Here is a 52,479-nt window from a genome sequence, read left to right on the forward strand (position 1 = left end):
CCATCGCCCCCACCACCCGCCCCAGGCCCGGCTTGGGGCGCAGCAGGCGGACCCAGGTGGGCTGGGCGCGATACCACTCCGCCCCCTCGCGCAACGCCTCCGCCCCTTCCGCCGTCAAGGCGTAGCGGCGGCCATGCGGGTCCACCGGGGCGATCCAGCCGTGGCGCAGCAGGTCGTCGAAGACGTGCACCACGTTGGGCACGCCGTGCAGGTGGTAGGCCAGCGCCGTCTCCCCGCCCTTGGTCAGCAGGCGCCCCTCGGCCAGGGACATCAGGGCGTCGAGCCAAACGAAGCGCGGGTTCATGGTCGGTCTCCAAGGTCAACCAGGCGGGAGAGCCCTTGAACCGCAAGCGGCCGTGCCCGGTTCCCGGGGCGGCCCACGGCAGGGGGCACAGAACCATGCTGCGTTGCAGCAAAACCCTCAACCCCTTCTGGGCGCTTCCGTCGCAGGCGTGTCTGTCGCACCCCCTCCCCATCTCCGGCGGCAGGGCGGGGAAGCAACCGCCGCCGACCAACACAAACCAGGGGGTTTAGAGATGGGCCTGTTCAGCATGTTCAAGAGCGACCGCGGCGAGGACATGACCCCGCACAAGGCCTTCGCCATCGCGCTGATCTATGGCATGGGCGCGGACGGGGAGATGGACGCCGAGGAGGTGGGCCACCTGCTGGCGGTGATCGGCGGTTCCCGTGACGGCAGCGGCACCATCGGCGTGGGCGCCCAGAACAAGGCCCTGCTGGACAGCGCCCTGCGCTATGTGCGCAGCCACAGCCCCGACCAGTTCCTGGCCGAGGCCACGCCCATCCTGACCACGGCCCAGCGCCTGTGCGTCCTGATGAACTTGGTGGACAGCGCCCTGTCCGACGGCGAGGCGGAGGTCGAGGAGCAACAGCTGTTCGACAAGATGCAGAAGGCCTTCGGCATCACCGACGAGCAGTTCAAGCCCTACTTCGAGGTGATCATGCTGAAGAACGACCGCAGCGTGTTCCTGGACAAGAACCACCCGAAGAACAGCCCCGACTTCAAGGTGGAGATGCCGGGCAAGGCGGCCTGACGCCGCTTCCCCAGGCGCCGGACCTTGTGCGCCCTCAGGCGCCGGGCGCCCGCTCCGCGGGCTTGGCTTGCGCGGGCATGGGCCCGCGGGCCGGCGGTCGCCGGCCTGGGTCACGGCCTTGAAGCGTTGAGAAAAGGTGGGGGGGAGGGGGCGTCGGCCCTCTCCCCCTTCGTCATTCAGCCCTGGTCGCGCAGGGCGTCGCGGCTGGGGAACTGGCGTTCCTCGCCCTGGTCGCGGATGCCGGGCACGTCGCCCAGATTCTGGTGGGCCAGTTCCGGTTCGATTGGGCCCTGGCGGGTGGCCACGTCGTCACCGCCTTCCGATGGGTTTGGTTGCAGGGTGGCGCCGATGTTCTCCTGCTGGGCCACCAGTTCCGACGCCATGTCCCAATGGGCTTGGTCCCGGCCTTCGGGGCGCCCTTCCTGTTCCCAGATCTGATGCGCCTTCTGGCGGATGCGGGCGTCGCGGTCATTGTCCTGAAGCGGGTCGGCCATGGTTCGGCTCCGTTGCGTGCGTCGATGCACCCCCAACAGGCGGGCCGCCCCGATGACGCCCGGGGCAATCCAGCTTTGTCTCTGCCGTGACTCGGGCCAGGTGGCGGCCGCCTTGACCGTTTCGCGCTTTCGAGGTAGGTTGTGGATAACCTAGAGGTGTGTCATGGCCGTCGGCAGCATCTTTTCCAACAGCAGCGTCTTCTCCACCCCCGGCCTGCAGGGCGGGTCGGTGCAGCCCACCGGCGCCCCCAACGGCGTCGGCCGCGGCAAGCAGGCGGAGCAGGAGCAGCGCGTCGCCCAACCCTCCGTCCAGGAGGAGTTGGAGGCCCAGGCCACGCAGGAACGCCGCCAGGAACGCTTCCTTACCCCCGACCCGACGGAGGAGCAGCGCCGTCAGGCCCTGGGCGCCGGGCAGACCCGCGGCGCCTTCGTGGACATCCGGGTGTAATCGGCGCGACCAGCGCCGATCTGGCAAAGGGCCGCCCCGCCGGGCGGCCTTTCCTGTTTCAGGGGCGGCAGGCCTTGATCTCCGCCGGCGGGGTGGGCGTCTCCGGCGCCTCGAACAGGGCCACGTAGCGCTGCTTGTCCTCCAGCCGCGTCACCCCGGCGGGGCGATAGCCCACCGCCTTGAACTCGCAGGTCAGCAGGTCCAGCGGCGTGCCATGGCGGGCCGTGTCCCGGTCGATCTCCAGCACCGCCACCAGGGCACCCGGCCGCAGGGCGGGGGCAAGGTTGTACAGCAGGCCGAAGGGCTGCTCGATCTCATGGTACATGTGGGCCATCAGCACCCGGTCCAGGCTGCCGGGCGGCAGGCGCGGGTCATGCCCCTCGCCCAGGGCCAGCGCCACCTGGCCCGGCCCGGTTCCCTGCGGGACCCCCGCCGCGACCAGCCGGCGGGACAGCATGTCCAGGTAATCCGGCATGATGTCCTGGGCATAGACGGTGCCCTGCGGCCCCAGCCGCCGCGCCAGCCGGATCACGTGATAGCCGCTGCCCGCCCCGATGTCCGCCACCGCCTGGCCGGGGGCAAGGCGCATGGCCTCGAACAGCGTGTCCGCCTCGCCTGAGCGGTCGCGGTGCGCCCCCTCCCCCCAGGTGGGGGCGACGATGCCGGCCACTTGCCGCCGCGGCTTGGGAAAGGCCTTGGCCGGCGTCCCTGCCGGGCCCAGGTGGCGCGCCACCCCTGCCGGGGCGGTCACCGCCGCCGTGGCCGGGCTCGCCGTGGATGTGGCCGGGGAGGGGGCGCAGGCCGCCAGCAGCGCCGCCAGCACCACCCCCGTGGCCGCCAGGGCCCCCCGCCGCCTTGGTGTCGGGTTCATATCCTTCTCCCCTGCCGTTCCCGTTCCCTTACCAGCTAGCATGGCCGGGGCGGAAGGGAACCCCGGCCCGGCTGTTGGGGCTGGCAGGGGCAGCGCTTGCCAGCAGCAGGCCATCCCGCTGAAGGCCCGCGCCCCATCCATCGCACAACCGGGGGGCGCGAGCTTGCCCCGGCCCCGAGCCGGGGGCGTCAAAGGGGCCGCCACCCGGCGGCCACGCGAAAATGGGGGCAGCCATGGGCCATGTGGTTCTGCTGGGGGACAGCATCTTCGACAACGGCGCCTATGTGGCCGGTGGGCCGGATGTGGGCAGGCAGCTCGGCGCGTGCCTGCCCGCGGGCTGGCGGGCCACCCTGGCCGCGGTGGACGGGGCGGTGGCTGCCGGGGTGGCGGCACAGCTCCCCCGCATCCCCGCCGACGCCACCCACCTGGCCGTCAGCGCCGGCGGCAACGACGCCTTGCGCCAAGCCTCTATCCTGGAGCAGCCGGCCCGCAGCGTGGCAGAGGCGGTGCTGGCCCTGGCCGACGCCCGCGACCGCTTCGCCGCCGATTACCACGCCATGCTGGACGCCGTGCTGGCCCGCCGCCTGCCCACGGCCCTCTGCACCATCTACGACGCCCGCTTCCCCGACCCGGTGCAGCACCGGCTGGTGGGCGCCGGCCTCGCCCTGTTCAACGACGTGATCACCCGCGCCGCCTTCACCCGCGGCCTGGCCCTGGTGGACCTCCGCCTGCTGTGCGGCGACGACGCCGACTACGCCAACCCCATCGAGCCCAGCACCACAGGCGGCGCCAAAATCGCCGCCGCCCTGGCCCACTGGGCCACCGGCCCCTACGGCAGCCCCGACACCCTCCGCCCCCAGGACCAACCCCACCCCAGCCCGGTCTTCGCCCATGGGAAGGGAGGCATCCCGTCCGACGCAGGGCACCAAAAACCGTAGGCCGGGATAAGGCGAAGCCGCATCCCGACAGCAAGACTCCCCAGCCTTATCCCGACCCGGCCATGGTCCGGGAACACGGATTTGAGCGGATGGACACGGCGGGCCCTCACCCCGCCGCCGGCTCCCCCGCCGCTGGGGTGGCGTCCGCCCGCAGATACACCCCCACCCCGCCCGAGTCGGCCAGGAACACCACTCCCCGCGCCTCGAACGCCGCCCGCAAATCCCTCAGGGTGCGCCTCTGCGGGTTCCGCTCCCCGCGCTCGAAGGCGGCCGTTGGCGGGATGCGGAGGGGTGGAGATGTAGGTCGGATTAGGCGCCAACGGCGCCGTAATCCGACAGAACACGATGGCGTAAGTGCCGTCGGATTACGCGGCCAAGCCGCTAATCCGACCTACACAGCATTCCTGAGTGGCATCCTCTCATATGACCACCTAAGCTGTTGCCGTTGACCCCACGGCGGCTTGCATCGGGATGAAGGCGGTCTTCACTACCAAGGTCGATCCCACCTACGACGACCTGCCCGAATTCCAGTACCACTTCCCCCGCACCTACCTGCGGCAGGCGCAGGCGGCTGTCGGCGATTGGATCATCTATTATGAGCCGCGGCGAAGCACGGGTGACCGGTCCTCACGCGGGGGCCGCCAAGCCTATTTCGCTACGGCCCGGGTGATGGGCATCCGGCCCGACCCAACCTTGCCAGACCATTTCTACGCCTTCGTGGAAGGTTATCTGCCCCTTGTCCGTCCGGTGCCGTTCCGGGAAGGCAGCCACTACTATGAACGGGGCTTGCGGCGGGATGATGGGGAAACCAACAAGGGCGCCTTTGGCCGTGCTGTCCGGCTGCTGACGGAGCAGGAGTATGCGGACATCCTCCAGGCCGGCATGGCTCATATCCTCACGCCTGAGCCGCCGACAGCGCCTGTCGGTCAGACCCCCTTCGGCTTCGCCGACGAACCCGCCACCTTTGAACGCCCGATCATCGAGCGGCTGGTGGCCCGTCCCGTGCGGGATGCGGCCTTTGCCGCAGCGGTGAAGGAAGCCTACCACGACACCTGCGCCATCACTGGCCTTCGCCTGATCAACGGCGGCGGCCGGGCCGAGGTCCAGGCCGCCCACATCCGCCCGGTGGCGGAACACGGGCCCGACAGCCCCCGCAATGGCCTTGCCCTCTCCGCCACGGTCCATTGGATGTTTGACCGGGGACTGGTGTCCGCTACAGACGACTGCCGCCTGCTGGTGGCGGAACGGCATGTGCCCGAACCTGCGCGCCGCCTGTTCCTGCCGGATGGGAAGTTGCAGTTGCCGGACCGCCCGGACCTCCGCCCACATCCGCAGTTCCTGCGTTGGCATCGGGAGCGGGTATTTAAGGGATAAGCTTGTACGTCCTGCCGACGTTTCGCGAAGCATGCAGGTGCGCGCGCTGGCGCGGTTTCATAGTTTATGGGTACTGGAAAAATCAGCGCTGTTGCGTCGTCCCCTGCTTTTATGTGCGCTGCGCGAATTGCAGGCGGCAGCGTTCAAACGCACTCTGTGCGTGACAGAACGTATTGCGATACGTAATGTCGTGTACGAGTTTTCCGTACGGGAAACCGGAGAGGCCAGGAAACGGCTGGTACCCGCTTCCTGGCCCCCTCCTAGTGCGAAGTCACGGTGAGCTGGATCTGCCAGCGCCAAACCGGGACCGTTAACACAAGGAAGAAGGGACGCTTAGCCATCGTCTTCTCCTAGTGTGCTCTTGGCGAGCCAGACACAACGTCTGGCTCGCCTTCATTGTATGTGGATTGGCTACCCTCCCACAACCAAGTTTTGGTGCCCGGGCCGGAACCGATCAAGGGCATGCTAACTGTCTGATTTCACGTAGAAATTGCCGAACCTAAAACTAGAGCGGTATAGAGATTTTGTATGGTGGGTTGCTTAAGGCGACCTGCACATAACTGCGAGATTCACCTGAGCTTGCAATAACAGACGCAATCTTGACAATATTCCTATCCCATGCTCCCATACCCGATCCGCCCCGTGGCGGACGGGTCTTGTACTTGTCGGGTTTTCATGCGTTCCAGGGGAAGGCCTGTGCCGGTGGCCGGCTTAACGAGACAAAGGTGACATGCTTCGGACCGCGTCACCTTAGTCTCCTTAAGGCGTTTTTCCCAATGATCCCAGCCTCTTGGGATGAGACACGCGTCACCTTAAGCGTCACCTTTGTCGCGTTAAGGTCTCCTTGCGTCACCCAAACCAAAAACCCCGGCGGATCGCTCCGCCGGGGCCTTCGTCTCTCGCCGTCGGATTACGGGGCCAAGGCCCCTAATCCGACCTACGGGGCTCCCCGGGGCGGTTGCCCGCCCCGGGGTCAGGGACTTAGAAGTCCATGTCGCCCATGCCGCCCATGCCGCCGGGGCCGCCGGCGGGGGCGGACTTCGGCTGGGGCTTCTCGCCGATCATGGCCTCGGTGGTGATCAGCAGGCCGGCGATGGAGGCGGCGTCCTGCAGGGCGGCGCGCACGACCTTGGTCGGGTCGATGACGCCGAACTGGAACATGTCGCCGTACTCACCGGTCTGGGCGTTGAAGCCGGCGTTGACGTCGCCCTTCTCCAGCAGCTTGCCGACGATCACGGAACCGTCGAAGCCGGCGTTGGCGGCGATCTGACGGACCGGGGCCTGCAGGGCCTTGCGGACGATGTCCACGCCGAACTTCTGGTCCTCGTTCGGGGCCTTCAGCTGCTCCAGGGCCTTGGTGGCGTACAGCAGGGCGACGCCGCCGCCGGCCACGATGCCCTCTTCCACCGCGGCGCGGGTGGCGTGCATCGCGTCGTCAACGCGGTCCTTGCGCTCCTTCACCTCGACCTCGGTGGCGCCGCCGACGCGGATGACGGCCACGCCGCCGGCCAGCTTCGCCAGACGCTCCTGCAGCTTCTCACGGTCGTAGTCCGAGGTGGTCTCCTCGATCTGCGCCTTGATCTGGGCGATGCGGGCCTGGATGTCTTCCTTGCTGCCCTCGCCGTCGACGATGGTGGTGTTGTCCTTGTTGATCACCACCTTCTTGGCGCGGCCCAGCATCTCCAGGGTCACGTTCTCCAGCTTGATGCCCAGGTCTTCGCTGATGACCTGGCCGCCGGTCAGGATGGCCATGTCCTCCAGCATCGCCTTCCGGCGGTCACCGAAGCCCGGCGCCTTCACGGCCGCGACCTTCAGGCCGCCGCGCAGCTTGTTGACCACCAGCGTGGCCAGGGCCTCGCCCTCCACGTCCTCGGCCACGATGACCAGCGGGCGGGAGGACTGCACCACCGCCTCGAGGACCGGCAGCATGGCCTGCAGGCCGGACAGCTTCTTCTCGAACAGCAGGATGAAGGGGTTCTCCAGGTCCGCGACCATCTTGTCGGCGTTGGTCACGAAGTAGGGGGACAGGTAGCCGCGGTCGAACTGCATGCCCTCGACCACGTCCAGCTCGGTCTCCAGGGCCTTCGCCTCCTCGACCGTGATCACGCCCTCGTTGCCCACCTTGGCCATGGCCTCGGCGATCATCTGGCCGATGCTCTCCTCGCCGTTGGCGGAGATGGTGCCGACCTGGGCGATCTCGTCGTTGGTGGTGACCTTGCGGCTGCGGGACTTGATGTCCTCGACCACGGTCTGCACGGCCAGGTCCACGCCGCGCTTCACGTCCATGGGGTTCATGCCGGCGGCGATGGCCTTGGCGCCCTCACGGACGATGGCCTGGGCCAGCACGGTGGCGGTGGTGGTGCCGTCGCCGGCGAGGTCCGCCGTCTTCTGGGCGACCTCCTTCACCATCTGCGCGCCCATGTTCTCGAACTTGTCGGACAGCTCGATTTCCTTGGCGACAGACACGCCGTCCTTGGTGATGCGGGGGGCGCCGAAGCTCTTCTCGATCACCACGTTGCGGCCCTTCGGGCCCAGCGTCACCTTCACGGCGTCGGCCAGGATGTCCACGCCGCGCAGCATCTTGGCGCGGGCGTCGGAGCCGAACTTCACTTCCTTGGCAGCCATTGTCTTCGTCCCTTCGTTCTATATTGGGTCAGGTCGATCCGGGGGATCCGACTCAGGCGGCGTTCAGCACGCCCATGATGTCGCTTTCCTTCATGATCAGGTACTCGACACCGTCGATCTTCACCTCGGTGCCCGACCACTTGCCGAACAGCACGCGGTCACCGGCCTTCACGTCGAGCTGGACCAGCTTGCCGGACTCGTCGCGGGCGCCCGGGCCCACGGCGACCACCTCGCCCTCCTGGGGCTTTTCCTTGGCGGTGTCCGGGATGATGATGCCGCCGGCAGTCTTCTGCTCGGACTCGACGCGCTTGACCACCACGCGGTCGTGCAGCGGACGGAAACGCATGAATTCTCTCCCTTTATGAAGGCAAAAGAGACTCGGGATGAGCCTGTTGTTAGCACTCACCCGCGGTGAGTGCCAGCGAGGTAATTGAGCCCGCGCGAACTGTCAAGAGGGGGACCGGTTCCTGCCCCATCCCTGCCCCGGGGTATGGGGGCTACCCCGCCGCCCGTTCTGGCAGCAGCCACGGTTCACGGCTGCTAACATGTTGAAAAGCCAGAACAAACCCCTTCACGGAAACTTCATGTGGTGGCAGCATGAATGCCACGGGAGGGCAGGCGCACGACGCATGCCCCGCGACGGGGAGTGAAGGGATCGCGCCGGGCCGCCCATCCTTGCGAAGGATCGACGGGGGAGGACCATGGCCGCACTCGCCTTGCAACTCAAGGATTACCGCCTGACCACGGCGGAAATCCTCTACCACATGCCCGACCACCCGGGGGTGCTCCAGGCCTATATCTGGCAGGAGCTGGACCTGGCGCCCCGCTTCCCGCAGCTCAAGCACTTCCTGGATTTCTGGTCCCGCTGCCTGGACGGGAAGCTGCACAGCGTCCGCGTGGCGTCGGAGGCATTGATCAAGCCGGCGGAGTTCAAGCTGGTGGGGGCGGAGTTCCGCCTGCACTGAGTCGCGCCAGGGAAAACAGAAAGGGCGCCCCGGTGGGGGCGCCCTGCTTCTCATCCAACGGCTGCCGCCTTGGTATCAGGCGGCCAGCTTCAGGCTCGGCCCGGCGACGGCGATCAGGGCGTCGAAGCCGGCGCGCTGCTCGGAGATGCTGTCCAGCAGGTCGGCCAGGCTCTCCCGGGCAAAGGCGTCCTGGGTCTCCGACAGGTGGGACCGGACGATGGCGGCGAACTGGTCCAGGACCTCACGATGGATACGGGCGGAGGCGGTGACGTCCTTGGCGAAGGTCATGGTGGCCATTGTCTTGATCCTTTCCAGTCTGGCGTTTGGCGGTGTGCGTTCGTGATGAGGTGATTACAGCGCCAGACCGGTTAACGACCTCCTAACGACCGCCCCCAGGGGGCCGTGTAATGTTGGCTAATACTTGCGCTGCTCCTTTGCTTGATTGGGGATCGGTTGGGGATAGCCCGATCGGATATTGGTAACCCCTTCGTATTTGCCTGATCCGGGTGGGGAGGGGCAAAAAAACGGTTCGGCCACCCACCGGTTCCCTGACATGGATCAAATCCGCGCGGGCCGCGCCGCGCCCCGTGGGAAAAGGCGATGGGCCATGCTACATATGCCCTCGCCATGCACCGCTTCGCCAACCCCGCCCGCTTCCTCCGCCTCGCCGCCGTGGTCCAACCCTGGGCGGCGGGCATCGCCGTGATCGGCTTCGTCGCCGGCCTGTACTGGGCCCTGGTGGCCAGCCCGCCCGATTACCAGCAGGGCGACACGGTGCGGATCATGTACATCCACGTGCCCGCGGCGTGGATGAGCCTGTTCGTCTACAGCTCCATGGCCGTGGCCGCCGCCGTGGCGCTGATCTGGCGCCACCCGCTGGCGGAGGTCTATGCGCGGGCCGCGGCCCCGCTGGGGGCCGGCTTCACCCTGGTCTGCCTCGCCACCGGGTCCCTCTGGGGCGAGCCCATGTGGGGCACCTGGTGGGTGTGGGACGCGCGGCTGACCAGCGTGCTGATCCTGTTCTTCCTCTACCTGGGCTACATGGCCCTGGTGGACGCCTTCGACGACCCGACCCGCGGCAACCGGGCGGGCTGCATCCTGCTGCTGGTGGGCGCGGTCAACGTGCCGATCATCAAGTTCTCCGTGGACTGGTGGAACACTCTGCACCAGCCCGCCAGCGTGTTCCGCATGGGCGGGCCCACCATCCATGCCGACATGCTGTGGCCGCTGCTGGCCCTGGCCATCGCCTTCAAGGCCTATTTCGCCGCCGTCGTGATCACCCGCATGCGGGCCGAGCTGCTGGCGCGCAAGGTCCAGGCCCTGCGCCTGGCCCAGGCCTCCCAGGCGGCCGAGTGACGGGGGCGACCATGCGACCCGCCGTCGCCCCGTCTGGCAGGGCCTCCTACCGATCGACATATATCCACGGGCTTGGCGGCAGCCTGCCGCCCGGCCGGGTCCAGGGACTGTGATGGCCGAGTTCTTCGCCATGGGCGGCTACGCCCTCTATGTCTGGGGCAGCTACGGCATCGCCGCCGTGGTGCTGCTGGGGCTCATGCTGCTGAGCCTGAGCGCCCATCGCCGCCAGCAGCGCACGCTGGCCACGCTGGAGGGCATACGCCAGCCCCGCCGGGCCCGCCGCGCCAAGGCCGCCGACGGTGGAAGCGGCGGGGAATTGGCCCTGGCCGGCGCCTATGCCGGCGGGGGAAAGGGTTCGGCCGACTGCGACGCCGGCGGTGACGGCGGCGGCAGCGGCGGAGGGGATTGCTGAGATGATGACCCGCAAGAAGCGCCGCCTGTACGTTGTCCTGCTGGCCCTGCTGGGCCTGGGCACCGCCGCCGCGCTGACCCTGTCGGCGTTCGAGGAGAACATCGTCTTCTTCTACAGCCCCAGCGACCTGGGCGCCCGGCCCCCAGGCGACCGCTCCGTCCGCATCGGCGGGCTGGTGGCGGAGGGGAGCATCACCAAGCAGGCGGACGGCATGACCACCGTCTTCCAGGTGACCGACATGTCCGCCACGGTGCCCGTGCGCTACACCGGCATCCTGCCCGACCTGTTCCGCGAGGGGCAGGGCGTGGTGGCGGAGGGCAGGCTGGGCCCGGACGGGGTGTTCGTGGCCCGTGAGGTGCTGGCCCGCCACGATGAGAACTATATGCCGCCAGAGGTGGCCGACGCCCTGAAGCGCGCCGGCCAGTTCAAGCCGGAGGTGCCGGGCAAGCCGGTCTATGAGACCTCCACGACGGGCGACAAGGTCCACGCCACCACCACGCTGAAGCAGTAAGGGCGGCCGGCAGTCCCGTGCCGCCCGACAGGGAGTGAGCCCATGATCCCGGAGATCGGCCATTACGCGCTGGTGCTGGCCCTGCTGATGGCGGTGGTGCAGGGCACCCTGCCGTTCGTCGGCGCGTCGCGCGGGAACGTCGCCTGGATGGAGGTGGCGCGGCCGGCGGCCTATGGCCAGTTCCTGATGATCGGGCTGGCCTTCGTGGCCCTGACCTGGGCCTTCGTCGTCTCCGACTTCAGCCTCCAGGTGGTGATCCAGAACAGCCACAGCCTGAAGCCGATGCTCTACAAGGTGTCCGGCGTCTGGGGCAACCATGAGGGCTCGCTGGTCCTCTGGATGGTGATGCTGTCCGGCTTCGGCGCCGCCGTGGCCGCCTTCGGCCGCAATATCCCGCCGACCCTGAAGGCCCGGGTGCTGGGCGTGCAGGGGCTGGTGGGCGTGGGCTTCCTGCTGTTCATGCTGCTGACCAGCAACCCCTTCGTCCGCGTGTTCCCGGCCCCGGCCGACGGCAACGACCTGAACCCGTTGCTCCAGGACCCGGGCCTGGCCTTCCACCCGCCCTTCCTGTACCTGGGCTATGTGGGCTTCTCCGTCGCCTTCAGCTTCGCCGCCGGCGCCCTGATCGAGGGGCGCGTGGACCCCGCCTGGGGCCGTTGGCTGCGCCCCTGGGTGCTGATCGCCTGGGCGTCCCTGACCATGGGCATCGCCATGGGCTCCTGGTGGGCCTATTACGAGTTGGGCTGGGGTGGCTGGTGGTTCTGGGACCCGGTGGAGAACGCCTCCCTCATGCCCTGGCTGGCGGGCACGGCGCTGCTGCACTCCGCCATCGTGGTGGAGAAGCGCGACGCGCTGAAGACCTGGACCATCCTGCTGGCGGTGCTGACCTTCGCCCTGTCGCTGATGGGCACGTTCCTGGTGCGCTCGGGCGTGCTGACCTCCGTCCACGCCTTCGCCGTGGACCCGGCCCGCGGCACGGCCATCCTGATCCTGCTGCTCCTGGCGGTGGGCGGCAGCCTGCTGCTCTACGCCATGCGGGCCCACACGTTGAAGGTGGGCGGCGTCTTCGCCCCGGTCAGCCGCGAAGGCGCGCTGGTCTTGAACAACCTGCTGCTCAGCGTCTCCTGCGCCGTGGTGCTGATCGGCACGCTGATGCCGCTGGTGCTGGACGCCTTCGGTCACAAGATCAGCGTCGGCGCCCCCTATTTCAACTTCATCACCCCGTTCTTGGCCATCCCTCTGATCCTGGTGATGGGCGTCGGCCCCTTCCTGCCCTGGAAGCGGGCGGACCTGGGCGCCGTGCTGCCGCGGCTGGGCGTGGCCGCCCTGCTGACGGTGGTCGCCATCCTCTGGGCCCTGTGGGCGCATGGGGTGAAGCCGGTGATGGCCCTGGTGGGCGCCGGCCTTGCCGCCTGGGCCTTCTGCGGCGCCTTCGCGGAGATCGCGGAACGCATCAAGCTGTTCCGCATCCCCCTGGGCGACAGCCTTTCCCGCGCCGCCAGCCTGCCCCGCGGCGCCTGGGGCACGGCCCTTGCACATGCGGGCCTGGGCATCGCCGTGGCCGGCATGGTCGGCACCAGCTTCTGGCTGTCGGAGGAGATCCGGGTCATGAAGGTGGGCGACCAGACCCCGCTGGCCGGCTATACCTTCACCCTGGACAAGGTGGAGGAATTGCGTGGCCCCAACTACGTGACCGAGACGGGCACCTTCACCATCCGCGACGGTGACGACCTTGTCGCCACCATCGACGCGGAGCAGCGCTGGTACCCCGTTGCCAAGATGAAGACGACGGAGGCCGCCATCCACACCACCTTCGTCTCCGACCTCTACGCCGTGCTGGGCGACCGGACAGAAGACGGCACGGGCTGGGTGGTGCGGCTGTACCACCACCCGCTGGTGCCCTGGATCTGGTTCGGCTCCATCGTCATGGTGCTGGGCGGGCTGCTCAGCCTGTCGGACCGCCGCCTGCGGGTGGGCGTGCCGCAGAAGCGCGCCGCCCCGGTGCGCGGCCCGGTGGCCCAGGCGGCGGAGTAAGCGATGAGCCGCGCCCTCCTCGTCCTGCCGCTGCTGCTGTTCCTGGGCCTCGCCGGCTGGTTCGCCCTGGGCCTGACCCGGGACCCCAGCGTGCTGCCATCCAACATGATCGACAAGCCGGCGCCGGCCTTCGACCTGCCGCCCATCGCGGACAGCCTGCCGGGGCTGAAATCCTCGGACCTGAAGGGCCAGGCCCAGCTGGTCAACATCTTCGCCAGCTGGTGCGCCCCCTGCCGGGTGGAGCACCCGGTGCTGATGCGCTTGGCGGGGGAGCTGAAGGTGCCGCTGGTGGGCATCGCCTACAAGGACAAGCCGGAGGCCACCCGCGCCTTCCTGGACCAGCTCGGCAACCCCTTCACCGCCGTGGGCCAGGACCGTGACGGCCGCGTGGGCATCGACTTCGGCGTCTATGGCGTGCCGGAGACCTATGTGGTGGACCGCGAGGGCCGCATCCGCTACCGCCATGTGGGCCCGCTGATGCCCGCCGACGTGGAGGAGAAGATCCTGCCCCTGATGCGGGAGTTGTCGAAGTGAAGCTGACCCGTCGCATCGCCGCCCTGGCCCTGGCCGGGCTCCTCTCCGCCCCCGCCCTGGCCGTGCTGCCGAATGAGAAGCTGGCCGACCCGGCCATGGAGGCGCGGGCGCGGGAGATCAGCAAGGAACTGCGCTGCTTGGTCTGCCAGAACCAGTCCATCGACGACAGCAATGCCGAGCTGGCCCGTGACTTGCGGGTGCTGGTGCGCGAACGGCTAGTGGCCGGCGACAGCGACGAGCAGGTGCTGGCCTACGTCCATGACCGCTACGGCGACTTCGTGCTGCTGCGGCCGCCGGTGACCGGCTACACCGCCGCCCTCTGGTTCGGTCCGGCCCTGGTGCTGCTGCTGGCCGGGACTGGGACCGCCGTCTACATGCGCAACCGCCGCCGGGATGCGGAGGCCGCCCCCGCCACGTCCAGGCTGACGCCGGAGGAGGAGGCGCGGTTGCAGGCCCTGCTGGCCGCGCAGGATGGTACCGGGAGCGGGGAAGGCAAACGGGCATGATCGGTTTCTGGTTGGCCGCCGCGGCCCTCACCGCGGTCGCCGTGGTCATGCTGCTGCGGCCCCTGCTGCGGCCCCCCCAGCCCGGCGTCTCCAACGGGGAGTTCGCCCAGGGCATCTATGCCGACCAGTTGGCAGAGGTGGACCGCGACCTTGCCCGCGGCGTGCTGACACCGGAACAGGCCGCCAATGCCCGCACCGAGGTAGGCCGCCGCCTGCTGGCCGCGGCGGCGGAGGCCGAGCGCGTCGCCAAGACCCAGGGTTCCGGCACCGCCCGGCCCAGCCGCAAGCTGGCCTTGGCCCTGACCGGCCTGGTGCCCGTGGCGGCCTTGGGCCTTTACCTGTCCATGGGCAACCCGACCCTGCCCGCCGTGCCCTTCGAAGGCCGCCCGGCAGCCGCCCCGCCGCCGCAGGAATTCCTGGACGCGGTGGCGAAGCTGGAAAGGCTGTTGCAGGAGAACCCGAACGATCTGCAGGGCTGGGTGACCCTGGCCCAGAGCTATGCAAGGCTGGACCGCCCCGCCGACGCGGCAGAGGCCTACCGCAAGGCCGTGGGCCTGTCCCAGGGCGACGCGACGGTGCTGGGCAGCTTCGCCGAGGCCTTGACCAACGCCGCCGACGGCATGGTGACGGAGGAGGCGCGCCGCGCCTTCGAGGCGACCCTGCAAGCCCGGCCCGACGACCCCCGCGCCCGCTTCTACCTGGGCGTGGCCCGCTATCAGGCCGGCGACTACAAAGGCGCCATCGACCGCTGGGCCGCCCTGGTGGCGGACAGCCCGGCGGACGCGCCCTGGCTGCCCGTCGTGCGCCAGCGCATTTATGACGTGGCCAGCCAGGTCGGCATCGACCCCGTCGCGGCCACGCCCCAGCCCAAGCCCCCGCCAACCCGCAGACGGCGCAGCAACCGGCACCCCCGCCCGCAGCCGCGCCCCAACCCGGGGAAGCCCCCGCGGCTGCCGGCGGCCCCTCGCCGGAGCAGATGCAGGCCATGGCCGCCCTGCCGCCGGAACAGCGCCAAGCCGCCATCCGCGCCATGGTGGACAGCCTGGCGGAGCGGATGGAGAAGGACCCCGGCAATGTGGAAGGCTGGCTGCGCCTCGCCCAGGCCCGCAGCGTGCTGGGCGACAAGGAACAGGCCGTGGTCGCCGCCCGCCGCGCCACCCAGGCCGCCCCGGACCGGCCGGACACCTGGCTGGCGCTCGCCCGCATGCTGAACCCCGCCCCCGGCGCCAAGCCCTCGCCGGAGTTGGAAAGCGCCCTGCGCAAGGCCGTGGAGCTGGACCCGAAGAACGCCCAAGCCCTCTACTATCTGGGCCTCGCCGCCGCGGAGAACGGCCGCAAGGACGAGGCCCGCGCCACCTGGACCAAGCTCCTCCAGCAACTCCCCCCCGACAGCCCGGACCGGAAGGAGCTTCAGGAGCAGATCGACGGGTTGAAGTAGCAAGTACCCCCTCTCCCCACCGGGGAGAGGTCGGACGCGCAGCGTCCGGGTGAGGGGGTGGTGCCGCCGCACCGGGGCTGGGCGTCTTTCTGCTCCCAGCACCCCTCACCCCAACCCTCTCCCCGGTGGGGAGAGGGGAACCACAGCCCTACCGCGGCGCCGGCCGCGCCGCCAGTTTCCAGGTGCTGGCCTGGGCGTATTTGCGGGCCAGGAAATGGTAGGTCTTTTTCAGCAGGGCCTCGAAGGCGGGGGTCTTGTCGGGTTCCGCCGCCTCCCACTCCTCCAACAGCTCGTCCCAGGGCATCAGGCACTGGTGCAGATCGTCCCGCATCTCCCGGATATAGGCCACGTTCTTCTCGAACGCCTTCAGCATGGCCAGGATCTCACCGGTCTGGGCGTCCACCTGGGCGAAGCGTTGCTCCATGTCCGTGATGGGCGGGAGGGAGAGGGTCTGCATGCGCACGATCTCCTCCCGCAGGTTGCGCTCGATCTTGTAGATGCGGTGGGCCGCCTCCAGCCCGCGGCGGATGACGGCCAGCTTCAGCGACCGCTCGCGCAGCGCCTCGATGTAGGCCAGTTCCTTGGCCAGGAGGTCGATGCGCTTCTCCACCTCCTCCTCGGGGTTGCCGGACAGGGCCAGCTTGTTGGCGATGACCTTGAAGGCCTCCGTCACCCGCGCCTTCGTCTTGGGGTCCTCGACCACCTGCTCCAACTGCTCGGGGCTGGAGATCACCGTCTCACCCCCTGTCAGCCAAGTGACGAGCTGGACCGTCAGCCGGCCCTTGGCAATCTGGAAATGCCGGTCGTCCACCCGCCAGCTGGCGGTGCCGTCGATCAGCTCGTTGGGGATGGTGTCGCCGGGGCGGATCTCCCGCACGTACTTCAGCCCCTTGGCCGCCATGTCCAATAACTGGCCGTCGAAGGACTTGGGATCGATCTTGAACTCGTTGCACAGCTTGGAGATCGGCACCTCGGCGTCGTTCTTGCCCAAGCGGAAGCGCATCACCGGCTCGTCGTCGTTGCGGGACAGGACGAAGCGGACATTCTCCAGGGTGAAGACCTTGTGGTCGAACTCGAACTTGGTGCTGCGGTTCATCTGGCCTGTGGTCCCGCCGGTCGCCGGTGGGGCGCAACATACCACGTTCGCGCCAAGGGGCGGGGGACGAATGGCGGAAGGGCTGGTTTGTGCGTTCGCCCTCAAGCGCCGGGCGGGCGCATCCGCGCCCTTGGCTTACGCGGGCATGGGCCCGCGGGCCGCCGGTCGGCGGCCTCCGGCGGTAGGGGTCAAAGCCCCCTACCGCCGTTTTAGCTATCCCCATACCCCTCCAGCACCTGCGGTTCCACGCCCAAGGACCGCAGCATGGCCAGAACGGCCTCCGTCGCCCCGTCCAGGGCGGCCGGGTCGGTGGCGCGCAGCACCAGGCTGGTGCTGATCTTGCCCTGGCGGAAGGCGGGGTAGCTGCCGATGTCCACGCCCGGGAAGTCGGCGGCGATGGCGCGCAGCGGGTCGGCCATGGTGCCCTCCGGCACGCCGGACGCGACGGTGCGGACCAGCACCTTGGGGCCCCCACCAGCCGGTCCCCCAGCCCCGCCAGCATGGCCTGCATGATCATGGGCACGCCCGCCATGACGAAGACGTTGCCGATCTGGAAGCCGGGCGCCGCGCTGACCGGGTTGTCGATCAGGCTGGCCCCCTCCGGCGTGTTGGCCATGCGCAGCCGCGCCTCGTTCAGCATGTCCGTGCCGGCATAGTGCTTCTCCAGCCGCCGCACCGCCTCCGGGTGGCGGACCAGGGGCACGCCGAAGGCCTTGGCCACGCACTCCGCCGTGATGTCGTCATGGGTGGGGCCGATGCCGCCCGTGGTGAAGACATAGGTGTATTTGGCGCGCAAGGCGTTGACCGCGTCGATGATCTCCCCCTCCACGTCCGGAACCACCCGCGCCTCCCGGAACCGCACGCCGATGCCGGCCAGGTACTTGGCGATGTGCGCCATGTTGGCGTCTTGGGTCCGGCCCGACAGGATCTCGTTGCCGATGATCAGCAGGGCAGCGGTGGGGGCGGTGTCGGTCATGGCGGTCCATCCCGGTGGTCGTCTTCTCACGCTGCTTCCATATAGACGGGCGCGCGGCGTTCGGCGACAGTCCCGCCGCATTCTTCCCACGCCCGGGTCCCCATGCTCTTCCCCACCCCCCTGGTTCCGGCCACGCTGCAGCGCCGGTACAAGCGGTTCCTGGCCGACGTCACCCTGCCGGACGGCAGCACCGCCACAGTCCACGTACCGAACTCCGGCGCCATGCTGGGGCTGGACGCGCCGGGCAGCGAGTGCTGGGTCAGCCGTTCCCCCAACCCCGACCGCAAGCTGGCCCACACGCTGGAGATCGTGCGGGAGGCGGCCACCGGCGCCCTGGTGGGCTGCAACACCATGCACCCGAACAGGCTGGCGGAGGAGGCGATCCGCGGCGGGGTGATCCCGGACCTGGCCGGCTATGCCACCCTGCGGCGGGAGGTGAAATACGGGGTGAACAGCCGTATCGACCTGCTGCTGGAGGACCCGACCCGCCCCACGGCCTATGTGGAGATCAAGAACGTCCACCTGCGCCGCGGGCCCCCGGTGGCGGAGTTCCCGGACTGCGTTACCAGCCGCGGTGCCAAGCATCTGGTCGAGCTGGCGGAGATGGTCCGCGCCGGCCACAGGGCGGTCATGCTGTACCTTGTCCAGCGGGACGATTGTGACCAGTTCCGGCTGGCGGCCGACCTGGACCCCGCCTATGCGCGCGGATTGGCCGCCGCGCGCCAAGCGGGGGTTGAAGCCATTTGCTGGGCGTGTAAGGTCACGCCGGATGGCATCGTGGTCCACCGGCCCTTGCCCATCCTGGACATCCCCGCCTGAAAACCCCGCCTGCCTGATTGAGAGCCCGCCTGTGGACGACGACGACAACCGCCCCATCAAGATCCACAGCCCCGATGATTTCGAGGGCATGCGCCGTGCCGGCCGGCTGGCCGCGGCGACGCTGGATTACATCACCCAGTTCGTCCGCCCCGGCGTGATGACGGAAGAGCTGGACACCCTGATCGAGCAGTACATGCGCGACCATGGCGGCATCCCGGCCACCCTGGGCTACAAGGGCTATTCCAAGTCCAGCTGCATCAGCATCAACCACGTGGTCTGCCACGGCATCCCCGGCGTGAAGCGGCTGGCGGAAGGCGACATCGCCAACATCGACGTGACGGTGATCCTGGACGGCTGGTACGGCGACACCAGCCGCATGTACATCGTCGGCTCTGGCTCGGTGAAGGCCAAGAAGCTGGTGGACGTGACGTATGAGGCGATGATGCGCGGCATCGCCGCCGTCCGCCCCGGCGCCACCCTGGGCGACATCGGCCACGCCATCCAGACCTATGCGGAGGCCAACCGCTTCTCCGTCGTGCGGGACTTCTGCGGCCACGGGCTGGGCCGGGTCTTCCACGACGCGCCCAGCGTGCTGCACTACGGCCAGCCCGGCCGGGGTGCCGTGCTGAAGGAAGGCATGTTCTTCACCATCGAGCCGATGATCAACGCCGGCCGGTACGAGGTGAAGGTGCTGGCCGACGGCTGGACCGCCGTCACCCGCGACAAGAGCCTGTCCGCCCAGTTCGAGCACTCCATCGGCGTGACCAAGGACGGCTGCGAGATCTTCACCCTCTCCCCCGCCGGGATGAACAAGCCGCCGTACGAGCTGGCGGAGAAGGCGGCGTAGTTTTGCGGCGTTGCGGATAGACTTTTACACGGACAACACGGACGCCGACTTCGTCGGCAACATGGACGGACACGGACGGGCGTCGGGCTTGGGGAGGCGGTTTTCCCAGGCCGACGCCCTTCCTGTTTGTTGCGGCTTCGGCGCGGTCCCTTGAGGTGCCGCAGGCATTCACTTTTCCAAGCATGTTCGTGACCGGCGCGATTTGGCACCTGTCCGTGCGTGTCCGTGTTCCCGCGCGCAGCGCGGGGTCCGTGCCGTCCGTGTTGATTGGCCCCTCCGCCAGAAACACACCCCGCGGGCATAAGCGCCGAACCCCTTCCGCAAGCAGGCGGCCATTGCTATGCTTCCTACAGGTGTAGGGAGAAACGAGCATGGCGGGCAACGCCTCGACCAAGGCTTTGGATGATGAGCTGGCGGCCGCCCTGGCGCGCGGGCGGCGGGAGCTGCCCCTGCCCCTGCCGGAGGAGCCGGCGGGGGAGGGGGAGTCCAAGCCCCATTACCATGGCCACCGGGACCGGCTGCGCGGCCGGTTCCTGGAACAGGGGCCGGATGCCTTGCAGGATTACGAGCTGTTGGAACTGCTGCTGTTCCAGGCCATCCCGCGGCGGGACGTGAAGCCGCTGGCCAAGCAGCTCCTGCAAACCTACGGGTCCCTGTGGGCCGTGGTGAACGCGCCGCCGGAGTCGCTGCGGACCCGCTTCAACTTCTCCGACACGGTCATCGGCGCCATCCGCATCGTTGGGGCCATCGGGCTGCGGATGGCACGGCAGGAGGTGATGGGCAAGCCCATCCTGTCCTCCTGGCAGAAGCTGCTGGACTACTGCCAAGGCGCCATGGCGCATGAAAGCGTGGAGCAGTTCCGCCTGCTGTTCCTGGATCGCAAGAACACCCTGATCGCGGATGAGGTGCAGCAGCGCGGCACCGTGGACCACACCCCCGTCTACCCGCGCGAGGTGGTGCGCCGGGCCCTGGAACTGGGCGCCACGGCCCTGATCCTGGTCCACAACCACCCCAGCGGCGACCCCACCCCCAGCCGCGCCGACATCGACATGACCAAGCAGATCGTCACCGCCGCCCAGGCCCTGGGCGTGGTGGTCCACGACCATGTCATCATCGGCAAGGGCCAGTATGTCAGCTTCAAGAGCGCGGGGCTGATGTGACCATCGCCCGCGCGGGTGCCGCCGGGGCGGGCGGCACGGCGGGTTGCGCCTTCAGCGTGTCCAGCTCCCGCTGCAACCGGTCGGCGCGGGCCTGGTGCTGGCGTTCGGCCTTGCGGTGGCCGTGCTGGCCCAACCAGGCGACCAGGGCGCCCTGCAGGAAGCCCAGCACCAGCGTGACCAGCACCAGGGTGAAGGCCGGCGCCTCCACCCGGAAGGGCAGGGGCCAAAGGCCCAGGCTCACCGGCTCCAGGTTGGACACGGCGAAGGACACGGCCAGCAGGGCGACGGGAAGGGTGACCAGCCAGGACAGGTAACGCACGGCAACAACCCTCCCCATCGACAAGGCGATCCCGCCCTTACTCGTCGGTGTTCAGCCGCTCGCGCAGCTGCTTGCCGGTCTTGAAGAAGGGGATCACCTTCTCATCCACATCCACGCTTTCCCCGGTGCGGGGGTTGCGGCCGGTGCGGGCGTCCCGCCGCTTCACGGAAAACGCGCCGAAACCGCGCAACTCCACCCGGTCGCCCCGGGCCAGGGCCTCGGTGATCTCATCGAAGATGGTGGTGACGATCTTTTCCACGTCCCGCTGGTACAGATGCGGGTTCCGCTCGGCCAGCTTCTGGATCAACTCTGATTTGGTCATCGCGAGGAATCCCCCAAGGGCGGGAAACTTGTCGGCCCCCGGCTCCCCCCAGGTGCCGCGTCCCCCTTCTGAGCCCAACAGAGTGCCGGAGAGTAGCCCGGGGCGCAAGGGCTAAGCCGTTCATATTCAACTCGTTTTCGGTACCATTCAGCAGGGGCGGGGTGGCACCGCGCCGCAGTTCCTGCGTTATGGGACATGAGGTTCGTGCCCGGCACGGGGCCGGTGAGTGACGAGGGGAGGCGGAATGGAACCCAAATGGCTTGTCTGGGCGCGACGGATGCAGGCCTTGGCCCAGACCGGCCTGGCCTTCACCAGGGACAAGTATGACCGGGAGCGGTTCAAGGCCCTGCGCGACCTGGCGGCAGAGGTGATGGCCGCCCACGGCGATACGCCCGTCGACCACATCAGGGGCCTGTTCGCCGCCCAGACCGGCTATGCCACGCCCAAGGTGGACGTGCGCGGGGCAGCGTTCCGCGACGGCAGGATCCTGATGGTGCGGGAAGCCATGGACCAGGACCGCTGGACCCTTCCCGGCGGCTGGGCCGACGTGAACGACAGCCCGGCCGAGTGCGTGCGGCGGGAGGTGCTGGAGGAGTCCGGCTTCGAGGTGCGCGTGACCAAGCTGGCCGCCGTCTGGGACCGTGCCAAGCATGCCCACACCCCGCCCTACCCATTCCATATCTACAAGATGTTCTTCATCTGCGAGGTGGTCGGTGGCTCCCCCGCCGCCGCGACGCTGGAGACCAACGGCGTCGCCTTCTTCGGCCCGGATGAGGTTCCGGCCGACCTGTCCCTGGGCCGGACCCTGCCCTGGCAGGTCCAGCGCATGTTCGCCCACGCCGCCGACCCGTCCCTGCCGACGGACTTCGATTGAGAGCGTTGCCCCTTGCTGGCAACGCGCTTCGGCGGCGACCGCCGCCGCGCGGCCCCTTGGCCGCGTGAGCCAAGCGGCCGGCGCCTGAGGGACACGGAATGCGAGACCCGCCTCCAGTCCCCTAGAGGCCGGCCAAAAGAAAAGGGCCGCCGTGGTTTCCCACGGCGGCCCGTCCTTGCCGGTTTCCCGGTAAGGCTTACTCGCCCTGCTGGCGGCGCTTCAGGGCCGCGCCCAGGATGTCGCCCAGCGAGGCGCCGGAGTCGGAGGAACCGAACTCCTGCATGGCCTGCTTCTCCTCCTCGACCTCCTTGGCCTTGACGGAGAGGCCGATCTTGCGGCTGCCGCGGTCAACCTGGGTGACCTTGGCATCCACCTTCTCGCCGACCGCGAAGCGCTCGGGGCGCTGCTCGGACCGCTCGCGGGACAGGTCAGACTTGCGGATGAAGCCGGTGAAGCCCTCGCCCACCGAGACCTCGATGCCACCGTCCGTGACCTGGGTCACGGTGCAGGTGACCACGTCGCCCTTCTTCATGCCGGCGGCGGCGGATTCGAACGGGTCGCCCGCCAGCTGCTTGATGCCGAGGGAGATGCGCTCCTTCTCCACGTCCACGTCCAGGACCTTGACCTTGACGTGGTCGCCCTTCTTGTACTCCTGGATGGCCTGCTCGCCGGGGGTGTTCCAGTCCAGGTCGGACAGGTGCACCATGCCGTCGATGTCGCCGGGCAGGCCCACGAACAGGCCGAACTCGGTGATGTTCTTGACCTCGCCTTCCAGCTCGGTGCCGCTGGGGAACTTCTCGACGAAGCCCTCCCACGGGTTCTGCATGGTCTGCTTCAGGCCCAGGCTGATGCGGCGCTTCACCGGATCCACGTCCAGCACCATCACCTCGACCTCCTGGGAGGTGGAGACGATCTTGCCGGGGTGGACGTTCTTCTTGGTCCAGCTCATCTCGGACACGTGGACCAGGCCCTCGATCCCCGGCTCCAGCTCCACGAAGGCGCCGTAGTCGGTGATGTTGGTGACGCGGCCCTTGAACTTGGCGCTGACCGGGTACTTGGCGGCCACGCCCTCCCACGGGTCGGCCTCAAGCTGCTTCATGCCGAGGCTGATGCGCTGGGTCTCCGGGTTGAAGCGGATGACCTGGACCGTGACGGTCTGGCCGATCTGCAGCGCCTCGGACGGGTGGTTGATACGGCGCCACGCGATGTCGGTGACGTGCAGCAGGCCGTCCACGCCGCCCAGGTCGACGAAGGCGCCGTAGTCGGTGATGTTCTTCACCACGCCCTGCAGGACCTGGCCTTCCTTCAGGCTGGCCACCAGCTCGCTGCGGGCCTCCGCACGGCTCTCCTCGAGCACGGCGCGGCGGGACACCACGATGTTGCCGCGGCTGCGGTCCATCTTCAGGATCTGGAAGGGCTGCGGCGTGCCCATCAGCGGGCTGATGTCGCGCACCGGGCGGATGTCCACCTGGCTGCCCGGCAGGAACGCCACGGCGCCGTTCAGGTCGACGGTGAAGCCGCCCTTGACGCGGCCGAAGATGATGCCGGTGACGCGGGACTGGTCGTTGAACGACTTCTCCAGCAGCGTCCAGGCCTCCTCGCGCTTGGCCTTCTCACGGGACAGGACAGCCTCGCCGTCCTTGTTCTCCATGCGCTCGAGGTACACCTCGACGGTGTCGCCGGCCTTCAGCTCCACCGGCTGGCCGGGGACCGCGAATTCCTTCAGGGCGACGCGGCCCTCGGACTTCAGGCCGACGTCGATCAGCACCTGGTCGTTCTCGACGCGGACGACGCGCCCCTTGACGACGGTGCCCTCGAGGCTGTCGGCGGTGCCGAAGCTCTCCTCGAGCAGGGCGGCGAAGCTCTCCTTCGCCGGCGCGGACTTGGTAGCGGAAACCTGGGCCATCAGAACTCCTTGGGTGGATCCCAAGCGGCACTCCGCCCGTACCCCCGGCACGCCCGAGCCGGCTTCAGGGCTTCACACCGCCGCACCGGGCACCACGCCCGGCGACTTGGTTGATGCGACCGGCACCATGCCGGGCGGCTTTTCCTGCCCCGAAGGGGTCTGCCCTCACCCCCCGAAGGCGGGGCGGGAGCGGATGAAGGTCATGGCTGCGTCGAAGGCCTGCGCGGCATCCAACGAGGACGTATCAAGCAAATACGCGTCGGCAGCCGGAACGAGGGGGGAAACCGCCCTCTGGCTGTCGCGCGCGTCACGGTCCTTCATGTCCTTCAGGACATCCGCGTATATAGCGGCGTCCCCCCGGCCTAGCAACTCATTGAGTCGCCGTTGGGCCCGCACTTCCGGGCTAGCGGTGACGAACAGCTTTGCGTCCGCCGCGGGGCAGATGACGGTGCCGATGTCCCGCCCGTCCAGCACCGCCCCCTTGGCCCCGCCCGGCGGGTGGGCGGCGAAGCCCCGCTGGAAGTCCAGCAGCGCCGCCCGCACGTCAGGCACGGCGGAGACGATGGAGGCACCCTGCGCCGTGCTGTCCAGCCGCAGGGCCGGGTCGGCCATCAGGTTCTCGATGTCGCCATGCGTCAGCGACCGGGCCGTGGCGGCCGCGGCAGCCGTGTCCCGCAGGTCCCCGCCCCGGCGGATCAGCGACAGGGCCACGGCCCGGTACAGCCCACCCGTGTCCAGCAGGGCGAAACCCAGGGCCTGGGCGACACGGCGGGCAAGGGTGCCCTTGCCGCTGGCGGCGGGGCCGTCGATGGCGACGACGAGGGGGCGGGTGCTGCTGGTGCTCACGGGGCGGCGGGCCTGGTTGGGAAAGGAGGTCGCGATGCGGCGCAACCGTGGTGCCCCGGACAGGTTCCGTCAAGGGTGGCGTGCGGGCCGCCTAGCCGTCCATTACCGATAGGTCGCGTATTCCAAACCAGGCGGGGGCGGGCCCATCGCGTCGGCGGGGCGCAGGGCCGGGTGGTTCAGGGCGCGAGGGTCGGGTACCTGCGCCGTGATGGGGAGGGGCGTGGGCAGTTTGGCAAGGATATGTTTGCGGTCCCCTTCAAGCCCATCGCGCACGGCATAAACCGCCCCGGCCGCGGCCGAGATGCCGAAGATGCTGCGACCCTTCACGGAATGGGCGACGTAATGCCCGATATAGGTCACTTCCCCTGGCCGGACCGTAAAGTTGACCTCAAAAGGCACGCGTTGGCTGATGTAGCCATATCCCGCGCCCATCGCTGTGAACAGGGATACGTCGAAGAACGTGTAGTCCCCCGGTGCCAAGGTCTCCAGAACGATCGACCCCTTCTCCTGCGGCGTATCTATGTCATAGCTGACAGCGGAGAACAGGCTGTCATACCGCCAGAGCAACTCACTCCATGTTTGGTCACCCCGACGCCTGATCTTGTAGATGTAGTGAGGGTAGAGGTTGTTTGACGCGGCAGAGGCCATCAGGGCGACGTAGCCGGCGTCAGCACCTTTGTAGCCCGTGGGCGAACTCGCGACGTTCGCGCAGCCGCCGAGCAGGAGCGCGAACAGCAGGACGACCAATCGGGTCATGGCATGCCCTTAGGCGAGTGTCAGGGATGCCCACAATGCCGTATGAGTTAATCCTCGTGAAGGGAGCGCGCTGCGGCGTGTGGCCGCTCGGCTTGGCCGTCCGCCCCCTTCGGCGCCTCACCCCTCCCCGATCCCCGCCCCCAGCCCGTTCATCAGCCTGACGAAGCCCGGGAAGCTGGTGTCGATGAAGCTGCCGTCGTCCACGCCGACGGGCTCGTCGGTCGCCAGGCCCAGGACCAGGAAGCTCATGGCGATGCGGTGGTCCAGGGCGGTGGCGATGCGGGCGCCGCCCTTGGGGGGCTTGCCGGTGCCGTGGACGACCATCCAGTCCTCCCCCGCCTCCACCTTGACGCCGCAGGCCACCAGCCCGTCCGCCACCATGGCCAGCCGGTCGCTCTCCTTCACCCGCAACTCCCCGATGCCGCGCATCACGGTGGGGCCGGTGGCGCAGGCGGCGGCCATGGCCAGGATCGGGTACTCGTCGATCATGCTGGGGGCGCGGTCCGGCGGAACCTCCACGCCCTTCAGGGCCGTGGCGCGGACCAGCAGGTCGGCCACCGGCTCCCCGGCCTCCTCCCGCTGGTCCTGGAAGGCGATGTCGGCACCCATCTCTTTCAGCGTCTCATACAGGCCGGTGCGGCGGGTATTGGTGCCCACGCCGGGCAGGCGCACCTCCGACCCCGGGCAGAGCAGGGCGGCCACTGCCGGGAAGGCGGCGGAGCTGGGGTCTGACGGGACAACCAGGTCGCGGGCGGTCAGGTTGGCCTCCCCGGTGACGGAGACCGCCAGGGCCCCGTCCTCCAGAACCTCCTCCCGCACGTCCACGCCGAAGTGGCGCAGCATGCGCTCCGTGTGGTCGCGGGTGGGCTCCGCCTCGATGACCGTGGTGCGGCCGGGCGTGTTCAGGCCGGCCAGCAGGATGGCCGACTTCACCTGGGCGGAGGCCACGGGCAGCCGGTACTCGATGGGCACGGGCATGTTGGTGCCCACCACCGCCCCGGGCAGGCGCCCGTTGCTGCGCAGCACGAAGCTGGCCCCCATCTTGGACAGGGGCACGGTCACCCGCGCCATGGGCCGCTTCACCAACGACGCGTCGCCGGTGAAGATGCTGGTGAAGGGGTGGGTGGAGACCAGTCCCATCAGCAGCCGCGCCGCCGTGCCGGAATTGCCCATGTCCAGCACCCGGCTCGGCTCCGCCAGCCCGCCCACGCCGCGGCCCCGGGTGCGCCAGGTGCCGTCGTCCAGCCGCTCGATGCTGGCGCCCAGGGCCCTCAGCGCGTCGGCGGTGCGCAGCACGTCCTCCCCCGTCAGCAACCCCTCGATCCGCGTCTCCCCCAGCGCCAGCGCGCCGAACATCAGGGAGCGGTGGGAGATGGACTTGTCCCCCGGGACCCGCACCGTACCGGCCAGGGCGCCGCCCTTGCGGGCGACCAGGGGCTTGGCGGGCATATCATGGTGGTCGGACATGGGCTTGCTCGGGCGGGTGTTTTCAGGACAGATTATTCCCGACCGGGATAGCACGGGCACCCGCCTGTCGTGAACCGGGCATGACCGGCCCCGGCCATGAGCGCGGCACATCCAGCCGTTGCCCGTGTTGGGGGCCCGGTGCCCATGGTTCCGTTTGACAGGGGGCGGGACTCGTGGCATGTGCCCGCGCCGACCCTGGTGGGCGTCCGCCCCGACCAGCGCATAATCTATGGAGAGTCTCGTGGCGAAGGCCGAATGGGGAATCAAGCGCATCTGCCCGAACTGCGGCACCCGCTATTATGACATGCGCAAGGACCCGCCGACCTGCCCGTCCTGCGGCACCACCTTCGACCCTGAGGCGCTGCTGCGCTCCCGCCGCGCCCGCCCGATCCCCGTGGAGGAGGTGAAGGCCAAGGTCGCGCCGGAGACGGAGGACGAGGATACGCTGGGCGTGGATGCCGAGGAGGAGGTGGCCACCGAGGAGGTCACCGAGGACGAGGATCTGGAAGTCGCGGACATCGAGGAAGAGGATGTCGTTGAGGACGTTGGCGCCGACGAGGAGGACGACGTCCTGCTGGAGGACGCGGACGAGTTGACCGACGAGGACGACATGGGCGAGGTCGTGGACGTGGAGGGCGACGAGGACCGCTGAGTCCGGCGGTTTCCGCGGGGTCCGGGACCAGCGCAAAAAAATCCGGTCCCCGCGAATTTTTCCTCTTGCATCGGGGCCGGCATTGGCCGATAACCCCGGCCCACGGCGGCGGTGACCGGGACCGAGACAAACCGGACGGTCAACCCAGACGACGCCGACGAGTTCGGGGCCATAGCTCAGCTGGGAGAGCGCTACAATGGCATTGTAGAGGTCAGGAGTTCGATCCTCCTTGGCTCCACCAAGTCGAAGGGCCCGGCAGCACCGCTGCCGGGCCCTTCTGCTTTTGGTTTTCGGGATGCATCTCCCGACCGCGTCGAGCCGCAGCGCAAAAATACCCTCTTTAGGTCACAGGCCAGGATGCCCGCGCTGTGGCAGCGTTCCGGGGACTACCCAATCGGAAGAGGTATTTCCATGCGCATGCCTGTCGCCATCATCACCGCCGCCTCCCTGCTGGCCGCCACCTCTGTGACCGCCTTCGCCCAGGGCGCGGGTGCCGGGGCCCAGGGCAGCGGCGCCACCACGACCCCGGGTGCCACCAGCGGCACGGGCGCCTCCGGTGCCGCGGGTGCAGGTGCTGCCCCCGCCGGTGCGGCGGGCGCCGCCGCGGCCGGTGCGGCCGTCGGGACCATCACCACGGTCGCGGCCGTGAGCGCGGTGGCCATCGCCGGCGCCGTTGCCGCCGCGGCTTCTGGCGGCGGCGATGACGACGGCGGCACGCCGACCACCTCCACCTCCACCTCCACGGCGACCTCCACCAGCCGCTGAGCCCTGCCGGGAAGCCGGCTCGGCCCGGCATCCCGTCCGAAGGCCCGGTCCCCATGCGGGGGCCGGGCCTTTCGCTTGTCATGGCCCCGAATCTTCCCCTGGGGGCCCCGCCTGGCCTATAGTGGTGCCCCACCCGGCACCGCCGGGACTGTTCCAGCCACGGACCCGCAATGCCAGAGCTTTCCGGCGACGACTCCGAACGCTCCAGTGTCCTTGGCGTCCCGGTGCAGGTGTCCGTGCGCCTCGGGCGTCGCCGCATGCGGATCAGCCAGTTGCTGCGCATGGGGCCCGGCGACATCGTGGACCTGGAGCGGGTGGTGGGCGAGCCCGTGGACGTCTTCGTCAACGACCGCATGGTCGCCCGCGGCGAGCTGGTGGTGGTGGATGGCCGCTTGGGCCTGACCATCGTGGAACTGCTGCCCCAGGCCACCCGTGGGCGTGAGCCCCTGGGGCCCGGCCCTGGCGAATGAACACGCCCACGGCGCGGGGCCGCCATCCCGCCCCTTGCCTTGATCGTGCGGCCACAATACCCATGTAGATCGGTGGGCGGCGCCGGTCCGGGCCGCCCTTCCGGGACCCGGTGCGCGGCACCAGGCCCGGCATCTCGCTCAGCGTTGAGGAGACGGTACGTGACGACCCGACTGTCGCTGTTCAACAGCCCGTTCCTGCTCGGCTTCGACCAGTTCGAGCGCACCCTCGACCGTATCGCCAAGAGCGCCAACGAGGGATACCCGCCCTACAACATCGAGCAGGTGGGCGAGGACCAGCTCCGAATCACCCTGGCCGTGGCCGGCTTCACCGCCGAGGACCTGCAGGTCCAGATGGAGGACAACCAGCTTGTCATCCGCGGCAAGCAGTCGGACGACAAGAACCGCGTCTACCTGCACCGGGGCATCGCCGCTCGCCAGTTCCAGCGCAGCTTCGTCCTGGCCGAAGGGATCGAGGTGCTGGGCTGCAGCCTGGACAACGGCCTGCTGCACGTGGACCTGCGGCGCCCCATCCCGGAGCCGAAGGTGCGGACTATCAAGATCGAGACGCCGAAGGACGGTGCCGATTCGCTGGGGCCGCAGACCATCGACCTGTCCCCGGAGCGGGCCGGCTGAAGCGTGTCCCATCGGCCGGTGATTCACCCGATCTTCAGATTTCCGCCCGACTGTCATGGGCCGGGGGACGTCCCCCTGCCCGGAGTGCATATCCGATGAACTTGACGACCCAGTTCCTGCGCCAGCTCTCGGCCAAGGATTTCGCCACCTTCGGCCTCAACGACATCGCCTATGTGAAGCGGGTGGTGGCGGACGGGGCGGAGGGTTTCGCCATCCATGCCGCCGACGGGACCCAGCTGGCCGTGGTCCCGGCTGAGGACGTGGCCGTGGCCACCGTGCGCCAGCACGACATGGAACCGGCCCTGGTCCAGTAAGGGCCGACGACGGCCGTTCCGGCCACAGGCATCGGATCGGGCCCCGCGCATGGCGCCGGGCCCGATTTGCGTTTCTGGGCACGGACATGCGACAAGCCGGGCTGACGGCCCGGTCGGCATTATCCGGCGATGTCTTGGGAAGGTAGGGAAGGCGCACAGGCCTTCAGGAAACTGGAGCGGGTGAAGGGAATCGAACCCTCGTCGTAAGCTTGGGAAGCTTCTGCTCTACCATTGAGCTACACCCGCGCCGGACCGTCCTTATAGGGCCTTGTGGGCCCGGGATCAAGCGTCCTGCGCATCCCCTTTCGGGGCAAATCGCCGGCGGAGCCGGTCAGCGCGCCGCGCGCCGCAGTCGGCGTCGACCACCCCCGGCAGAGACCGCCACGGCCCCACCCACGGGGGCGTCGGCCTTGGCGGGCAGGGGAAGCCGGGTGACCGGGGCGATCCGCTTGGCGGCGGCTGGCAGGGCCACCCGCGCCGGCTTGGCGGTGGCAACCCGGCCCACGGTGCCGGTCACGCCGTCCAGGGCGCCATCCACCAGCTCCAGTCCCAGGAACCGGTTGGGGTCCACGGGGCCGGGCAGGGACAGGCCCAGCATCTTTTCCCGGCTGAAGCCGAAGCGCACGTAATAGGGCGCGTCGCCCACCAGGATGACGATCCGGTGGCCCAGCTCGGCCGCGCGGGCCAGGCTGTGCCGGATCAGCTTCTGGCCCAGGCCAAGGCTCCGGCATTCCTCCGCCACGGCGATGGGGCCCAGCAGCAGGGCCTGGGTCTTGCCCAGCATGACCGGCCAGTACCGGATGGTGGCCACCACCCGCTCCGTCCCGTCCTCTGCCGTCTGGGTGGCCACGAAGGACAGGTCGGCCACGGGCTCCACGCCCCGGCGCAGCCGGTAAACGGTCTTGGAATGGCGCTTCGGGCCGAAGGCGGTGTCGAGCAGGCTCTCGATGGCGCCGGCGTGCGCCGGCAGCTCAAGCGTGATGGTCATCCTGTTGGGGTGTCCCGGCAAAACGAAATGTGGGGGAGAGGTGTGAGAGACACCGTCGGCCGGGCCCCCCGTGGCGCGTGGCGCCGTCAGCAGGCCTGGACCGCCGGCCGCCCTTTGGCAGGGCGGACGACCAATCGTCGTCGCAGGGTGACGGGGCGCAGCATCGCGCGGCTCATCAGCAGTTTCGCCTGAAGGGCTATATGAGGCCATTATCCCCGGCGCGCAAGCGGTGTTTTTGTGGCAGCGGAACGGTTCGGCGACCCGCCCCGACCCCCTTGGGCTTTGTCGGGCGGCGTGGATCGGCCTATATCTGCGTCTGCGGCCGGCCAGGGTGCCGACGCCATCCCCAGGGGTCAAACCTGGGATGCCGGCGCATCGTGGGTCCCGGGCGCACCGGGGCCGGGTTGGAGGAGCGTTCCCCGTGTACACCGAGACCACGCGTGCCATCCGCGTGACCGTCATGCCCCGCTACCTGGAAGACCAGTCCCAGCCGGCGGAGGGCCGCTATGTCTGGGCCTACCATGTGCGGATCGAGAATACGGGCACGGAAACGGTGACCCTGCGCACCCGCCACTGGCAGATCACCGACGCCTTCGGCCGGTTGCAGGAAGTGCGCGGCCCGGGCGTGGTGGGGGAGACGCCGCGACTCGGCCCCGGCGACGCGTTCGAGTACACCAGCGGCACGCCCCTGCCGACCCCCAGCGGCATCATGGTGGGCAGCTACCAGATGGTCACCGATCGCGGCGAGCGGTTCGACGTGCGCATCCCCGCCTTCTCCCTGGACAGCCCGCACCAGGACCGACGGTTGAACTGAGTGTCCCGCCCTGTCGCGGCCATATCATGCCGCGCCGCTTGAAAGTACCTCGCCCCGCGCCACCTTGCATGGCGTGGGGGCCGGCGGCGCGGGGGACGACGCCGGCCACGCCCCCGCCGCCGGTCCTGGACATGAACCAAGCCCATGACAGCAGCCCTTCCCGGGCGCAGTCTGTCCCCATGACCGGCGCCGCAGAAGCCCGCGAGACAAGAATTTCGGAAGGAAGCCAAGCCGTGACGCCACCCAAGACCACGACCGCCGAAAACGTCGTCCCCGGCCCGGTCCATGGCCGCCGCAGCGCCCCGCCGGTGCAAAAGCCGACCCGCGCCGAGGCCGAGGCCGCCGTGCGCACCCTGCTCCGCTGGGCCGGCGACGACCCCAACCGTGAGGGCCTGCTGGGCACGCCGGACCGCGTCGTGCGCTCCTACGAGGAGTTCTTCGCCGGCTATGGCGAGGACCCGATGGAGCTGCTGGCCCGGACCTTCGAGGAGACGGACGGCTATGACGAGATGGTCGTCCTGAAGGGCATCCGGTTCGAGAGCCACTGCGAGCACCACATGGTGCCCATCATCGGCAAGGCCCACGTGGCCTACCTGCCGCGCAAGCGGGTCGTGGGCATCTCCAAGCTGGCCCGGGTGGTGGAAGCCTATGCCAAGCGGCTCCAGATCCAGGAGAAGATGACCGCCCAGATCGCCAACAGCATCGACGAGGTGCTGCAGCCCCTGGGCGTGGCGGTGGTGGTGGAAGCCACGCACCAGTGCATGACCACCCGCGGCGTGCACAAGCCCGGCGTCACCATGGTCACCAGCCGCATGCTGGGCGCCTTCCGGGACGACGACAAGACGCGGCGGGAGTTCCTGTCCATGATCGGCAACCCGTCATCGTCCATGGAAGCCTGACGGGCAGGGCCCGCGCCTGTGCACGGCCGCCGCGGCAGCCCCGCGGCGGCCGTTCGCGTCTTTGGTGCTCCTCGGGCTACTTCCGCTTGGCCCACGCGACCGCACGGGGTCGCGCGGCGGCGACCGACATGGTTCCCAATCACCTGGGAACCGCCCTATCGCCCCATGCCCACGTCGTCGATGCGCGATATGCCCAGCACCAGGGCGTGGGGCCGGTGGCGCTGGGGAAAGCGGCCGATGCCGATGCGGCCGGTCCGGCGCAACTGTTCCAGGGCCAGGTTGGCCAACCCCGGCTCTTCCCCCAGCCCCTCGATCAGGGCGGCAAGGGGGGCGGGTCTGTCAGGTCTTTCCAGCAGCCGCAGGCGGCAGGCCTGGGCCAGGCGCTCGGCAACGCGGTTCACCTCACCCGGCGGGGTGAAGGGGATCAGGCTACCCATGACGTCTCCTCCCATCCCTCAGAGATGGCGGGCGGCCCCTCTTGCCCGGGGGTCCTGCCCGTGACAGGGAAAAGCATGCGCCCGTGGTCGCGACTCGGGAAGCGGGTTTTCCCGATGGTTCCGATAGGGAGACCCTATGGTGGCGGGGGGACTGGCGACGCCCCATGCCCGACGGAATCAGCCGAGAAGACGTCCGCGGATGTACGGGGGAACTGTTGGCCCTTGGCAGGGGGCGGCGCTTCGGGATCATGCCGCGGCGTGACTGCCCGAAGGATCGACGATGACCGGCTTCCCCCGCCACCTGCACTGGTTTCCCGTCCTGCTGCTCCTGGTCCTGGTCGGCGGGGGTGCCTGGGCCATGGGCGTGGGGTATGGGGTGGGGCTGAACGACGGGGAAGACGGGGTGGACCGTCGCAAGGACCCCGCCACCGGCTGTGCGGCCATGGACTCCGGCATCCGCGCCCTGCTGGCGCCGGGCAACACCGCCTATTCCGAGCCGGTGAAGGCGCAGTTGCTGGACGGGCTGCTGTTGAACTACCGCAACCTGGAATGCGGCATCACCAAGCGTACGGCCTTGCTGCTGGACTTGGTGAAGGCCGGGGCTACAGCACCAGCACCGGGAACAGGTTCGCCCTGATGGTGGCGTCCAACTGGCCGTCCAGGTCGGTGGCCAGTTGGCGGACCAGCTCCAGCATCACCTTTTCCCGCTCCGCCAGGCTCACATCCTCCCGCACGGTGGTGCTGCGGCTGGCCGCGGCGGTGGCGGCGCCGTTGAAGCCCTTGGCCGGCTGTTGCACCACCAGCTCCACGCTGATCTTGCCGGAATATCTTTCCGTCTGGTCCTTGGTGAACCAGCCGCGCACACCCTCGGTCCGTTCCAGCGGCTGCTCCACGACAGAGGCGTCACGAATCACCAGCCGGGCCGTGCCCTGGCTGCCCACGGCCTTCAAGCGGTCCTGCGCCCACAGCTTCACCGCCGCCGTGGGGGTCACCGGGATCAGGTGCTCCACGTTCGGGTCCTTCAGGGGCGGGCGGTATTCCTCCACCACCTCGATGGTCGCCACATCGAGCCGGATCGGCCCCTTGTCGGCAAAGCCGAAACCCGGCGCCTGGGCCAGGGACGGCACGGCGAAAGCCAAAAGGACGAACAGGGCGGGCAGCAGGCGGCGCATGGACGGGTTCCCCAGGGATGTCGCAGTCACCGCACCATGGCGTGGGCGCGACCACGGGGCAAGCGGGTGACGCGGATACCCCTACCGGACCCGCATGGCGGCATTTTGGCGGAGACTTTCGAATTCGAAAGTGGCCCCGGCCTATCCCTTGCCGTGTGAACCCTGCTCCGCCCTGATCTCCAGCGCCAGGGCCCGCCGCGTGGCGGCAGCGGCCAGTTCCAGCCAGGCGAGCCGGGCAACCCGGTCACCGGGGCGGCCGTCGGCACGGCGACGCTCGACGGTGTTGGGGCCCTCCGGCCCCCATGCCTCCAACTCCAGGCTCATCATCGGATTCCCCCGACCTTGGAACCAGCGGTGGCATACGGGGGCGTGTGGACCTGCCAGCCTGCCCCCTTGGACTCCACTATCCGCCATTTCGATTAGGGGGTAAAGCCGGCGCTTGGGCTTAATCCGCACGGCGGGCGGTATTCCGGACGGATCCCCGGGGGATTTCAGGCCGTCCGGCGCAGTGGGACCAAGTGGGACAGGGCGAACATCCCGGCGGCGGACAGGACGATGGCCGGTCCCGTCGGCAGGTCCGCCTGCAAGGACAGGCCCAGCCCCAGCAGCACGGCCATGGCGCCGAACCCGGCGGCCAGGGCGGCCATCACCTCCGGGTTGGGGGCGAATCGGCGGGCCGTGGCGGCGGGCACCACCAGCAGCGACGTGACCAGCAGGATGCCCACGATCTTCATGGCCAGGGCGATGGTCGCGGCGATCAGCAGCATGAAGGACAGCCGGATCCAGCGCACCGGCACCCCCTCCACCCGCGCCAGATCCTCATCCACCGTCATGGCCAGCAGGCGCCGCCAGACCAGGGCCAGGCCTGCCAGCACGATCACCCCGCCGCCCCAGATCCAGGCCAGGTCGGCGGGCGTCACCGCCAGGATGTCGCCGAACAGATAGGCCAGGATGTCCACCCGCAGGGACTCCATCAGCGCCAGGGCGACCAGGCCTAAGCTCAACGTGCTGTGGCTGACGATGCCCAGCAGCGTGTCGCTGGCCAGCTTTCGCTGCTCTTGCAGGAAGGTCAGCAGCACGGCGATGCCGGCGCAGACCGCCACCACGCCGATGTTCAGCCCGATACCCAGCAGGAAGCCCAGGGCCACGCCCAGCAGGGCGGAATGGGCCAGCGTGTCGCCGAAATAGGCCATGCGCCGCCAGACCACGACACAGCCCAGCGGCCCCGCCAGCAGCGCCAGGCCGATGCCGCCCACCAGGGCCCTGACCAGGAACTCATCCATCTCAGCGGCCCCCCGGGCCGTGGGCATGGTCGTGACCCCCCGGGCCATGGGCATGCTGGTGGCCGCCATGGTCGTGGCCATGGTGATGGTGGTCGTGGGGCGTGTGTTCCTGCCCCACGGGGACCACGCATCCATCGTCCGCGTGGGCGTGGTCGTGGCTGTGGTGGTACAGGGCCAGCGCCTCCGCGTGGCGGCCGAACAAGGCCACATAGTCGGGGTGGCGGCCCACCTCCTCCGGCTTGCCCTGGCAGCAGACATGCCGGTTCAGGCAGATCACCGTGTCGGTGCGGGCCATCACCAGGTGCAAATCGTGGGACACCAGCAACACGCCGCAGCCATGGCGGCGGCGGATGGTGTCGATCAGCTCGAACAGGGCGGCCTGGCCGTGCACGTCCACCGCCTGCACCGGCTCGTCCAGCACCAGCAGGTCCGGCTTGCGCAGCAGGGCGCGGGCCAGCAGCACCCGTTGCAGCTCCCCGCCCGACAGGGACTGCACGGCGCTGCCCAGCACATGGGCGGCGCCCACCTCCGCCAAGGCGGCGCGGAGTTCGGCCTCCGTCGCCTTGCCCCACAGGGTCAGGAAGCGGCGCACCGTCAGGGGCAGGGTGGGGTCAACCGCCAGCCGTTGCGGCATGTAGCCGACCCGCAGGTCCGGCCGCCGCTCGATCCGCCCGGCGGACAGGGGGACGAGGCCCAGCAGCGCCTTCACCAGGGTGCTCTTGCCCGCACCGTTGGGCCCGATCAGGGTGACGATCTCCCCCGGCCGCACCGTCAGCCCCACCCCGTCCAGCACGGTCCGGCCGCCATAACGCACGCCCAACCCCTCCGCCCGCAGCAGCGGCGGCAGGTCGGCGGGGCGGGCGGGGAGGGGAAGGGGCATGGGCGGGTCCTTTGGCCCTACCGGCTGTCAGGGAAAGGCAGCGGGTGTACGCCACGACGGGAGGGCTTGACAAATGTTATATAGTAACGCCCAGACTTCCCGCCCCGCGAAAAGGCTGGACCACCCATGACCCGCGCCCGCATCCCCTTCCGCCGCCTTGCCCAACGGGCGGCGGCCCTGCTGATCCCCCTGGCCCTCGCCCCGGCGGCATTGGCCCAGGGCGCCCCGCCCGACGTGGTGGCGACGGTGAAGCCGCTGCATTCCCTGGTGGCGGGGGTGATGCAGGGGGTGGGCACGCCGCACCTGCTGGTGCAGGGCGCCGCCAACCCCCACGCCTTTTCCCTGAAACCGTCCGACGCCAAGGCCCTGGCGGGGGCGGAGCTGGTGGTCTGGGTGGGGCCGGAGCTGGAGACATTCCTGCAGAAGCCCCTGGCCGCCGTCGCGGGCAAGGCCCGGCTGCTGCCCCTGATGACGGCCCCGGGGGTGCAGGCGGTGGAGACCCGCGCGGGCGGCGTGTGGGACCAGCATGACCACGGCCACGGCCACGGGCATGGCCATTCCCACGGCCCCGACGACCATGGCGGGGGCGGCCCCGACGGCCACATCTGGCTGGACCCGCGTAACGCCAAGGCCATCACCGACGCGGTGGCGGAGGCCCTGGCGGCCCTGGACCCGGCCCGCGCCGCCACCTACCGCGCCAACGCCGAGGCGCAGCGGGCCCGGATCGACTCCCTGGACGCGGAGCTTGCCGCCACCCTGGCGCCCGTGGCCAAGAAGCCCTTCATCGTCTTCCACGACGCCTACCATTACCTGGAGCGGCGCTACGGCCTGTCCGCCGCGGGGGCCATCACCGTCAGCCCGGAACGGCGCCCGGGTGCCGCGCGCCTGTCGGCCCTGCGGGAACGCATCCGGCAGGCGGGGGCAGCCTGCGTCTTCGCCGAGCCCCAGTTCGCCCCGGCCCTGGTGCAGACGGTGGCGGAGGGCACCAACGCCCGCACCGGTACCCTGGACCCGGAAGGCGCCAACATCCCCGACGGGCCGGAGCTGTACTTCAGCCTGATGCGCTTCAACGCCAAGTCCCTGGCGGATTGCCTGGGTGGTTAAGGGGCGGGTGAGGCGCGCCGACCCTTGAAATTGTCCGCCTCCCCTGCGAAAGCAGGGGCCCACTTTTCTTTGACCCGGTTCCCAGCGGACAGGTCGCCAAGAACCGTGGGCCCCTGCTTGCGCAGGGGAGTCAGGATTGGTTGGGGTCAGCGGTTGGCCCTTGCCCCTTGCGTCAGGAGATTGGCATGCGCGTCGGGATCGTGGGCTGCGGCGGGCGGATGGGGCAGATGCTGCTGCGGGAGGTGCTGGCCACCCCGGGCGCCACCCTGTCCGGCGGGACGGAGCGGCCGGGCAGCCCCAGCCTGGGCAGGGACCTCGGCACCCTGGTCGGCGCGGACCCGCTGGGCGTGGCGGTGACCGACGACCCGGCGGCCCTGTTCCGGGACAGCGACGTGGTGATCGACTTCACCAGCCCTGCCGCCACCGTGGCCCATGCCGGGCTGGCGGCGGAACACGGTACCGCCCTTGTGGTGGGCACGACCGGCCTGTCCGCGGCGGACAGCGCGGTCTTGGCACAAGCCGCGGCCAAGACCCCCGTGGTGGTGGCCGCGAACTTCAGCCTGGGCGTCAACCTGCTGCTGGGCCTGGTGGAGAAGGTGGCGGCCACCCTGGGCCCCGATTGGGACATCGAGGTGCTGGAGATGCACCACCGCCACAAGGTGGACGCCCCCAGCGGCACCGCACTCGCCCTGGGCAAGGCCGCGGCGGCCGGCCGGGGGGTGGAGTTGGATGCCGTCAAGGACACGGTGCGCGACGGCCACACCGGCGCCCGGGTGCCCGGCCATATCGGCTTCGCCACCTTGCGCGGTGGCGACGTGGTGGGCGACCACACGGTGATGTTCGCCACGGAGGCGGAGCGGGTGGAGCTGACCCACAAGGCCGGCGACCGCCGCATCTTCGCCCGTGGCGCCGTGCGGGCGGCGCTCTGGGCGGCGGGCAAGCCGGCGGGGCTTTACGGGATGAAGGACGTGCTGGGGCTGTAGGGGTTCGCCTGGATATGGGGTGTTTCGTCGGGGTTCGCTTTCGCTCACCCCGACACACTGCCCTTACACGTTAAAGCGGAAGTGGAAGATGTCGCCGTCCTGGACGACGTATTCCTTGCCTTCCATGCGCATCTTGCCGGCTTCCTTGGCGCCGGCCTCGCCGCCCAGGGCGACGTAGCTGTCGTAATCGATGGTCTCGGCCTTGATGAAGCCGCGCTCGAAGTCGGTGTGGATGACGCCGGCGGCCTCCGGGGCCTTGGCGCCCTTGCGCACGGTCCAGGCGCGGGCCTCCTTCGGGCCCACGGTGAAGAAGGTGATCAGGTTCAGCAGGCCATAGCCGGCGCGGATCACCCGGTTCAGGCCCGGCTCCTCCAGCCCGAGGGACTGCAGGTAGTCCAGCTTGTCCTCGGCCGACAGCTGGCTCAGCTCCGCCTCGATGGCGGCGGAGATCACGACGGACGCGGCACCCTGGGCCTTGGCCATCTCCGCCACGGCCTGGGAGAAGCTGTTGCCGGTACCGGCGCTCGCCTCCTCCACGTTGCAGACATAGAGGACCGGCTTGCCGGTGAGGAGCTGGAGCTGCTTGAAGGCCTCCGCCTCCTCCTTGTCGATCTTGGCGGTGCGGGCCGGCTTGCCCTCCCGCAGTACGGCCAGGACCTTTTCCATCAGGTCCACCTGGGCCTTAGCCTCCTTGTCACCGTTCTTGGCCTTCTTGGACAGGGGCAGGACCCGCTTCTCCAGGCTGTCCAGGTCGGACAGCATCAGCTCCGTCTCCACCGTCTCCGCGTCACGCACCGGGCCGATGGAGCCCTCCACGTGGGTGATGTCCGTGTCCTCGAAGCAGCGCAGCACGTGGACGATGGCGTCCACCTCACGGATGTTGGCCAGGAACTGGTTGCCCAGCCCCTCGCCCTTGCTGGCCCCGCGCACCAGGCCGGCGATGTCCACGAACTCCAACTGGGTCGGGATGGTCTTGGCCGACTTGGCGATGGCCGCCAGCTTGTCCAGCCGCGGGTCCGGCACGCCCACCCGGCCCACGTTCGGCTCGATGGTGCAGAAGGGATAGTTCGCCGCCTCGGCCGCGGCCGTGCTGGTCAGGGCGTTGAACAGGGTCGACTTGCCGACGTTGGGCAGGCCGACGATGCCGCAGTTGAAACCCATGGGACTGGATCGCTTCGGTCGTGGGACAGGGATTGGGCAGGGTTATGGGCGATGTGGGGGCTGTTGGCAACCTCACGCGGCGCGGGGCTGGTGTCCCTTCCGACGGGCGTCTTCCCAAAATTCACGGACGACACGGGCACGCCACGGACGGACACGGACAAAGGGGCGATTAGGCAATGCGGATTCGCTCTCCGTCCTGGCTGCGCCGCAGGCAATGGATTCTTGTCCGTGTTGTCCGTGGATTGTCCGTGCCGTCCGTGCAACCCGTCCCCACGCCTCAGGAAGAAACCCTCGGTGTGGGGCGCCAGTCGGGTGGGGCCAGTTCGAAGCTTTCGAATTCGAAAGCGGGGGAGACGGTGCAGCCCACCAGGGTCCAGGTGCCCAAGGATTCCGCGCACTGCCAATGGTCGGCGGGGACGACGACCTGGGGGTGCTGTCCCTGAAGGATGCCGGGGCCCAGATGGTAGGCGGCGGCGTCGTGGCCGTTGGGGCTGATGGTCAGGACCAGCGGCGCCCCGGCATACCAGTGCCAGACCTCGTCCGCGTCCTTCACCCGGTGCCAGTGGCTGTACTCCCCGGCCTGGAGCAGGAAATAGATAGCGGTGGAGGTGCCGCGCCCGCCGCCGGGCGGCACGTGGCGGTAGGTCTCCACGTAATGCCCGCCTTCCGGGTGGGGCTTCATGCCCAGGCGCTCGATGATCTGGCGGGCGGTGAGGTCCATGGCGGGGTTCCTTTGCTCCGGGGAAGCGAGTGTATCCCCGCCCCCGATCACCGCCAATCGGGGATGCCCCCCGTCGCAGTCGCTTGTTCGAAACCGTTACCTTGATGCCGTCATCCCGACGAAAGTCGGGACCCAGGAGTCAGGGGCACATCGCGCTGGATATGTGGGGACGGGGCAAAGCCCTGATGTCGGGCTAGTGACCCTGGGTCCCGGCTTGCGCCGGGATGACGCAAGAAGGGATGAGGAGAGCTGATCCTTCCCTCACGCCCGCCGGCGCCAGCCAGGGCTCTCGGCGTCCAGGATGGTCTCAAGCTGCGCCACCCGGTCTTCCAGCTTCTGGGCCCGCAACTCCAGCTCCTGGGCGGCCTGCTCGGGCAGGCCCTGGGCGCGGAAGCGGCGCCATTTGGTCATGTGGCTCATCACGATGGCGGTGATGGGGATCAGCAGGGCGAATATCGCGACCAGGTGCCCACCGTTCATGGCCGGGGCTCCTCAGGGCTTGTCGGCCAGGCGGCCGAGCTGTTGGTTCAACTGGTACTCGGGGCTGGTGACGTGCCGCTCCATGTCGGCCACGCGGCGCTCCACCTCATCGAACACCCGGAAGCGGCGCCGCAGCTCCACGTCCCGCCGGGCCGCCTCCAGGTCGGCCTTGGCCCAGTCGCGCAGGGCCTTGGTGATGATGGAGACGATGGGGATCAGCAGGGCCAGGATGGCGATGAACTGCCCGGTGGACATGGCCCCGCCTCCCTATTTCCGTTCCAGGTCGCGGAACTGCCGGTGCAGGTCGTACTCCTTGGAGGCGACGTACCCCTCGATCCGGCCCAGGACCCGGTCCATTTCCCGGAACTTGGCCTTCAGCCCGGCCAGGGTCTGGTCCGGCTTGGTGGCCACGGAGCGCCAGAACACCTCTTCCTCCTTCGTCTCATAGAGGTTCCGGGGCCGCGGCTTCAGGATCCACCAGAGCACCGCGTAGCCGACAAGGACTACCGGCGAAAAGAAGAAGAAGCCCAACACCACCGCCAGCCGGATGATCCAACTGTCCACGTTCAGGTAGTCGGCGATGCCGGCGCAGACGCCGCCCAGCTTGCCCTCCGCCGTGTTGCGGTAAAGCTTGTGCGGGTTGGGGGAACGGTAGATCGGCTCCATGCGGGTCATGCTCGGGTCCTCCGCCGCGCGGGGCGCGGCCCGGTCCCCCGAGCCCCGCTCACCGCGGGCCTTGCGGCCGGTGTCGAAGCCGGCGCCATCCAGGCCCAGGTACTCGCCCCAGCTCATGTCGCGGGGCTTTCCCAGGTAGTCCTCCTGCCAGTCCCGCCCGGACCGGCCGCCGACGCGGTAGCGCCGGCGGCCGGGGAAGGGGGGCGGCATGTCGCTTGTCCGCCGGTCCCTCATGACGCCTTGGACCTCCAGCCCGGGGCCTCGGCGTCCAGGATTTTCTCCAACTGGCGGATGCGGTCCTCCATCTGCGACGCGCTGTGCCACAGGTCGGACAGCATCCGCTCGTCGTCGGCGCTGAGCGTCTTCGCGATCCGCCACTTGGTGAGGTAGTGGAAGATGATCCACACCGGAGCGACGATCACCAGGAAGATGATGGCTGGAACGAATGCCATCTCGGACATCAGTGCCCCCCTTCGGGTCTCACGACCCCTTCAGGCTTACGGTTGGCTGGACTTGGCCGCCAGCTTGGCCTTCAGGGCCTGCAGTTCGGACTCGACCTTGCTGTCGGCTTCCAGCTCGGCGATCTCGTCGGCCAGGCTCTTCTTCTGGCCCATGGACAGCACCTCGGCCCGGCCTTCCAGCACGTCCAGGTTCCGCTCCACCTGCTCGAACCGGCTGAAGGCGTCGGTGATGCGGTCGTCATAGAGCTGGGTGCGGACCTTCAGCCGGTTGGTGGCGGTCTTCTGCCGGGCCACCAGGGCCTTCTCCCGCGCCTTGGCGTCGGCCAGCTTCTGCTGGAGGGCGGCGATGTCCTCGCTGGTCTTGGACAGGGCCTCGTCCAGGCGGGCCAGCTCGGCGGCCATGCTCTCGGCGGCCTCGGCCAGCTTGGTCTTGGCGACCAGGGCGCCCTTGGCCAGGTCGTCCCGGTCCTTGGACAGGGCGAACTCCGCCTTGCGCTGCCAATCGTCCGACTCGCGCCGGATATCGGACAGCTTGCGCTCGATCTCCTTCTTCTCCGCCACCGTCTTCACGGCGGAGGAGCGGACCTCGACGAGCGTATCCTCCATCTCCTGGATGATCAGGCGGATCAGCTTCTCCGGATCCTCGGCACGGTCCAGGATGGCGTTGAGGTTGGAATTGATGATGTCGCCGAGACGGGAAAAGATGCCCATGTCAGGGTCTCCTTCAGGCAAGGGCAATGAAAAGGTTGCTCATCACGGTGGCGACCGCAAGGATGATCCACGCTTCGCCCGGAACCGCCCGGAAATCCTCGAACAGTTCCCGCAGGAAACCGCCCTTGGGCCGGGTGAAGAACCCGTCGTGGCCCGTGGCGCTGTCCCGGTCCCCGTCCGCGGCCAGGCCGCCCTGGATGGTGAAGTCGGTCATCGCTGTGGTCCCCTTCGTTCGAGTTCCCCGGTGTCGGCATCCCTATAGGCAAGGGCCGTGCCAATAGCGCATGGCAGGCGGATACCCTGGATTTCCGCGGCTTCCGGCGGGGCCGGCTTGACCGGGGGAAGGGCTGGGGTTAGGCTCCCCCACACATCTTCGCGATTCCCACCACTCGGTGGTCGATCCTGCCAATCGGACTTTTCCGATTAGGGGTAAGGCCCCGAAAGCCCCGGAAGGTCGGCCCATGTCCGCCGCCGTCAGCCCGCCCTCCCTGATCGGCCAGGCGCCGTCCTTCCTGACGTTGATGGAGCATGTCTCCCAGGCGGCACCCCTGAACCGCCCCACCCTTGTGATCGGCGAGCGGGGCACCGGCAAGGAGCTGGTGGCCGCCCGCCTGCATTACCTGTCGCCCCGCTGGGACAAGCCCTTCGTCAAGCTGAACTGCGCCGCCTTGAGCGAGACGCTGCTGGAGACGGAGCTGTTCGGCCATGAGGCCGGGTCCTTCACCGGGGCCGCCAAGCGCCATGTGGGCCGGTTCGAGCTGGCGGACGACGGCACCCTGTTCCTGGACGAGATCGCGACCGCATCCATGCGGGTGCAGGAGAAGATCCTGCGCGTCATCGAATATGGCGAGTTCGAGCGGGTGGGCGGCAACCAGACCATCAGCATCGACGTGCGCGTGGTGGGCGCCACCAACGCCGACCTGCCCAAGCTGGCGGAGCAGGGCAAGTTCCGCGCCGACCTGCTGGACCGGCTGTGTTTCGACGTGCTGACCATCCCGCCCCTGCGGGCCCGGCCCGAGGACATCCCCCTGCTGGCGGAGCATTACGGGGTGGCCATGGCGAAGGAGCTGGGCCGGCCCTATTTCCAGGGCTTCTCCCCCCAGGCCATGCGGCAGATGCTGGAATATGCCTGGCCCGGCAACGTGCGCGAGCTGAAGAACGTGGTGGAGCGGGCCCTGTACAAGGCCGCCGACCCCGACCGGCCCATCGAGGAATTGCAGTTCGACCCCTTCGAGTCGCCCTGGCGCCCCCGTCAGATGGCGATCTATGAGGACAAGGGTCCTGCCCCCATCATCGTCCACGCCGCCCCGCCGTCCCCGCCCGCCAACGGCCACGCCGGGAACGGGGCGGCCAAGCCCGCCGACGGCGTCACCCACCTATGGCCCGGCGACGGCAGCCCCTGTGATTTCCTGGCCCAGGTGGCTGACTTCGAGAAGGCACTGCTGCGCGCGGCCCTGGAGCGCAACCAGTACCACCAGAAGCGCGCCGCCGCCGACCTTGGTCTGAACTACCACCAGTTCCGCGGCTACCTGCGCAAATACGACCTGCTGGAAAAGCGCCACGGGCCGAAAGGGGCCGAGGAGGCGGAGGAGATGGGCGAGGCGGAGGCGTGAGGGGTCAGCCGTTCCCGAGCGATGTCCTCGTCCCCTCTGCCCAGGCGGCTTCCATCCCGGTGGCGACCTCGGCAAAACCCGGCACATCCCGGGCGAAAGCGCGCAGGTCGGGCAGGGTCGTGGCCAAGGCATCCGCCACTCGTTCCAAGGTCGCGCGCACGTCTGACGGCGTCAGGCCGCAGCGGGTGGTGCCCAGGCGCTCCAGTTGCTTGACGTCCGGCCAAGTGGGCTTCCCGTCCAGGGTCAGGGCCATCCTGTCCGCCGGCAGGTAGGCGGTGGTGGTCACCAGGTCATAGGCCGGGGCGAGGCGCAGCGGCCCGTCCAGCCCATCATAGAGGACGGCGAAGTTCTTCAGGTGGGCGTCGCCATTGCGGATGGCCGCGTTCAGGACGAACAGGGTGAACAGCCGCCCCGCATCCCGCCGCCAGCCTTCGACGTCGCCGGCCATGAAATCCTTCAGGCGGCGGAAGACGGACTTCTCATAGCCGCCCTCATACTTGCGGGCCGTGGCGGTGCCGTTCAGGACGCAGAAATCCTCCATCCCCAGGTAAGTCCCGTCCCTGCCCAGGTCGAACCGGTCCACCACCAGGGCGGCCCCATCCTCCGCCAGCCGGGCACGGGCTACCTCCAGCCCGCAGCGGCGCGCCGCTTCCAGGCAGAAGTACTCGTTGGCGGCCAGGTGCGGGTACTCGGCCGGGTCCCAGAACTTCACGATGTGGGTGGCGGCCTGGAAGCTGACGCGGCCCGCCGTGCCGGGGCCAGACAGTTTCAAGGCCGTGTCGGGGTCACGGACCAGGACCTTGGGCTGCACCCCGCTGATGCCGGAATGGGGGGCGAAGCTGTCCAGCAGTTGGCGGAACAGGTCCCCGTCCCGCCGCCGGGCCAGGATGTCGTCGACCGGCTGGAGCGGCACGCCCGCATCCAGGGCGCCGTTCGGGGCCGTGTAGCGGATGCGGCCCATCTGGGACCGGCCGGTGACGGCCAGCAGGTCCAGGTCGTCGAACCGGCCCGTGGCCTTGGCGAAACGCAGCCGCAGGCGTTCCCGCAGGGCGCCCTCGGGCAGGTTCATCTCGAAGATGGGGTGCAGGCCGAAGGGCTGGTCGTAGGACTCCAGCCGTGTCGGCATGGTCAGGGACACGGCATCCCCCGGCCCCGCTTCCGCCCCATAGGCGAAGGTGGCACCGGGGCCGCTGCCGCCCCGGTTGCGGTCCAGCCGCCCGGCGGGCCGCTCAGCGGTCCAGACTTTCAGCATCCCGTGCTTGCTCCTCCCGCAGCATCTCCAGCGTCGGCCGGCCGTGGTTGGCGGTGACGACGGCCAAGTCCAGGCCCAGGGCGCACAGCAGCAGGGCCACCTTGTTGAAGCCCAACTCCGCCAGCTTGCCCCCCTCCAGGGCCGCGAGGGTGGAGCGGCCCACACCGGCGCGGCGGGCGAGTTCCGGTTGGGTCAGGCCCAAGGCGCGGCGCCGTTCCGCGATGCGCTCTCCCACCCGTTCAAGATCAAGCATACAATCCATCCAGCATATTGGACGAAAAGCTAAAATAGCGCAAAAATATCCAGTTTGCTAGATGATTTTACCCTTCCCCCATCTCCCCCAACCGCTTCTCCAGCCGGTCCACCAACCCCAGCAGGGCCGCCCTCTCCTCCGCTGTCAGGCCGGCCAGGAAGTCCCGTTCCCAGTCCAGGGCCAGCGGGGCCACGCGGTCGTAGAGGGCGCGGCCTTCTGCCGTGAAGGACAGGCGCAGCAGGCGTTGGTCCTGCGGGTGGGTGGCGCGGGCCAGGATGCCGCGTTCCACCAGGGCGGTCACGGCGCGGCTGACCTTGGCCTTATCCATCTGGGAGCGGTCGACGATGTCGTTGCTGGACAGGGGCTGCTCCCGCCCCAGGATGGCCAGCACCCGCCATTCCGGGATAGAGATGCCGAACCGGTCCTCATACTGGCGGGCGAGCGCCTTGCTGACGCGCTTGGCAAGCACGTTCAGGCGGTAGGGCAGGAAACTGTCGAGCTGGAGCATGGCAAGTCCCACCCTTGCGCGGGAAGACGCCGCTTGCAAGGGGCGGCAGGGCTGGGCATATTTTGTTTCACCTGAAACGATCTTGTAAAGGGACATCCCCCATGCGGCGGTACATCAGTTTCCCCAAGGTCGAGGGCACCTCTTCCCGCCAGGCCCACGCCAACCTGCCCCCGGCACCTATGAGCGGGAGATCGGCAAGGAAGGCTTCTTCGGCCCGGCCACCCACATGTACCACCGCAACCCGCCAACCGGCTGGCTGAGCTGGGAGGGACCCCTGCGCCCCCGCGCCTTCGACCTGAACCGGATGGTGGAGGACGCCGCCGGCGGGCCGTGGAGCGCGCGGGAGGTGCTGTACAACGCCCACTGCCGCATGCGCATCTGGCATTGCGCCCAGCCCATGGACCACCTTGCCCGCAATGGCGACGGGGACGAGCTGCTGTTCGTGCATGAGGGGGCGGGGGAGCTTTACTGCGACTACGGCCACCTGACCGTGGAGGCCGGCGACTATGTGATGCTGCCGCGTAGCACCATGTGGCGGCTGGTGCCGACCAGGCCGGTGACCGCCCTGCTGATCGAGGCGACGGGGTCCAGCTACCAGCTGCCCGACCGGGGCATCGTCGGGCCGCATGCGGTGTTCGACCCGGCCGTGCTGGACACGCCCAAGGTGGACGACGCCTTCCTGTCCCAACAGGCGGAACTGGGGCCGGGCGGCACCTGGAAGGTGCTGGTCAAGCGGCGCAACCAGATCAGCACCGTGACCTACCCGTTCAACCCGCTGGACGCGGTGGGCTGGAAGGGTGACCTGGCCCCCGTCCGCCTGAACGTGCGGGACGTGCGGCCGCTGATGAGCCACCGCTACCACCTGCCGCCCAGCGCCCACACCACCTTCGTCGCCAACCGCTTCGTCGTCTGCACCTTCGCGCCCCGGCCGTTCGAGACAGACCCGGACGCCATCAAGATCCCGTTCTTCCACAACAATGACGATTATGACGAGGTGCTGTTCTACCACGCTGGCGACTTCTTCAGCCGCGACAACATCAAGGCGGGGATGGTGACCTTCCATCCCTGCGGCTTCACCCACGGGCCGCACCCCAAGGCCCTGACCAAGATGCTGCAACAGTCCAAGCCCGCCACGGACGAATACGCCGTGATGCTGGACACCCGCGACGCCCTGGAGGTCGCCGAGCTGCCGGAGGGCGTGGAGAACCACGCCTATGCCGACAGTTGGAAGGTGAAGCCCGCGGCGGCGGAGTGATAGGATCAGGGCGGACAGCGACAGGCAGCCATCATGCGGACGGTCAACCTCAGCCAGGCGGACAGCCACCTTGCCAGCCTCGTGGACGAGGCATTGGCGGGGGAGGACGTGGTCATCACCCGTGGGGGGCGGCCAGTGGTGCGGCTGGTCCCCGTCGGCGCCACGGACGAGCAACCTCGGAAGCGGCAGTTCGGCCAGTGGGCCGGGCGGATCAAGGTGCATGACAACTTTGACGATCCGCTGCCGGAAGAGATGATGCGGACCTTCCGCGGGGAGGATGCGTGAGGCTGCTCATCGACACCCAGATCTTCATCTGGATTGCCGAGAACCCCAGCCGCATCCACCCAGCCGCCCGCACGGCCTTGGAATACCCTGGCAACGAGGTGTTCGTCAGCGCCGTCACGCCCTGGGAGATCGCCATCAAGGTGGGGCTAAGGCGGCTCGACTTCCCGGTCGGCGAGTTCTGGGACATGGTGAAAACCTTCGATTTCGCCATCCTCGACGTGACCGCCCACCATGGGCTGGCAGCCGGTGCGCTGCCGCGCCACCATGCCGACCCCTTCGATCGCATGCTCGTGGCCCAAGCCCGCCTGGAAGGGCTGACGCTGGTGAGCAGCGACGCCCTGATCGCCCAGTATGACGTGGACATCCTGCCGTCCTGACCAGAGGAACCCCGTTCGATGAAACTCGCCTCCCTCCAGCATGGCCGTGACGGCCGCCTGGTCGTCGTTTCCCGTGACCTCTCCGCTTGTGTGCCCGTGCCGGCCATCGCGCTGACCCTGCAACAGGCCCTCGACCATTGGGAGACGGTGGAGCCGGCCCTGCGTGGCGTGGCGGCGGCGTTGGAGGCCGGCGACGCGGACCTGGAGGGGGTGATGCCGTTCCGGGAGGAGGACTGCGCCGCCCCGCTGCCGCGGGCCTTCCAGTGGGCGGACGGCTCGGCCTACGTCAACCATGTGGAGCTGGTGCGCAAGGCCCGCGGGGCGGAGATGCCGCCCAGCTTCTGGACCGACCCGCTGATGTACCAGGGCGGCAGCGACAGCTTCCTGGCCCCCACGACCCCATCTGCATGGCGGACGAGGCCTGGGGCATCGACCTGGAGGGGGAGGTGGCCGTGGTCACCGGCGACGTGCCCATGGGCGTGTCGGCGGAGGCTGCCCGCGGCATGGTCTGGCTGGTGATGCTGGTGAACGACGTGTCCCTGCGGGGCCTGATCCCCAACGAGCTGGCCAAGGGCTTCGGCTTCTTCCAATCCAAGCCCAGCACGGCCTTCAGCCCCGTGGCGGTCACGCCGGACGAGCTGGGCACTGCCTGGGACGGGGGCAAGCTGCACCGGCCGCTGCTGTCCTTCATCAATGGCAAGCCCTTCGGCACGCCCGATGCCGGCGTGGACATGACCTTCGACTTCGGCCAGCTCATCGCCCACGCGGCCAAGACCCGGCCGCTGTGCGCCGGGACCATCATCGGGTCCGGCACCGTGTCCAACAAGGACCCGGACGGCGGCCCCGGCCGGCCGGTGGACCAGGGCGGGCTGGGCTATAGCTGCCTGGCGGAGATCCGGACCATCGAGACCATCCGCGACGGCAAGCCCTCCACCCCCTTCCTGCGCTTCGGCGACCGGGTGCGGATCGAGATGCGGGACGAGGCGGGCGCCAGCATCTTCGGCAGCATCGACCAGGAGGTCCGGAAGTACGAGGGGCCGTGAGGAGCCCTTCCGCCAGCCATGGCCCAGGCCGGCGACCGCCGGCCCGCGGCCCCGTGGCCGCGCGAGCCAAGCCGCCAGAGGCGGCGCGAGCCTGCCCCGGTCCCCGAGCCGGGGGCGCTTGAGGGAACACGAACTCACGCCGTCCGGAACCAGCCCGTCACGGCGTAGCGCCCGGCGGGGGCGTAGGGGACCACGTAGCTGACGCTGTGCAGCTGCGGCACGCGGAAGATGTTCAACTGGTTGAAGGCGGGGACGAAGCTGTCGGTCACCGACCCGTCCTCCTCCAGGAAGTGCAGCAACCCGCCCCAGTCCGCCTCCCACCGGGGCGTCATGTTCAGCACGAAGGCCACCTTGGCGTTGCCGCCGGCCATGTAGTCGTTGTGCTTCTTCAGGAACTGGCCGGGGGCGTAGAGGGTGGCCTGGGCGTCGCCCTTCACGATCTCCGGGATGCCGGTGACGGCGCGGATGAAGTCCAGGAACTCCCCGTCATTCAGGTATTCCAGCAGCCGGTGGGTATAGAGCTGCATGTCCCGGCCCGCCAGATAGGCGCTGACGATCGGGTAGGTGTGGTACAGGTACTGGTAGCCCTGGGCGGCCCGTTGCATCACCGTCTGGCCCAGGGCGGCCCGCTGCTCCCGCGGCATGGCGCGCAGGGTGGCCTGGTCCAGGACCACCGCCTTATCCCCTTCATTGTAGACCAGGCCCCAGGGCACCTCCCGCGTCAGGCAATGGTGCAGGCGCTGGGCCACCGGCTCCGGGAACAGGCCGGGGATCTTCAGCCGCCCGTCGCGGGCGAAGGCGGCGGCCAGGGCGCCGCGGTCCAGGTCGGGGGAAAGGCTCAGGGGGATGTCCATGGCGGAGCCGGCAGCGGGGGACGGGAGCCGCACCTTAGCGGAGCCCCGGTGCCCCGACAAAGCGGACATTGCCGCGCCCGTCGGGATGCGGTTGACCCGCGGCCGGTCCTTGACCACCCTGGCCGCCTCGGGATCGACGGGGGACGGCATGGGCGTGGCGGGCAGGGTGAAGCGGTGGGGCCTGGGGCTGCTGGTCGGGCTGGCGCTTGCCGCCCCGGCGGCGGCGGAGCCGGCCCTGTGGGCCGTACGGGACGCCGACAGCACCCTCTATCTCTACGGCACGGTCCATGTGTTGAAGCCGGACACGCGCTGGCAGGGGCCGGGCATGGAGAAGGCCTGGGGGGAGGCGCAGGAGGTCTGGTTCGAGGTGGCGCCCAGCAAGGCGGATGACCCGGCCGTGATGGAGTCGCTGATGCCCCTGATGATGGACCCGGGGCGCCCCCTGTCCAAGCGGCTGCCGCTGGACCTTTATGCCAAAGTGACCCGGGCGGCCCGTGAGGTGGGGGCCGACCTGGCGGCGCTGGAGCCCTTCAAGCCCGCCACGGCGGCCATCCTGCTGGCCAGCCTGTCCATGGTTAAGGCCGGCTATTCGCCCGAGAGCGGGGTGGAGAAGAAGCTGGAGGCCCTGGTCGGCACCCGGCCGGTGCGGGAGCTGGAGACGGCGGAGCAGCAGGTCCGCTTCCTGGTAGACCTGCCGGAGGACGTGCAGCTTGCCCTGCTGGACAACGGCTTGGATGAGATCGGCGACAACGGCCATTTGGACCAGGTGGTGGCCGCCTGGGCCAAGGGCGACACGCGCGTGCTGGAAACCCTGTACCTGGACGAGCTGCGCCGCGACCACCCCAAAGCCTATGCCGTGTTCGTGACCGACCGCAACCGTGCCTGGGCGCAAGTGCTGGCGCGGGAGATGGCCGGCAGCGGCACCGACTTCGTGGCGGTGGGCGCCCTGCACATGGTGGGGCCGGATGGGCTGCCCGCCCTGCTGAAGGCCCGCGGCTTCACGGTGGAGCGGGTGCAGTAGGCCGTCGGGACAAAGGGCGCCGCGGGCGGGCGAGTTACCAATTATCGTTTCAAAATTCCAAATACACCCGCATCATTGCAACATCGTTACTTGTTCCGGTTTGTGAACAAACCAGCCTCCCCTACTATCCCCATGGGACAAGGGGCTTTGGCGCCCTGGCAGTCCTGGTGGGAAGGCGGATCGCCGTGCCCGCCCCGATCCACTCGAAAGCGGGGGACCTGACAGGCTCCCCCGTGGGAGGTGATCATGGCACGATATGCGCTGGGGACCCTGGCGGGAGCGCTGGCCCTGCTGGTGGCAGGCATGGCGTCCGCGGCCGACCCTGACCTGACGGTCCGGGCGGAACGGGACGTGCGGACCGCCGACAGCTTCCGCATCCATGTCCCCTATGGCGACCTGGACCTGGCCAGCGCCGACGGGGTGGAGACCCTGCGGGACCGGGTACGGTCGGCCGCCTGGCAGGGCTGCTCCGGGCTGTACGAGGGCGACGGCCTTCTGGTCAGCCTACGGGTCCGGACCCGCTGCGCCGGCGACAGCAGCCGGGCCGGCTTGGCCCAGGTGGACCAAGTGGTGCGGCTGGCCCAGGACGGGAAGGATCCGGGCACCCGACTGGCGATGGCGTTCGCCAAGTGACGGGCTGGCGCCGGGCGGGGGTGGGCCTGCCCGGCGCCGATCTCATAGCAGCCGCCGTTGATCGTGACCGATCAACGCCCCCTCAAGCGCCGGGCGCCGCCATCCGGCGGCTTGGCTCACGCGGGCATGGGCCCGCGGGCCGGCAGTCGCCGGCCTCCAAGCGCATGAGTCAGAAACTCATGCGCTTGGTATCACAGGCCCCGCAGGCCGCCGCTGGCCCGGATGACTTCCCCCGTCACCCAGGCGGCGTCCGGGCCGCAGAGCCAGGCGACGATGCTGGCGATGTCCTCCGGTGTGCCGATGCGGCCCAGGGCCGTGCGGGCCGTGATCTCCGGGATGCGGGAAGCGTCGCCGCGCTTGAAGCGGTCGGTGGCGGTGACGCCGGGGGCGACGGCGTTGACCGTGATGCCCCGCGGCCCCAGCTCCTGCGCCAGCACCTGGGTGAAGGCGTGCAGGGCGCCCTTGGAAGCGGCATAGGCGGCGCGGCCCGCCACCGGATAGTCGGTGATGACCGAGCCCAGGTTCACGATCCGCCCGCCCGGTGCCATGGACCGGGCCGCCGCCCGGGCGAGCAGGATCGGCGCCAGGGCATTGACCGCCAGGACCTGCGCAACCTCCGCCGCCGGCAGGTCCGCCAGGTTGGCGAAGCGACCGGTGCCGGCATTGTTCACCAGGATGTCCGGCCGGCCGAACCCGTCTGTCACCCGGTCGAACAGGGCCTCCGCCTGCGCCATGTCGGCAAGGTCGGCCCCGATGGCCCAGGCCTTCCCCCGGCCCGTTCGATCTCTGTGGCCACCGCCTCCGCCCCGTCCCGGTCGGTGCCGTAATGCAGGGCA

The 52,479-nt window shown here is 69.2% G+C and carries 64 protein-coding genes, 2 tRNA genes and 4 pseudogenes (2 of these 70 cut by a window edge); 35 read left to right on the plus strand and 35 right to left on the minus strand.

What is annotated here, in order from left to right; genetic code table 11:
• Positions 1-304, minus strand: partial view of a hypothetical protein gene (locus HHL28_RS17645; RefSeq protein WP_075772722.1) — the 5' portion only. Its footprint begins 8 nt before the window's first position; only the first 304 of its 312 coding nucleotides appear in the window; it begins with the start codon at positions 302-304; the stop codon falls past the left edge of the window.
• Positions 305-536: 232 nt separating this feature from the next.
• Between HHL28_RS17645 and HHL28_RS17650 the strand changes: the two genes are divergently transcribed.
• Positions 537-1,052: a tellurite resistance TerB family protein gene (locus HHL28_RS17650; protein WP_075772721.1), complete on the plus strand. Its 516-nt coding sequence runs from the start codon at positions 537-539 to the stop codon at positions 1,050-1,052.
• Positions 1,053-1,228: 176 nt separating this feature from the next.
• On the opposite strand, the gene HHL28_RS17655 is transcribed toward HHL28_RS17650, so the two are convergent.
• Positions 1,229-1,546, minus strand: coding sequence for a DUF2934 domain-containing protein (locus HHL28_RS17655; RefSeq protein ID WP_075772720.1), 318 nt, complete (start codon positions 1,544-1,546; stop codon positions 1,229-1,231).
• Between the two features lie 163 nt (positions 1,547-1,709).
• Between HHL28_RS17655 and HHL28_RS17660 the strand changes: the two genes are divergently transcribed.
• Positions 1,710-1,994: a hypothetical protein gene (locus HHL28_RS17660; protein ID WP_075772719.1), complete on the plus strand. Its 285-nt coding sequence runs from the start codon at positions 1,710-1,712 to the stop codon at positions 1,992-1,994.
• A gap of 58 nt (positions 1,995-2,052) precedes the next feature.
• Here the strand turns inward: HHL28_RS17660 and HHL28_RS17665 are convergent, their stop codons facing one another.
• Positions 2,053-2,865, minus strand: a complete 813-nt coding sequence (locus HHL28_RS17665; RefSeq protein ID WP_083699454.1) for a class I SAM-dependent methyltransferase — start codon at positions 2,863-2,865, stop codon at positions 2,053-2,055.
• Positions 2,866-3,098: 233 nt separating this feature from the next.
• Here HHL28_RS17665 and HHL28_RS17670 point away from each other — a divergent pair, with 233 nt between their 5' ends.
• A complete protein-coding gene (locus HHL28_RS17670) occupies positions 3,099-3,803 on the plus strand; it encodes an SGNH/GDSL hydrolase family protein (RefSeq protein ID WP_075772718.1) in 705 nt (234 codons plus the stop codon).
• 471 nt (positions 3,804-4,274) lie between these two features.
• Positions 4,275-5,177, plus strand: a complete 903-nt coding sequence (locus HHL28_RS17675) for an HNH endonuclease (protein WP_075772717.1) — start codon at positions 4,275-4,277, stop codon at positions 5,175-5,177.
• Between the two features lie 981 nt (positions 5,178-6,158).
• Here the strand turns inward: HHL28_RS17675 and groL are convergent.
• Positions 6,159-7,802 carry a chaperonin GroEL gene (gene groL, locus HHL28_RS17680; RefSeq protein WP_075772716.1) on the minus strand — a complete coding sequence of 548 codons (1,644 nt, stop codon included), beginning with the start codon at positions 7,800-7,802 and terminating at the stop codon, positions 6,159-6,161.
• 52 nt (positions 7,803-7,854) lie between these two features.
• Complete coding sequence (gene groES, locus HHL28_RS17685; RefSeq protein ID WP_075772715.1) at positions 7,855-8,148, minus strand: co-chaperone GroES; 294 nt, start codon at positions 8,146-8,148, stop codon at positions 7,855-7,857.
• A 355-nt stretch (positions 8,149-8,503) separates the two neighbouring features.
• Between groES and HHL28_RS17690 the strand changes: the two genes are divergently transcribed.
• Positions 8,504-8,767 (plus strand): usg protein, encoded by a 264-nt coding sequence (locus tag HHL28_RS17690; RefSeq protein ID WP_075772714.1) that lies wholly within the window; start codon positions 8,504-8,506, stop codon positions 8,765-8,767.
• A 75-nt stretch (positions 8,768-8,842) separates the two neighbouring features.
• On the opposite strand, the gene HHL28_RS17695 is transcribed toward HHL28_RS17690, so the two are convergent.
• On the minus strand, positions 8,843-9,064 hold the full coding sequence (locus HHL28_RS17695) for a hypothetical protein (RefSeq protein WP_075772713.1): 222 nt from the start codon (positions 9,062-9,064) through the stop codon (positions 8,843-8,845).
• Between the two features lie 330 nt (positions 9,065-9,394).
• On the opposite strand from HHL28_RS17695, the gene HHL28_RS17700 reads away from it, so the two are divergent.
• The 8 genes and pseudogenes from HHL28_RS17700 (at position 9,395) to HHL28_RS17740 (ending at position 15,558) form a co-directional block, all read left to right on the plus strand.
• Positions 9,395-10,123: a heme ABC transporter permease gene (locus HHL28_RS17700; RefSeq protein ID WP_404326963.1), complete on the plus strand. Its 729-nt coding sequence runs from the start codon at positions 9,395-9,397 to the stop codon at positions 10,121-10,123.
• Between the two features lie 112 nt (positions 10,124-10,235).
• A complete protein-coding gene (gene ccmD, locus HHL28_RS17705; RefSeq protein WP_075772711.1) occupies positions 10,236-10,535 on the plus strand; it encodes a heme exporter protein CcmD in 300 nt (99 codons plus the stop codon).
• A gap of 4 nt (positions 10,536-10,539) precedes the next feature.
• A complete protein-coding gene (gene ccmE / locus HHL28_RS17710; protein ID WP_075772732.1) occupies positions 10,540-11,046 on the plus strand; it encodes a cytochrome c maturation protein CcmE in 507 nt (168 codons plus the stop codon).
• A gap of 42 nt (positions 11,047-11,088) precedes the next feature.
• The gene (locus HHL28_RS17715) at positions 11,089-13,080 is read left to right on the plus strand and encodes a heme lyase CcmF/NrfE family subunit (protein WP_075772710.1); all 1,992 of its coding nucleotides are present in this window, start codon (positions 11,089-11,091) and stop codon (positions 13,078-13,080) included.
• 3 nt (positions 13,081-13,083) lie between these two features.
• Complete coding sequence (locus HHL28_RS17720) at positions 13,084-13,614, plus strand: DsbE family thiol:disulfide interchange protein (RefSeq protein ID WP_075772709.1); 531 nt, start codon at positions 13,084-13,086, stop codon at positions 13,612-13,614.
• A complete protein-coding gene (locus HHL28_RS17725; protein ID WP_404326094.1) occupies positions 13,611-14,120 on the plus strand; it encodes a cytochrome c-type biogenesis protein in 510 nt (169 codons plus the stop codon). Before HHL28_RS17720 ends, HHL28_RS17725 begins: the two co-directional genes overlap by 4 nt.
• A gap of 47 nt (positions 14,121-14,167) precedes the next feature.
• Positions 14,168-14,851 (plus strand): annotated as a pseudogene (gene ccmI / locus HHL28_RS19155) (c-type cytochrome biogenesis protein CcmI); the annotation flags it as partial.
• A 323-nt stretch (positions 14,852-15,174) separates the two neighbouring features.
• On the plus strand, positions 15,175-15,558 hold the full coding sequence (locus HHL28_RS17740; RefSeq protein WP_449687001.1) for a tetratricopeptide repeat protein: 384 nt from the start codon (positions 15,175-15,177) through the stop codon (positions 15,556-15,558).
• A 148-nt stretch (positions 15,559-15,706) separates the two neighbouring features.
• Here HHL28_RS17740 and HHL28_RS17745 read toward each other — a convergent pair whose 3' ends face one another.
• The 3 genes and pseudogenes from HHL28_RS17745 to HHL28_RS19055 all read right to left on the minus strand — a co-directional run.
• Positions 15,707-16,654 carry a hypothetical protein gene (locus tag HHL28_RS17745; protein ID WP_075772708.1) on the minus strand — a complete coding sequence of 316 codons (948 nt, stop codon included), beginning with the start codon at positions 16,652-16,654 and terminating at the stop codon, positions 15,707-15,709.
• A 209-nt stretch (positions 16,655-16,863) separates the two neighbouring features.
• A complete protein-coding gene (locus HHL28_RS19050) occupies positions 16,864-17,115 on the minus strand; it encodes a hypothetical protein (RefSeq protein WP_404326100.1) in 252 nt (83 codons plus the stop codon).
• Between the two features lie 83 nt (positions 17,116-17,198).
• Positions 17,199-17,711: pseudogene (locus HHL28_RS19055) on the minus strand (competence/damage-inducible protein A); the annotation flags it as partial.
• A gap of 21 nt (positions 17,712-17,732) precedes the next feature.
• On the opposite strand from HHL28_RS19055, the gene sfsA reads away from it, so the two are divergent.
• From sfsA to radC, 3 genes are all read left to right on the plus strand, one after another.
• The gene (gene sfsA, locus HHL28_RS17755; RefSeq protein ID WP_075772706.1) at positions 17,733-18,449 is read left to right on the plus strand and encodes a DNA/RNA nuclease SfsA; all 717 of its coding nucleotides are present in this window, start codon (positions 17,733-17,735) and stop codon (positions 18,447-18,449) included.
• Positions 18,450-18,537: 88 nt separating this feature from the next.
• Positions 18,538-19,296 (plus strand): type I methionyl aminopeptidase, encoded by a 759-nt coding sequence (map, locus tag HHL28_RS17760; protein WP_404326965.1) that lies wholly within the window; start codon positions 18,538-18,540, stop codon positions 19,294-19,296.
• A gap of 371 nt (positions 19,297-19,667) precedes the next feature.
• Complete coding sequence (gene radC / locus HHL28_RS17765) at positions 19,668-20,456, plus strand: RadC family protein (RefSeq protein WP_083699448.1); 789 nt, start codon at positions 19,668-19,670, stop codon at positions 20,454-20,456.
• Here radC and HHL28_RS17770 read toward each other — a convergent pair.
• Together HHL28_RS17770 and ihfB are read right to left on the minus strand one after the other, a co-directional pair.
• Positions 20,434-20,775, minus strand: a complete 342-nt coding sequence (locus HHL28_RS17770; RefSeq protein WP_075772704.1) for a LapA family protein — start codon at positions 20,773-20,775, stop codon at positions 20,434-20,436. The genes radC and HHL28_RS17770 overlap by 23 nt on opposite strands.
• Positions 20,776-20,812: 37 nt before the next feature.
• Positions 20,813-21,097 (minus strand): integration host factor subunit beta, encoded by a 285-nt coding sequence (gene ihfB, locus HHL28_RS17775; protein ID WP_075772703.1) that lies wholly within the window; start codon positions 21,095-21,097, stop codon positions 20,813-20,815.
• Between the two features lie 244 nt (positions 21,098-21,341).
• On the opposite strand from ihfB, the gene HHL28_RS17780 reads away from it, so the two are divergent.
• A complete protein-coding gene (locus HHL28_RS17780; protein WP_075772702.1) occupies positions 21,342-21,971 on the plus strand; it encodes an NUDIX hydrolase in 630 nt (209 codons plus the stop codon).
• 196 nt (positions 21,972-22,167) lie between these two features.
• Here HHL28_RS17780 and rpsA read toward each other — a convergent pair whose 3' ends face one another.
• The 4 genes from rpsA to aroA all read right to left on the minus strand — a co-directional run bounded on the left by rpsA (position 22,168) and on the right by aroA (position 26,946).
• Positions 22,168-23,877 carry a 30S ribosomal protein S1 gene (gene rpsA / locus HHL28_RS17785; RefSeq protein WP_075772701.1) on the minus strand — a complete coding sequence of 570 codons (1,710 nt, stop codon included), beginning with the start codon at positions 23,875-23,877 and terminating at the stop codon, positions 22,168-22,170.
• A gap of 165 nt (positions 23,878-24,042) precedes the next feature.
• Positions 24,043-24,723 (minus strand): (d)CMP kinase, encoded by a 681-nt coding sequence (gene cmk / locus HHL28_RS17790; RefSeq protein ID WP_075772728.1) that lies wholly within the window; start codon positions 24,721-24,723, stop codon positions 24,043-24,045.
• Between the two features lie 102 nt (positions 24,724-24,825).
• Positions 24,826-25,479 (minus strand): hypothetical protein, encoded by a 654-nt coding sequence (locus HHL28_RS17795; protein WP_075772700.1) that lies wholly within the window; start codon positions 25,477-25,479, stop codon positions 24,826-24,828.
• A gap of 117 nt (positions 25,480-25,596) precedes the next feature.
• Positions 25,597-26,946 (minus strand): 3-phosphoshikimate 1-carboxyvinyltransferase, encoded by a 1,350-nt coding sequence (aroA, locus tag HHL28_RS17800; RefSeq protein ID WP_404326104.1) that lies wholly within the window; start codon positions 26,944-26,946, stop codon positions 25,597-25,599.
• 241 nt (positions 26,947-27,187) lie between these two features.
• Between aroA and HHL28_RS17805 the strand changes: the two genes are divergently transcribed.
• The 6 genes from HHL28_RS17805 (at position 27,188) to HHL28_RS17830 (ending at position 29,780) form a co-directional block, all read left to right on the plus strand.
• The gene (locus HHL28_RS17805; protein WP_075772699.1) at positions 27,188-27,598 is read left to right on the plus strand and encodes a TIGR02300 family protein; all 411 of its coding nucleotides are present in this window, start codon (positions 27,188-27,190) and stop codon (positions 27,596-27,598) included.
• A 165-nt stretch (positions 27,599-27,763) separates the two neighbouring features.
• Positions 27,764-27,839: transfer RNA gene (locus HHL28_RS17810), tRNA-Ala, on the plus strand.
• A 170-nt stretch (positions 27,840-28,009) separates the two neighbouring features.
• Entirely contained in the window at positions 28,010-28,363 is a 354-nt protein-coding gene (locus HHL28_RS17815; RefSeq protein ID WP_169655603.1) for a hypothetical protein, read from the plus strand.
• A 170-nt stretch (positions 28,364-28,533) separates the two neighbouring features.
• Positions 28,534-28,833, plus strand: a complete 300-nt coding sequence (fliN, locus tag HHL28_RS17820; protein WP_075770551.1) for a flagellar motor switch protein FliN — start codon at positions 28,534-28,536, stop codon at positions 28,831-28,833.
• 159 nt (positions 28,834-28,992) lie between these two features.
• A complete protein-coding gene (locus tag HHL28_RS17825; protein ID WP_075770552.1) occupies positions 28,993-29,466 on the plus strand; it encodes an Hsp20 family protein in 474 nt (157 codons plus the stop codon).
• 95 nt (positions 29,467-29,561) lie between these two features.
• Positions 29,562-29,780: a DUF1150 family protein gene (locus tag HHL28_RS17830; RefSeq protein ID WP_075770553.1), complete on the plus strand. Its 219-nt coding sequence runs from the start codon at positions 29,562-29,564 to the stop codon at positions 29,778-29,780.
• 172 nt (positions 29,781-29,952) lie between these two features.
• Here HHL28_RS17830 and HHL28_RS17835 read toward each other — a convergent pair.
• Together HHL28_RS17835 and HHL28_RS17840 are read right to left on the minus strand one after the other, a co-directional pair.
• Positions 29,953-30,026: transfer RNA gene (locus HHL28_RS17835), tRNA-Gly, on the minus strand.
• A gap of 85 nt (positions 30,027-30,111) precedes the next feature.
• On the minus strand, positions 30,112-30,768 hold the full coding sequence (locus HHL28_RS17840) for a GNAT family N-acetyltransferase (RefSeq protein WP_075770554.1): 657 nt from the start codon (positions 30,766-30,768) through the stop codon (positions 30,112-30,114).
• Between the two features lie 421 nt (positions 30,769-31,189).
• On the opposite strand from HHL28_RS17840, the gene apaG reads away from it, so the two are divergent.
• Complete coding sequence (apaG, locus tag HHL28_RS17845; protein WP_075770555.1) at positions 31,190-31,582, plus strand: Co2+/Mg2+ efflux protein ApaG; 393 nt, start codon at positions 31,190-31,192, stop codon at positions 31,580-31,582.
• 233 nt (positions 31,583-31,815) lie between these two features.
• Positions 31,816-32,481, plus strand: a complete 666-nt coding sequence (gene folE / locus HHL28_RS17850) for a GTP cyclohydrolase I FolE (protein WP_075770556.1) — start codon at positions 31,816-31,818, stop codon at positions 32,479-32,481.
• Between the two features lie 155 nt (positions 32,482-32,636).
• Here folE and HHL28_RS17855 read toward each other — a convergent pair whose 3' ends face one another.
• Positions 32,637-32,918 (minus strand): hypothetical protein, encoded by a 282-nt coding sequence (locus tag HHL28_RS17855; RefSeq protein ID WP_075770557.1) that lies wholly within the window; start codon positions 32,916-32,918, stop codon positions 32,637-32,639.
• Between the two features lie 280 nt (positions 32,919-33,198).
• On the opposite strand from HHL28_RS17855, the gene HHL28_RS17860 reads away from it, so the two are divergent.
• Positions 33,199-33,555: a hypothetical protein gene (locus HHL28_RS17860; protein ID WP_075770558.1), complete on the plus strand. Its 357-nt coding sequence runs from the start codon at positions 33,199-33,201 to the stop codon at positions 33,553-33,555.
• Here the strand turns inward: HHL28_RS17860 and HHL28_RS17865 are convergent.
• The 4 genes from HHL28_RS17865 to znuC all read right to left on the minus strand — a co-directional run bounded on the left by HHL28_RS17865 (position 33,521) and on the right by znuC (position 36,253).
• Positions 33,521-34,090: a hypothetical protein gene (locus HHL28_RS17865; protein WP_075770559.1), complete on the minus strand. Its 570-nt coding sequence runs from the start codon at positions 34,088-34,090 to the stop codon at positions 33,521-33,523. The genes HHL28_RS17860 and HHL28_RS17865 overlap by 35 nt on opposite strands.
• A 141-nt stretch (positions 34,091-34,231) precedes the next feature.
• Positions 34,232-34,414, minus strand: a complete 183-nt coding sequence (locus HHL28_RS17870) for a hypothetical protein (RefSeq protein WP_075770560.1) — start codon at positions 34,412-34,414, stop codon at positions 34,232-34,234.
• A gap of 167 nt (positions 34,415-34,581) precedes the next feature.
• A complete protein-coding gene (locus tag HHL28_RS17875; protein WP_075770670.1) occupies positions 34,582-35,373 on the minus strand; it encodes an iron chelate uptake ABC transporter family permease subunit in 792 nt (263 codons plus the stop codon).
• Between the two features lies 1 nt (position 35,374).
• Positions 35,375-36,253 (minus strand): zinc ABC transporter ATP-binding protein ZnuC, encoded by an 879-nt coding sequence (gene znuC / locus HHL28_RS17880; RefSeq protein ID WP_075770561.1) that lies wholly within the window; start codon positions 36,251-36,253, stop codon positions 35,375-35,377.
• 126 nt (positions 36,254-36,379) lie between these two features.
• On the opposite strand from znuC, the gene HHL28_RS17885 reads away from it, so the two are divergent.
• Entirely contained in the window at positions 36,380-37,357 is a 978-nt protein-coding gene (locus HHL28_RS17885) for a zinc ABC transporter substrate-binding protein (RefSeq protein WP_169655606.1), read from the plus strand.
• Between the two features lie 185 nt (positions 37,358-37,542).
• Positions 37,543-38,340 (plus strand): 4-hydroxy-tetrahydrodipicolinate reductase, encoded by a 798-nt coding sequence (gene dapB, locus HHL28_RS17890; RefSeq protein WP_075770563.1) that lies wholly within the window; start codon positions 37,543-37,545, stop codon positions 38,338-38,340.
• Between the two features lie 63 nt (positions 38,341-38,403).
• On the opposite strand, the gene ychF is transcribed toward dapB, so the two are convergent.
• From ychF to HHL28_RS17930, 8 genes are all read right to left on the minus strand, one after another.
• Positions 38,404-39,501, minus strand: coding sequence for a redox-regulated ATPase YchF (gene ychF / locus HHL28_RS17895; RefSeq protein WP_075770564.1), 1,098 nt, complete (start codon positions 39,499-39,501; stop codon positions 38,404-38,406).
• A 277-nt stretch (positions 39,502-39,778) separates the two neighbouring features.
• Entirely contained in the window at positions 39,779-40,222 is a 444-nt protein-coding gene (locus tag HHL28_RS17900) for a cupin domain-containing protein (protein ID WP_075770565.1), read from the minus strand.
• A gap of 261 nt (positions 40,223-40,483) precedes the next feature.
• The gene (locus HHL28_RS17905) at positions 40,484-40,702 is read right to left on the minus strand and encodes a hypothetical protein (RefSeq protein ID WP_075770566.1); all 219 of its coding nucleotides are present in this window, start codon (positions 40,700-40,702) and stop codon (positions 40,484-40,486) included.
• 12 nt (positions 40,703-40,714) lie between these two features.
• Entirely contained in the window at positions 40,715-40,957 is a 243-nt protein-coding gene (locus tag HHL28_RS17910) for a hypothetical protein (RefSeq protein ID WP_075770567.1), read from the minus strand.
• 12 nt (positions 40,958-40,969) lie between these two features.
• The gene (gene pspC, locus HHL28_RS17915) at positions 40,970-41,587 is read right to left on the minus strand and encodes an envelope stress response membrane protein PspC (protein WP_404326109.1); all 618 of its coding nucleotides are present in this window, start codon (positions 41,585-41,587) and stop codon (positions 40,970-40,972) included.
• A 20-nt stretch (positions 41,588-41,607) separates the two neighbouring features.
• Complete coding sequence (gene pspB, locus HHL28_RS17920; protein WP_075770568.1) at positions 41,608-41,838, minus strand: envelope stress response membrane protein PspB; 231 nt, start codon at positions 41,836-41,838, stop codon at positions 41,608-41,610.
• Between the two features lie 36 nt (positions 41,839-41,874).
• Positions 41,875-42,549: a phage shock protein PspA gene (pspA, locus tag HHL28_RS17925; protein ID WP_075770569.1), complete on the minus strand. Its 675-nt coding sequence runs from the start codon at positions 42,547-42,549 to the stop codon at positions 41,875-41,877.
• A 13-nt stretch (positions 42,550-42,562) separates the two neighbouring features.
• Positions 42,563-42,763 (minus strand): hypothetical protein, encoded by a 201-nt coding sequence (locus HHL28_RS17930; RefSeq protein WP_075770570.1) that lies wholly within the window; start codon positions 42,761-42,763, stop codon positions 42,563-42,565.
• Between the two features lie 247 nt (positions 42,764-43,010).
• On the opposite strand from HHL28_RS17930, the gene pspF reads away from it, so the two are divergent.
• Complete coding sequence (gene pspF, locus HHL28_RS17935) at positions 43,011-44,162, plus strand: phage shock protein operon transcriptional activator (RefSeq protein WP_075770571.1); 1,152 nt, start codon at positions 43,011-43,013, stop codon at positions 44,160-44,162.
• Positions 44,163-44,166: 4 nt separating this feature from the next.
• Here the strand turns inward: pspF and HHL28_RS17940 are convergent, their stop codons facing one another.
• From HHL28_RS17940 to HHL28_RS17950, 3 genes are all read right to left on the minus strand, one after another.
• On the minus strand, positions 44,167-45,414 hold the full coding sequence (locus tag HHL28_RS17940) for a type II toxin-antitoxin system HipA family toxin (protein WP_075770572.1): 1,248 nt from the start codon (positions 45,412-45,414) through the stop codon (positions 44,167-44,169).
• Positions 45,392-45,667: a helix-turn-helix transcriptional regulator gene (locus tag HHL28_RS17945; RefSeq protein ID WP_075770573.1), complete on the minus strand. Its 276-nt coding sequence runs from the start codon at positions 45,665-45,667 to the stop codon at positions 45,392-45,394. The genes HHL28_RS17940 and HHL28_RS17945 overlap by 23 nt, the downstream gene beginning before the upstream one ends.
• Before the next feature lie 67 nt (positions 45,668-45,734).
• Positions 45,735-46,175 (minus strand): MarR family winged helix-turn-helix transcriptional regulator, encoded by a 441-nt coding sequence (locus tag HHL28_RS17950; RefSeq protein WP_083699010.1) that lies wholly within the window; start codon positions 46,173-46,175, stop codon positions 45,735-45,737.
• Positions 46,176-46,401: 226 nt separating this feature from the next.
• Between HHL28_RS17950 and HHL28_RS17955 the strand changes: the two genes are divergently transcribed.
• The 4 genes and pseudogenes from HHL28_RS17955 to HHL28_RS17970 all read left to right on the plus strand — a co-directional run bounded on the left by HHL28_RS17955 (position 46,402) and on the right by HHL28_RS17970 (position 49,135).
• The gene (locus HHL28_RS17955) at positions 46,402-47,430 is read left to right on the plus strand and encodes a homogentisate 1,2-dioxygenase (RefSeq protein ID WP_404326113.1); all 1,029 of its coding nucleotides are present in this window, start codon (positions 46,402-46,404) and stop codon (positions 47,428-47,430) included.
• A gap of 33 nt (positions 47,431-47,463) precedes the next feature.
• Entirely contained in the window at positions 47,464-47,715 is a 252-nt protein-coding gene (locus HHL28_RS17960; RefSeq protein WP_075770576.1) for a type II toxin-antitoxin system Phd/YefM family antitoxin, read from the plus strand.
• Positions 47,712-48,092, plus strand: coding sequence for a type II toxin-antitoxin system VapC family toxin (locus tag HHL28_RS17965; protein ID WP_075770577.1), 381 nt, complete (start codon positions 47,712-47,714; stop codon positions 48,090-48,092). Before HHL28_RS17960 ends, HHL28_RS17965 begins: the two co-directional genes overlap by 4 nt.
• Before the next feature lie 18 nt (positions 48,093-48,110).
• Positions 48,111-49,135 (plus strand): annotated as a pseudogene (locus tag HHL28_RS17970) (fumarylacetoacetate hydrolase family protein).
• A gap of 134 nt (positions 49,136-49,269) precedes the next feature.
• On the opposite strand, the gene HHL28_RS17975 reads toward HHL28_RS17970, so the two are convergent.
• Positions 49,270-49,989 carry a 2OG-Fe(II) oxygenase gene (locus tag HHL28_RS17975; RefSeq protein WP_075770579.1) on the minus strand — a complete coding sequence of 240 codons (720 nt, stop codon included), beginning with the start codon at positions 49,987-49,989 and terminating at the stop codon, positions 49,270-49,272.
• 85 nt (positions 49,990-50,074) lie between these two features.
• Here HHL28_RS17975 and HHL28_RS17980 point away from each other — a divergent pair, with 85 nt between their 5' ends.
• Both HHL28_RS17980 and HHL28_RS17985 read left to right on the plus strand, forming a co-directional pair.
• Complete coding sequence (locus HHL28_RS17980; protein WP_169655608.1) at positions 50,075-51,010, plus strand: TraB/GumN family protein; 936 nt, start codon at positions 50,075-50,077, stop codon at positions 51,008-51,010.
• 246 nt (positions 51,011-51,256) lie between these two features.
• Complete coding sequence (locus tag HHL28_RS17985) at positions 51,257-51,643, plus strand: UrcA family protein (protein ID WP_075770580.1); 387 nt, start codon at positions 51,257-51,259, stop codon at positions 51,641-51,643.
• Positions 51,644-51,834: 191 nt separating this feature from the next.
• Here the strand turns inward: HHL28_RS17985 and HHL28_RS17990 are convergent.
• Positions 51,835-52,479 (minus strand): annotated as a pseudogene (locus tag HHL28_RS17990) (SDR family oxidoreductase); it runs 125 nt beyond the window's last position.

This window comes from Aerophototrophica crusticola (genome assembly GCF_012913305.1).
Lineage (GTDB): Bacteria > Pseudomonadota > Alphaproteobacteria > Azospirillales > Azospirillaceae > Niveispirillum > Niveispirillum crusticola.

Coding starts and splice junctions, on each gene's coding strand:
- fliN (WP_075770551.1), top strand. CDS start 28,534: ATGCCAGAGCTTTCCGGCGACGACTCCGAACGCTCCAGTGTCCTTGGC.
- HHL28_RS17715 (WP_075772710.1), top strand. CDS start 11,089: ATGATCCCGGAGATCGGCCATTACGCGCTGGTGCTGGCCCTGCTGATG.
- HHL28_RS17655 (WP_075772720.1), bottom strand. CDS start 1,546: ATGGCCGACCCGCTTCAGGACAATGACCGCGACGCCCGCATCCGCCAG.
- HHL28_RS17900 (WP_075770565.1), bottom strand. CDS start 40,222: ATGGACCTCACCGCCCGCCAGATCATCGAGCGCCTGGGCATGAAGCCC.
- HHL28_RS17795 (WP_075772700.1), bottom strand. CDS start 25,479: ATGACCCGATTGGTCGTCCTGCTGTTCGCGCTCCTGCTCGGCGGCTGC.
- HHL28_RS17780 (WP_075772702.1), top strand. CDS start 21,342: ATGGAACCCAAATGGCTTGTCTGGGCGCGACGGATGCAGGCCTTGGCC.
- HHL28_RS17700 (WP_404326963.1), top strand. CDS start 9,395: ATGCACCGCTTCGCCAACCCCGCCCGCTTCCTCCGCCTCGCCGCCGTG.
- HHL28_RS17865 (WP_075770559.1), bottom strand. CDS start 34,090: ATGCGCCGCCTGCTGCCCGCCCTGTTCGTCCTTTTGGCTTTCGCCGTG.
- pspC (WP_404326109.1), bottom strand. CDS start 41,587: ATGCCGCCCCCCTTCCCCGGCCGCCGGCGCTACCGCGTCGGCGGCCGG.
- HHL28_RS17675 (WP_075772717.1), top strand. CDS start 4,275: ATGAAGGCGGTCTTCACTACCAAGGTCGATCCCACCTACGACGACCTG.
- HHL28_RS17855 (WP_075770557.1), bottom strand. CDS start 32,918: ATGGGTAGCCTGATCCCCTTCACCCCGCCGGGTGAGGTGAACCGCGTT.
- HHL28_RS17950 (WP_083699010.1), bottom strand. CDS start 46,175: ATGCTCCAGCTCGACAGTTTCCTGCCCTACCGCCTGAACGTGCTTGCC.
- rpsA (WP_075772701.1), bottom strand. CDS start 23,877: ATGGCCCAGGTTTCCGCTACCAAGTCCGCGCCGGCGAAGGAGAGCTTC.
- pspB (WP_075770568.1), bottom strand. CDS start 41,838: ATGTCCGAGATGGCATTCGTTCCAGCCATCATCTTCCTGGTGATCGTC.
- sfsA (WP_075772706.1), top strand. CDS start 17,733: ATGCTCTTCCCCACCCCCCTGGTTCCGGCCACGCTGCAGCGCCGGTAC.
- HHL28_RS17885 (WP_169655606.1), top strand. CDS start 36,380: ATGACCCGCGCCCGCATCCCCTTCCGCCGCCTTGCCCAACGGGCGGCG.
- HHL28_RS17670 (WP_075772718.1), top strand. CDS start 3,099: ATGGGCCATGTGGTTCTGCTGGGGGACAGCATCTTCGACAACGGCGCC.
- pspA (WP_075770569.1), bottom strand. CDS start 42,549: ATGGGCATCTTTTCCCGTCTCGGCGACATCATCAATTCCAACCTCAAC.
- HHL28_RS17930 (WP_075770570.1), bottom strand. CDS start 42,763: ATGACCGACTTCACCATCCAGGGCGGCCTGGCCGCGGACGGGGACCGG.
- groES (WP_075772715.1), bottom strand. CDS start 8,148: ATGCGTTTCCGTCCGCTGCACGACCGCGTGGTGGTCAAGCGCGTCGAG.
- map (WP_404326965.1), top strand. CDS start 18,538: ATGCGCCGTGCCGGCCGGCTGGCCGCGGCGACGCTGGATTACATCACC.
- znuC (WP_075770561.1), bottom strand. CDS start 36,253: ATGCCCCTTCCCCTCCCCGCCCGCCCCGCCGACCTGCCGCCGCTGCTG.
- HHL28_RS17905 (WP_075770566.1), bottom strand. CDS start 40,702: ATGAACGGTGGGCACCTGGTCGCGATATTCGCCCTGCTGATCCCCATC.
- HHL28_RS17910 (WP_075770567.1), bottom strand. CDS start 40,957: ATGTCCACCGGGCAGTTCATCGCCATCCTGGCCCTGCTGATCCCCATC.
- HHL28_RS17720 (WP_075772709.1), top strand. CDS start 13,084: ATGAGCCGCGCCCTCCTCGTCCTGCCGCTGCTGCTGTTCCTGGGCCTC.
- HHL28_RS17740 (WP_449687001.1), top strand. CDS start 15,175: ATGGAGAAGGACCCCGGCAATGTGGAAGGCTGGCTGCGCCTCGCCCAG.
- HHL28_RS17945 (WP_075770573.1), bottom strand. CDS start 45,667: ATGCTTGATCTTGAACGGGTGGGAGAGCGCATCGCGGAACGGCGCCGC.
- ychF (WP_075770564.1), bottom strand. CDS start 39,501: ATGGGTTTCAACTGCGGCATCGTCGGCCTGCCCAACGTCGGCAAGTCG.
- dapB (WP_075770563.1), top strand. CDS start 37,543: ATGCGCGTCGGGATCGTGGGCTGCGGCGGGCGGATGGGGCAGATGCTG.
- HHL28_RS17695 (WP_075772713.1), bottom strand. CDS start 9,064: ATGGCCACCATGACCTTCGCCAAGGACGTCACCGCCTCCGCCCGTATC.
- HHL28_RS17870 (WP_075770560.1), bottom strand. CDS start 34,414: ATGAGCCTGGAGTTGGAGGCATGGGGGCCGGAGGGCCCCAACACCGTC.
- pspF (WP_075770571.1), top strand. CDS start 43,011: ATGTCCGCCGCCGTCAGCCCGCCCTCCCTGATCGGCCAGGCGCCGTCC.
- HHL28_RS17840 (WP_075770554.1), bottom strand. CDS start 30,768: ATGACCATCACGCTTGAGCTGCCGGCGCACGCCGGCGCCATCGAGAGC.
- HHL28_RS17665 (WP_083699454.1), bottom strand. CDS start 2,865: ATGAACCCGACACCAAGGCGGCGGGGGGCCCTGGCGGCCACGGGGGTG.
- radC (WP_083699448.1), top strand. CDS start 19,668: ATGGCGGGCAACGCCTCGACCAAGGCTTTGGATGATGAGCTGGCGGCC.
- ccmD (WP_075772711.1), top strand. CDS start 10,236: ATGGCCGAGTTCTTCGCCATGGGCGGCTACGCCCTCTATGTCTGGGGC.
- HHL28_RS17975 (WP_075770579.1), bottom strand. CDS start 49,989: ATGGACATCCCCCTGAGCCTTTCCCCCGACCTGGACCGCGGCGCCCTG.
- HHL28_RS17960 (WP_075770576.1), top strand. CDS start 47,464: ATGCGGACGGTCAACCTCAGCCAGGCGGACAGCCACCTTGCCAGCCTC.
- ihfB (WP_075772703.1), bottom strand. CDS start 21,097: ATGACCAAATCAGAGTTGATCCAGAAGCTGGCCGAGCGGAACCCGCAT.
- HHL28_RS17650 (WP_075772721.1), top strand. CDS start 537: ATGGGCCTGTTCAGCATGTTCAAGAGCGACCGCGGCGAGGACATGACC.
- HHL28_RS17745 (WP_075772708.1), bottom strand. CDS start 16,654: ATGAACCGCAGCACCAAGTTCGAGTTCGACCACAAGGTCTTCACCCTG.
- HHL28_RS17985 (WP_075770580.1), top strand. CDS start 51,257: ATGGCACGATATGCGCTGGGGACCCTGGCGGGAGCGCTGGCCCTGCTG.
- HHL28_RS17875 (WP_075770670.1), bottom strand. CDS start 35,373: ATGGATGAGTTCCTGGTCAGGGCCCTGGTGGGCGGCATCGGCCTGGCG.
- HHL28_RS17940 (WP_075770572.1), bottom strand. CDS start 45,414: ATGCTGAAAGTCTGGACCGCTGAGCGGCCCGCCGGGCGGCTGGACCGC.
- HHL28_RS17830 (WP_075770553.1), top strand. CDS start 29,562: ATGAACTTGACGACCCAGTTCCTGCGCCAGCTCTCGGCCAAGGATTTC.
- groL (WP_075772716.1), bottom strand. CDS start 7,802: ATGGCTGCCAAGGAAGTGAAGTTCGGCTCCGACGCCCGCGCCAAGATG.
- HHL28_RS17955 (WP_404326113.1), top strand. CDS start 46,402: ATGTACCACCGCAACCCGCCAACCGGCTGGCTGAGCTGGGAGGGACCC.
- HHL28_RS17980 (WP_169655608.1), top strand. CDS start 50,075: ATGCGGTTGACCCGCGGCCGGTCCTTGACCACCCTGGCCGCCTCGGGA.
- HHL28_RS17815 (WP_169655603.1), top strand. CDS start 28,010: ATGCGCATGCCTGTCGCCATCATCACCGCCGCCTCCCTGCTGGCCGCC.
- aroA (WP_404326104.1), bottom strand. CDS start 26,946: ATGTCCGACCACCATGATATGCCCGCCAAGCCCCTGGTCGCCCGCAAG.
- HHL28_RS17860 (WP_075770558.1), top strand. CDS start 33,199: ATGACCGGCTTCCCCCGCCACCTGCACTGGTTTCCCGTCCTGCTGCTC.
- HHL28_RS17660 (WP_075772719.1), top strand. CDS start 1,710: ATGGCCGTCGGCAGCATCTTTTCCAACAGCAGCGTCTTCTCCACCCCC.
- HHL28_RS17690 (WP_075772714.1), top strand. CDS start 8,504: ATGGCCGCACTCGCCTTGCAACTCAAGGATTACCGCCTGACCACGGCG.
- ccmE (WP_075772732.1), top strand. CDS start 10,540: ATGACCCGCAAGAAGCGCCGCCTGTACGTTGTCCTGCTGGCCCTGCTG.